This window comes from Bradyrhizobium canariense (genome assembly GCF_018130465.1).
Taxonomy (GTDB): domain Bacteria; phylum Pseudomonadota; class Alphaproteobacteria; order Rhizobiales; family Xanthobacteraceae; genus Bradyrhizobium; species Bradyrhizobium canariense_C.
Genome location: NZ_JAFCKJ010000006.1, coordinates 285,399 through 342,764 on the forward strand (window position 1 = coordinate 285,399; position 57,366 = coordinate 342,764).

The 57,366-nt window shown below is 62.2% G+C and carries 49 protein-coding genes (1 of these 49 cut by a window edge); 23 read left to right on the top strand and 26 right to left on the bottom strand.

Going from position 1 to position 57,366, the window contains the following annotated elements; genetic code table 11:
- The 7 genes from tssG to JQ591_RS18810 all read right to left on the bottom strand — a co-directional run.
- Nucleotides 1–741, bottom strand: the 5' portion of a protein-coding gene (gene tssG, locus JQ591_RS18780; RefSeq protein ID WP_211397489.1) for a type VI secretion system baseplate subunit TssG. It extends 324 nt beyond the left edge of the window; 741 of the gene's 1,065 nt are visible here — the first part of the coding sequence; the start codon lies at nt 739–741; its stop codon lies beyond the left edge, outside the window.
- Nucleotides 705–2,666, bottom strand: coding sequence for a type VI secretion system baseplate subunit TssF (gene tssF, locus JQ591_RS18785; protein WP_211397490.1), 1,962 nt, complete (start codon nt 2,664–2,666; stop codon nt 705–707). The genes tssG and tssF overlap by 37 nt, the downstream gene beginning before the upstream one ends.
- A gap of 1 nt (nt 2,667) precedes the next feature.
- Nucleotides 2,668–3,216 carry a type VI secretion system baseplate subunit TssE gene (gene tssE / locus JQ591_RS18790; RefSeq protein WP_211397491.1) on the bottom strand — a complete coding sequence of 183 codons (549 nt, stop codon included), beginning with the start codon at nt 3,214–3,216 and terminating at the stop codon, nt 2,668–2,670.
- Between the two features lie 182 nt (nt 3,217–3,398).
- Nucleotides 3,399–3,884 carry an Hcp family type VI secretion system effector gene (locus JQ591_RS18795; RefSeq protein ID WP_027568117.1) on the bottom strand — a complete coding sequence of 162 codons (486 nt, stop codon included), beginning with the start codon at nt 3,882–3,884 and terminating at the stop codon, nt 3,399–3,401.
- A 49-nt stretch (nt 3,885–3,933) separates the two neighbouring features.
- Nucleotides 3,934–5,436, bottom strand: coding sequence for a type VI secretion system contractile sheath large subunit (gene tssC, locus JQ591_RS18800; RefSeq protein WP_211397492.1), 1,503 nt, complete (start codon nt 5,434–5,436; stop codon nt 3,934–3,936).
- A 24-nt stretch (nt 5,437–5,460) separates the two neighbouring features.
- The gene (gene tssB / locus JQ591_RS18805; RefSeq protein ID WP_211397493.1) at nt 5,461–5,988 is read right to left on the bottom strand and encodes a type VI secretion system contractile sheath small subunit; all 528 of its coding nucleotides are present in this window, start codon (nt 5,986–5,988) and stop codon (nt 5,461–5,463) included.
- Nucleotides 5,989–6,110: 122 nt separating this feature from the next.
- A complete protein-coding gene (locus JQ591_RS18810; protein ID WP_211397494.1) occupies nt 6,111–7,427 on the bottom strand; it encodes an ImpA family type VI secretion system protein in 1,317 nt (438 codons plus the stop codon).
- A 333-nt stretch (nt 7,428–7,760) separates the two neighbouring features.
- On the opposite strand from JQ591_RS18810, the gene JQ591_RS18815 reads away from it, so the two are divergent.
- Genes JQ591_RS18815 through JQ591_RS18855 form a run of 9 tightly spaced genes read left to right on the top strand, consistent with a single transcriptional unit; the run spans nt 7,761 to nt 21,351 of the window.
- Nucleotides 7,761–9,629 carry a type VI secretion system Vgr family protein gene (locus JQ591_RS18815; protein ID WP_211397572.1) on the top strand — a complete coding sequence of 623 codons (1,869 nt, stop codon included), beginning with the start codon at nt 7,761–7,763 and terminating at the stop codon, nt 9,627–9,629.
- Nucleotides 9,630–9,634: 5 nt separating this feature from the next.
- Complete coding sequence (locus tag JQ591_RS18820) at nt 9,635–10,198, top strand: DUF6931 family protein (protein WP_211397495.1); 564 nt, start codon at nt 9,635–9,637, stop codon at nt 10,196–10,198.
- Between the two features lie 12 nt (nt 10,199–10,210).
- Nucleotides 10,211–11,575 carry a type VI secretion system-associated FHA domain protein TagH gene (gene tagH / locus JQ591_RS18825; RefSeq protein WP_211397496.1) on the top strand — a complete coding sequence of 455 codons (1,365 nt, stop codon included), beginning with the start codon at nt 10,211–10,213 and terminating at the stop codon, nt 11,573–11,575.
- A gap of 48 nt (nt 11,576–11,623) precedes the next feature.
- On the top strand, nt 11,624–12,961 hold the full coding sequence (gene tssK / locus JQ591_RS18830; protein ID WP_211397497.1) for a type VI secretion system baseplate subunit TssK: 1,338 nt from the start codon (nt 11,624–11,626) through the stop codon (nt 12,959–12,961).
- Nucleotides 12,958–14,481: a type VI secretion system protein TssL, long form gene (gene tssL, locus JQ591_RS18835; RefSeq protein ID WP_211397498.1), complete on the top strand. Its 1,524-nt coding sequence runs from the start codon at nt 12,958–12,960 to the stop codon at nt 14,479–14,481. The genes tssK and tssL overlap by 4 nt, the downstream gene beginning before the upstream one ends.
- Nucleotides 14,482–14,522: 41 nt before the next feature.
- A complete protein-coding gene (gene tssM / locus JQ591_RS18840) occupies nt 14,523–18,068 on the top strand; it encodes a type VI secretion system membrane subunit TssM (protein ID WP_211397499.1) in 3,546 nt (1,181 codons plus the stop codon).
- Nucleotides 18,065–18,766: a type VI secretion system-associated protein TagF gene (tagF, locus tag JQ591_RS18845; RefSeq protein WP_211397500.1), complete on the top strand. Its 702-nt coding sequence runs from the start codon at nt 18,065–18,067 to the stop codon at nt 18,764–18,766. The genes tssM and tagF overlap by 4 nt, the downstream gene beginning before the upstream one ends.
- A gap of 6 nt (nt 18,767–18,772) precedes the next feature.
- The gene (locus tag JQ591_RS18850) at nt 18,773–19,549 is read left to right on the top strand and encodes a PP2C family protein-serine/threonine phosphatase (RefSeq protein WP_211397501.1); all 777 of its coding nucleotides are present in this window, start codon (nt 18,773–18,775) and stop codon (nt 19,547–19,549) included.
- Nucleotides 19,546–21,351 (top strand): serine/threonine-protein kinase, encoded by a 1,806-nt coding sequence (locus tag JQ591_RS18855; RefSeq protein WP_211397502.1) that lies wholly within the window; start codon nt 19,546–19,548, stop codon nt 21,349–21,351. Before JQ591_RS18850 ends, JQ591_RS18855 begins: the two co-directional genes overlap by 4 nt.
- A gap of 110 nt (nt 21,352–21,461) precedes the next feature.
- Here JQ591_RS18855 and JQ591_RS18860 read toward each other — a convergent pair whose 3' ends face one another.
- Nucleotides 21,462–22,490 carry a DUF4424 domain-containing protein gene (locus JQ591_RS18860; protein WP_249137240.1) on the bottom strand — a complete coding sequence of 343 codons (1,029 nt, stop codon included), beginning with the start codon at nt 22,488–22,490 and terminating at the stop codon, nt 21,462–21,464.
- Between the two features lie 51 nt (nt 22,491–22,541).
- The gene (locus JQ591_RS18865; protein WP_211397503.1) at nt 22,542–22,823 is read right to left on the bottom strand and encodes a hypothetical protein; all 282 of its coding nucleotides are present in this window, start codon (nt 22,821–22,823) and stop codon (nt 22,542–22,544) included.
- Between the two features lie 158 nt (nt 22,824–22,981).
- Between JQ591_RS18865 and JQ591_RS18870 the strand changes: the two genes are divergently transcribed.
- The 3 genes from JQ591_RS18870 (at nt 22,982) to JQ591_RS18880 (ending at nt 27,360) form a co-directional block, all read left to right on the top strand.
- Nucleotides 22,982–24,748, top strand: coding sequence for a hypothetical protein (locus JQ591_RS18870; protein WP_211397504.1), 1,767 nt, complete (start codon nt 22,982–22,984; stop codon nt 24,746–24,748).
- A 141-nt stretch (nt 24,749–24,889) separates the two neighbouring features.
- Nucleotides 24,890–26,692: a caspase family protein gene (locus JQ591_RS18875; protein WP_249137242.1), complete on the top strand. Its 1,803-nt coding sequence runs from the start codon at nt 24,890–24,892 to the stop codon at nt 26,690–26,692.
- A gap of 20 nt (nt 26,693–26,712) precedes the next feature.
- On the top strand, nt 26,713–27,360 hold the full coding sequence (locus JQ591_RS18880) for a DUF4384 domain-containing protein (RefSeq protein WP_211397506.1): 648 nt from the start codon (nt 26,713–26,715) through the stop codon (nt 27,358–27,360).
- A 19-nt stretch (nt 27,361–27,379) separates the two neighbouring features.
- Here the strand turns inward: JQ591_RS18880 and JQ591_RS18885 are convergent, their stop codons facing one another.
- From JQ591_RS18885 to JQ591_RS18895, 3 genes are all read right to left on the bottom strand, one after another.
- Nucleotides 27,380–28,558, bottom strand: coding sequence for a hypothetical protein (locus tag JQ591_RS18885; RefSeq protein WP_211397507.1), 1,179 nt, complete (start codon nt 28,556–28,558; stop codon nt 27,380–27,382).
- A 90-nt stretch (nt 28,559–28,648) separates the two neighbouring features.
- Nucleotides 28,649–29,677, bottom strand: coding sequence for a hypothetical protein (locus JQ591_RS18890; RefSeq protein WP_211397508.1), 1,029 nt, complete (start codon nt 29,675–29,677; stop codon nt 28,649–28,651).
- A 38-nt stretch (nt 29,678–29,715) separates the two neighbouring features.
- Nucleotides 29,716–31,641, bottom strand: a complete 1,926-nt coding sequence (locus tag JQ591_RS18895) for a caspase family protein (RefSeq protein WP_211397509.1) — start codon at nt 31,639–31,641, stop codon at nt 29,716–29,718.
- A 642-nt stretch (nt 31,642–32,283) separates the two neighbouring features.
- On the opposite strand from JQ591_RS18895, the gene JQ591_RS18900 reads away from it, so the two are divergent.
- Nucleotides 32,284–32,844: a hypothetical protein gene (locus JQ591_RS18900; protein ID WP_211397510.1), complete on the top strand. Its 561-nt coding sequence runs from the start codon at nt 32,284–32,286 to the stop codon at nt 32,842–32,844.
- Nucleotides 32,845–33,202: 358 nt separating this feature from the next.
- Here JQ591_RS18900 and JQ591_RS18905 read toward each other — a convergent pair whose 3' ends face one another.
- Nucleotides 33,203–33,682: a helix-turn-helix domain-containing protein gene (locus JQ591_RS18905; protein WP_249137244.1), complete on the bottom strand. Its 480-nt coding sequence runs from the start codon at nt 33,680–33,682 to the stop codon at nt 33,203–33,205.
- 116 nt (nt 33,683–33,798) lie between these two features.
- Between JQ591_RS18905 and JQ591_RS18910 the strand changes: the two genes are divergently transcribed.
- Both JQ591_RS18910 and JQ591_RS18915 read left to right on the top strand, forming a co-directional pair.
- A complete protein-coding gene (locus JQ591_RS18910) occupies nt 33,799–34,869 on the top strand; it encodes a hypothetical protein (RefSeq protein WP_211397511.1) in 1,071 nt (356 codons plus the stop codon).
- Nucleotides 34,870–35,212: 343 nt separating this feature from the next.
- Complete coding sequence (locus tag JQ591_RS18915) at nt 35,213–36,037, top strand: papain-like cysteine protease family protein (protein WP_211397512.1); 825 nt, start codon at nt 35,213–35,215, stop codon at nt 36,035–36,037.
- Here the strand turns inward: JQ591_RS18915 and JQ591_RS18920 are convergent.
- From JQ591_RS18920 to JQ591_RS18935, 4 genes are all read right to left on the bottom strand, one after another.
- Nucleotides 36,005–36,457, bottom strand: a complete 453-nt coding sequence (locus tag JQ591_RS18920) for a hypothetical protein (protein WP_211397513.1) — start codon at nt 36,455–36,457, stop codon at nt 36,005–36,007. The two genes, JQ591_RS18915 and JQ591_RS18920, sit on opposite strands and share 33 nt — an antisense overlap.
- A gap of 32 nt (nt 36,458–36,489) precedes the next feature.
- Nucleotides 36,490–37,362 carry a DMT family transporter gene (locus JQ591_RS18925; RefSeq protein ID WP_211397514.1) on the bottom strand — a complete coding sequence of 291 codons (873 nt, stop codon included), beginning with the start codon at nt 37,360–37,362 and terminating at the stop codon, nt 36,490–36,492.
- Nucleotides 37,363–37,817: 455 nt separating this feature from the next.
- A complete protein-coding gene (locus tag JQ591_RS18930) occupies nt 37,818–39,257 on the bottom strand; it encodes an FAD-dependent oxidoreductase (protein ID WP_211397515.1) in 1,440 nt (479 codons plus the stop codon).
- Between the two features lie 643 nt (nt 39,258–39,900).
- A complete protein-coding gene (locus tag JQ591_RS18935) occupies nt 39,901–40,095 on the bottom strand; it encodes a hypothetical protein (RefSeq protein ID WP_211397516.1) in 195 nt (64 codons plus the stop codon).
- 263 nt (nt 40,096–40,358) lie between these two features.
- Here JQ591_RS18935 and JQ591_RS35590 point away from each other — a divergent pair, with 263 nt between their 5' ends.
- A complete protein-coding gene (locus tag JQ591_RS35590) occupies nt 40,359–40,490 on the top strand; it encodes a hypothetical protein (protein WP_283817795.1) in 132 nt (43 codons plus the stop codon).
- 306 nt (nt 40,491–40,796) lie between these two features.
- Here the strand turns inward: JQ591_RS35590 and JQ591_RS18940 are convergent, their stop codons facing one another.
- The 7 genes from JQ591_RS18940 to JQ591_RS18970 are packed head-to-tail and all read right to left on the bottom strand — an operon-like array spanning nt 40,797 to nt 49,729.
- Nucleotides 40,797–41,795, bottom strand: coding sequence for an FAD:protein FMN transferase (locus tag JQ591_RS18940; RefSeq protein ID WP_211397517.1), 999 nt, complete (start codon nt 41,793–41,795; stop codon nt 40,797–40,799).
- A gap of 13 nt (nt 41,796–41,808) precedes the next feature.
- Nucleotides 41,809–42,351, bottom strand: a complete 543-nt coding sequence (locus JQ591_RS18945) for a nitrous oxide reductase accessory protein NosL (protein ID WP_211397518.1) — start codon at nt 42,349–42,351, stop codon at nt 41,809–41,811.
- Nucleotides 42,348–43,175 carry an ABC transporter permease subunit gene (locus JQ591_RS18950; RefSeq protein WP_211397519.1) on the bottom strand — a complete coding sequence of 276 codons (828 nt, stop codon included), beginning with the start codon at nt 43,173–43,175 and terminating at the stop codon, nt 42,348–42,350. The genes JQ591_RS18945 and JQ591_RS18950 overlap by 4 nt, the downstream gene beginning before the upstream one ends.
- On the bottom strand, nt 43,172–44,080 hold the full coding sequence (locus tag JQ591_RS18955; RefSeq protein WP_211397520.1) for an ABC transporter ATP-binding protein: 909 nt from the start codon (nt 44,078–44,080) through the stop codon (nt 43,172–43,174). Before JQ591_RS18955 ends, JQ591_RS18950 begins: the two co-directional genes overlap by 4 nt.
- Nucleotides 44,077–45,420, bottom strand: a complete 1,344-nt coding sequence (locus tag JQ591_RS18960; protein ID WP_249137282.1) for a nitrous oxide reductase family maturation protein NosD — start codon at nt 45,418–45,420, stop codon at nt 44,077–44,079. Before JQ591_RS18960 ends, JQ591_RS18955 begins: the two co-directional genes overlap by 4 nt.
- A 32-nt stretch (nt 45,421–45,452) precedes the next feature.
- The gene (nosZ, locus tag JQ591_RS18965) at nt 45,453–47,405 is read right to left on the bottom strand and encodes a TAT-dependent nitrous-oxide reductase (protein ID WP_211397522.1); all 1,953 of its coding nucleotides are present in this window, start codon (nt 47,403–47,405) and stop codon (nt 45,453–45,455) included.
- Nucleotides 47,406–47,422: 17 nt separating this feature from the next.
- Nucleotides 47,423–49,729: a NosR/NirI family protein gene (locus JQ591_RS18970; RefSeq protein WP_211397523.1), complete on the bottom strand. Its 2,307-nt coding sequence runs from the start codon at nt 49,727–49,729 to the stop codon at nt 47,423–47,425.
- Between the two features lie 251 nt (nt 49,730–49,980).
- On the opposite strand from JQ591_RS18970, the gene JQ591_RS18975 reads away from it, so the two are divergent.
- Nucleotides 49,981–50,853, top strand: a complete 873-nt coding sequence (locus JQ591_RS18975) for a ferritin-like domain-containing protein (protein WP_211397575.1) — start codon at nt 49,981–49,983, stop codon at nt 50,851–50,853.
- A 79-nt stretch (nt 50,854–50,932) separates the two neighbouring features.
- Here JQ591_RS18975 and JQ591_RS18980 read toward each other — a convergent pair whose 3' ends face one another.
- Nucleotides 50,933–51,109, bottom strand: a complete 177-nt coding sequence (locus JQ591_RS18980; protein WP_211397524.1) for a hypothetical protein — start codon at nt 51,107–51,109, stop codon at nt 50,933–50,935.
- Between the two features lie 373 nt (nt 51,110–51,482).
- Here JQ591_RS18980 and JQ591_RS18985 point away from each other — a divergent pair, with 373 nt between their 5' ends.
- The 6 genes from JQ591_RS18985 to JQ591_RS19010 all read left to right on the top strand — a co-directional run bounded on the left by JQ591_RS18985 (nt 51,483) and on the right by JQ591_RS19010 (nt 56,765).
- Nucleotides 51,483–52,790 carry a hypothetical protein gene (locus JQ591_RS18985; protein ID WP_249137248.1) on the top strand — a complete coding sequence of 436 codons (1,308 nt, stop codon included), beginning with the start codon at nt 51,483–51,485 and terminating at the stop codon, nt 52,788–52,790.
- A gap of 23 nt (nt 52,791–52,813) precedes the next feature.
- Complete coding sequence (locus JQ591_RS18990) at nt 52,814–53,323, top strand: DUF2249 domain-containing protein (protein WP_211397526.1); 510 nt, start codon at nt 52,814–52,816, stop codon at nt 53,321–53,323.
- Nucleotides 53,320–53,634 (top strand): metal-sulfur cluster assembly factor, encoded by a 315-nt coding sequence (locus tag JQ591_RS18995; RefSeq protein WP_211397527.1) that lies wholly within the window; start codon nt 53,320–53,322, stop codon nt 53,632–53,634. The genes JQ591_RS18990 and JQ591_RS18995 overlap by 4 nt, the downstream gene beginning before the upstream one ends.
- A gap of 8 nt (nt 53,635–53,642) precedes the next feature.
- Nucleotides 53,643–55,070: a cytochrome c oxidase accessory protein CcoG gene (gene ccoG / locus JQ591_RS19000; RefSeq protein ID WP_211397528.1), complete on the top strand. Its 1,428-nt coding sequence runs from the start codon at nt 53,643–53,645 to the stop codon at nt 55,068–55,070.
- A 78-nt stretch (nt 55,071–55,148) separates the two neighbouring features.
- Complete coding sequence (locus JQ591_RS19005) at nt 55,149–56,036, top strand: copper chaperone PCu(A)C (protein ID WP_211397529.1); 888 nt, start codon at nt 55,149–55,151, stop codon at nt 56,034–56,036.
- A 141-nt stretch (nt 56,037–56,177) separates the two neighbouring features.
- Complete coding sequence (locus tag JQ591_RS19010) at nt 56,178–56,765, top strand: DUF2478 domain-containing protein (RefSeq protein WP_211397530.1); 588 nt, start codon at nt 56,178–56,180, stop codon at nt 56,763–56,765.
- A 109-nt stretch (nt 56,766–56,874) separates the two neighbouring features.
- On the opposite strand, the gene JQ591_RS19015 is transcribed toward JQ591_RS19010, so the two are convergent.
- The gene (locus JQ591_RS19015; RefSeq protein WP_211397531.1) at nt 56,875–57,225 is read right to left on the bottom strand and encodes a RidA family protein; all 351 of its coding nucleotides are present in this window, start codon (nt 57,223–57,225) and stop codon (nt 56,875–56,877) included.
- Nucleotides 57,226–57,366 lie beyond the last annotated feature (141 nt).

The following is a 57,366-nucleotide window of genomic DNA, read 5'->3' on the forward strand; positions in this document are numbered from 1 at the left end:
TTCGACGCTGAACACGCGTGAGCCGAGAAGCGCGTCCCGACCGAGGCTGGCATGCGCCTCGCCGAGCCGGCTGCAGTGACTTGGATCGAACGCAAGCCAAGTGCCGACAAACTCGTCGATCTCGACTTTGACGTCGAACAGTCCCTGCAAGAACCGCGTCAGCCGGGACGCACATTTCGCCCTTGGGGCGACCAGTCCGACGAAGCTGAGCTTCGCCATGTCGGGTACGGTGTCCCGATTGGCGAAAACGTCTGAGCCGAGGCCGGCGAAGGAGCCGACATAGGCGATAAAGCGATCATCCGCGGGACGGTCGTGCTGCGCGATCGGCCGGGCGTCGGCCCAGGCACGAAAGAAGAGCTGCAGGAACCGGCCGTTGAGCAGGTCAATAAAGCGCGGGAAGGCGTCGTCCCGCATCAGCCACCAGCTCAGACTTTCATCGGTCGTGGCAAGTGGCAGCGCACCTTGCGGACCCAGGAGGCCGAGAAACTTGACGAGGATTCTGAGCCGGCCATTCTGGTCGTCGACTACGGCAAGATTAGAGGCAGGGAACTCGAGGTAGGGCACTTGGCCGAGATCGACGTACTCCTCGCGGCGGGCGGCGCTGTCACCGATCCGAGGTCGATCCGGATTGGCTCGCTCGAGCTGACGCAGGGTATTGAAGAAATCGAACCGCCAGGGTTCGGCCTTCATCTGGTCGATCAGCGTCACAGCGGTCTCCGCGTGCCTATGCGCGGTGGCCACCGCATAATCTCGCCACGCTCCGGCGTCGAGACGACCGTTTGGGTGAAGGTGTTGAAGCCTGAATAGTCGGCGAAGAAGCGCTCCAGCACAGCTCCGAGCAGGAACACGCCGCTCCCCTCGAACGCCTTCTCGTCAAGTGTGACAGTGATCTCCAAGCCGCGCGCGGCACCGCTCCCGGTGCGCTCCCGCACCCGTCGCACGACGGGCCGGCTTTCGATGCTGCGCACGCCCCGGATCTTGCGTTCGGTGGCGTCGTCGTACTGGTCGGCAAACAGGGACAGCATCTCGCGCAGCGCTCCTGCGTTCTTGCCGCCGTTGCGCTCGACGAGGCCGAGATAGTTCAGGCTCAGCATGTTGATCAGCCGCCAACTGACGATCCCGCTGTTGGCGATTTCGCTGCGACTGCGCAACTGGGCGACCACCGGCTCGCGCGGCCGGGTTGGGCCAGCAACGCACACCAGGTCGAGGGACGTGTCGTCCAGCAGGTGGAAGTCGGCGCCGCTCGCGCCGACCGGCAGGTGCTCAGTGAGGTGCCGATTGGAACACAGCGCTCGGACGCTGAGCTCGGCGGCCGAGTCCTGCCCGTTCAATTCGCCGGGCTCGAGCAGCGATAGGAACATGTCCGTCCCGGTGTAATCGGAAGATGAGCCGTACGTCTTCTCTTCCACCGTGCGGCGCCGGGGCAGGCGGCGGACGGTGAAGTAAAGCCCCTGTGCGCTGGTCTGGTCGACGCTTGCCGAATACAGCGGACGTACCAGCCGCTTGTCCTTCTCCGCCGGGAAATGCGCGTAGACTTCGAGGACCTGGTGCGGCTCGTATTCGAGATAGCGACTACGATCCGGCACCACGTGATATTCGTGGGTGTTCGACTTGACGGGGATTCGATCACTCGTCTTCTCGAACAGGTTGATCGCCGGTGCGGTGTAGAGCCTGAAGCTATCGGAACGCACCGCGGCGGCGAGCCGCGAATTGTGTTCATCGAAGGCGAAGACGATATCGATCGACTTGCTGCGCAGGCGCGGCATCACGCTGCGGAGTCCGGTCAAGTGAACGCCAAGGAACTTGCGCGGAAACATGAAATATTCCCGGAGCAGCTCTGAGCCGCGAAAGACGCGGTTGTCGTGCGGAAACAGCGACTCGGTTTCGTCGAAACCGATCTGCTGCACGCAGTCGTGCGGTGCGCGCGTCACCACCGGATCGCCGAAATCGTCGAGATGTCGGAAGTAGACGCCCTTGCAATTCGATATCAGTTGTTCGTAGAGCGCTATGCCATCTGATTCCGCACCGACGAGATAGATCGGGAGCTCGCTCATGCGGCAGCCCGCAAACCACGTTTCCGGCTTGGTCCGAGCCTCTGCATCCGACAGTTCCTCGTCAACCTGGGCCGCGGTGCGGTGGGTCAACGACAGCCTGAGTCCGGCGATGACGTCGCCGCCGACCGGGATTCCGAGTGCCTGCAGCGCGCCCGCGGTCGAGAAGTATTCGGCGCCTGTGATGTCGAACGGCCAGAGCGTGATATCGCGGCAAAGTCGAAATCGGCAGGCGAGGCTTCGCTCTCTCTCGCGGTAGGTGGCGTCGAAATAGGCGCCGCGCGCGATCTTTTTGCCGTCGCGCAGCGCCGGGTCGGCATAGGGCGGTCCTGCTGCGACCAGCATGGCCGACGGGGTAGGGGCAAGGTAGTTCGGAACCAGCTGTTCGAGCAGATTCGAGGTAAATTCCGGAAATTCGTGCTTTAGCTTCAACTGGACACGGGCGGCAAGAAACGCCGCGCCTTCCAGTAGCCCACTGATCATCGGATCCGAGCGGTCCCTGATCAGGCCGCCCAGGCGTTCAGCGATGCCGGGATACTCCTCGGCGAAATCTCCTGCCTGCTCGTACAGCAGGGACAATTCGCGATTGTAGAAGTCCAGGAATTCGCGGTTCATGCTAAAGTCGGTTGATCTGGATATCGCCGCTGTCGAGCTCGACGTCGGCGACGAATTCCACGGGAACGTTGAGCGGTTCAGCTTTCAGATCGGCGTGAACGATGAAGCGCAGCTTGAGCTGCTCGGGTCCGATCGAGGCGTCGCGGCGGACCCGGATTGTCTTGCGATCGAGCCTTGGTTCATAATTGAGCAGTGTGGTGCGCAGCGAGTCGCTGAGCTCGTCGTCCGTGACCTCGTCGATCGAACGATTGGCGATGTCGGGACAGCCATAGTTCAGAATCGACGTTCGTACGCAATCCCGGCCGCTCATGTCTAGCGTCGATTCGAGAGCGATCGTATTGAGGAGCGTTTCGACGTCATGGGAGACCTCGCGCCGGAGGAGTGCCTCCGAGATCGGATGGCGTCCTGTGCTGCGCCGGCCTGCGATAATCCGTTCACCGGACTGATCGCGCAGATCGAGCTTCTTGCGCGCATCACGCGCTTCATGCGCCGCGCGAAAGGCGAGCATCAGCGGCGGAGAGAGCCTATCCTTTTTTGGCGTAAGCGTCATTCCGGTCCCCATGACGTTCGGCGCCTATGCCGCTTCGAAAGGCGGCAATCGGCGTCGCACTTGACGTATCGTGGCCAGGCATCCGGCCGTAACCGGGGCCATTCGAAGGATGCAATTTGGGATCGCGCCGCATGGCGCCGGTGTCCGCTATTGGCAACCGGCGCCAGGCGAGGGGCCGAAGATCATGCCCATTCCTTGTTGGCAGGAACGTCCCAGCCGAAGGTCGGCGAGGCGCCGGCGGCACCCTTGTCCGTCTGGGTCTTGTAGGTCATCTTGACCTTGGCGAAGTTCAGACTCACGTTTTCGGTTAGGCGCTCTTCGCCGTGCGATCCGCCGGTCGACACGCTGGAGACCAGGACGTGCTTCATCTCGATCTTGAGATACTCCAGCGGGTTCTCGCCAGCCTTGCGCACAGTCAGGATCGCCGTTTCGATGTGCTTTCCGTTCGCGCAGACCTTAAACAATTCCGGGGTGGCCTTGTCCACGAAGTGCGTGAAGTGGAGATCCTGGACGTTGACCTTGCCGGCGCCGCCTCCGGATCCGCTGTGGAATGTACCGGCCTGGCTTTCGCCGAACGACCAGCTCAATACATCAATCTCGTCCTTGTGCTTGTCATCCAGCGACTCGCCCTTGATGGGATCGAGTTTCAAGAAAATATCGACAGCCATAGCTTAGTCCTCTCAAAAATCTGCAATTGACAGTTGCGATGACGTGGCGTCAGGAGCTCGGGCCTGGTAGGCGCGAGACGAGACTGAGGCCGACGTCCATCGCTTCGAGTTGGAAGTGTGGACGGAGAAAGAAGCGTGCGTTGTAATATCCCGGGTTCTCCTCGTTTGCTATGACCTCGACCTTCGCTGCGGCCAGCGGCTTGCGCGCTTTCTGAGCTTCTGACGATAGGGCTGGGTTGGCATCAACGTACTCGTTGATCCAGGTTTGCAGCCAGACCGTCAGCTCATCCTTTTCCTTCATGGATCCGATCTTGTCGCGAACCATGCACTTCAGATAGTGCGCAAAGCGGGACACTGCGAACATGTAGGGCAGACGTGACGACAGGTTGTCAGACGCGGTTGCATCCACGCCTTTCTCGCCGAAATACTTCTTCGGCTTGTAGAGCGACTGCGCACCGATGAAAGCCGCCTTGTCGGTGTTCTTGCGATGGATCAGCGGGATCAGGCCCGCCTTGGCGAGTTCATGCTCGCGACGATCGCTGATCGCGATCTCGGTTGGACATTTCAGGTCCACGCCGCCGTCGTCGGTCGGGAACGTGTGCGTGGGCAGGTTGATGACCTCGCCGCCGGACTGAACACCGCGGATGCGGGTGCACCAGCCGAACTCCTTGAAGGCGCGGTTGATGTTGACAGCCATCGCGTAGGAGGCGTTGATCCAACCGTACTTGTCGCCGGTATGCCCGTCGGTTTCTTCCTCGAAGGCGAATTCTTCCACCGGCTCCGACTTGGCGCCGTAGGGAAGGCGACCCAGCACTCGCGGCATGCAAAGGCCGAGATAGCGCGAGTCATCCTGGTCGCGGAGACCTTTCCAGGCCGCGTATTCCGGCGTGTCGAACACCTTGCCGATGTCGCGGGGATTGGACAGCTCTGTCCATGAATCCATGCCCATCAGCGTGGGCTCGGCTCCGGCGAAGAAGGGAGCGTGCGCGGCGCCGGCGACCTTGCTGAGATCACGCATCAACTGCACGTCGGTCGGCAGATGACTGAAATAGTAGTCGCCGATCAGGCAGCCGAACGGCTCGCCGCCTAACTGGCCGAATTCGTACTCGTAGACCTGCTTAAACAGCGGGCTCTGGTCCCAGCGGGCGTCTGGATATAGCCGCAGGTTGCGATAGAGCTCGGTCTTGGAGACATTCATCACGCGAATCTTGAGATTGGCGTCCGTCTCGGAATTGAAGACGAGGTAATGCAGGCCGCGCCAGGCGCTTTCGATCGCCTGGAACTCGGGCGTATGAAGAATCTCGTTCATCTGCGCGGTGAGCTTCTGGTCGATCCGCGCGATCATCTCCTCGATGGTGTCGAGGACATCGGACTTGATGACGCTCGTGTCCTTCAGCGCCTCCTGAACGAGCGTGGATACCGCATTCTCGACTTCGGTCGCAGCGCGTTCCGTGCGGGGCTTGAAGCTCTGCTTGAGTAGGTTCGCAAACTCGTCGGCCTCGGCGGTCCCGACCTGAGTGACGTTCGCCTTTTGACCAGCTTCTTTTGCCATGGTCCCCAGTCCTTCTCTTTATTTCTATTTCTCGGCGTCGGGTTCGGTCGGTTGGCTCGCTGTGCGTTCTTTCAGCGCGGCCATCAGCTGCGGATCGCTAAGGAGCTTCTTCAGCTGATCCTCGGCAGCCACCTTGCCGTCCATGTAGCGGAGCAGGTTGGCGAGCTGTTCGCGGGCCTCCAGCAGCTTGGCCGTGGCTGGAACCTGTCGGGCGACCGCTACGGGTGAGAAGTCGGCCATCTTGTTGAAGCGCAGGCTGACGGAAATCTTCTCGTCGGCCGCTTCGCTTAGGCGGTTGGCCACGCGGGCTGTCACCCCGGGCTGGATGGCCGCCATGCGGTTGTCGAAATTGTCCATGTCGAATTCGAGGAACTTGCGCTCCTCGACCTTGGGTTTCTCCACGCCAGCGTTGTTGCCGGAAAGGTCGGAAAGGACGCCCATCACGAACGGCAACTCGATCAGCCGCTCGGCGTCGTAGGGATCTTCGTAAGTGATGTGAACGCGCGGTGCGCGGTTACGACGGATGAATTTTTGACCGCTGTCGGTAGCCATGGTTCCCCTCTTTGCGAAATCATTGAGAAGCCGGTTTGCCGCGACGCAAGTTACAAGAGCAGCTCAACTTGCGGTCGGCAAACCCTGTATGTCCTGTTAGTGACGTCGAGCGAAATGCGGGTTCAATACGATTTGTCGATTGTCTTGAGCGCGCCCTCGGGCAGGACGTCATTCAAAAGGCTGAGAAAGTCTCGCTGTGCCAGTTCGCGCGCGCGGTCGACCAAAAAGGGAATAGGGCTCGACGGTTCTGCGGTCCGGAAAAATGCGGCCACTTTGGCCAGCATGCCCAAGGCCTGTGCTCTATTTTCTGCAGAGAAAACAGTATCTTGAACTTCGCTCTCGATCCCGGACGAGGATGGGGTGGCAAGCTCCGCCATCCGTTCGATGGGCAGGTCGAAGAACTTGTCTCGCCCGATATTGATCGCTGCGCTCTCTACGTGGGCGGGCACCAGCATTCGCATCACTTCGATAAAAGATTTACCAACCATCTCCTGCGCCTGACGCACCAGCAACAGGGCGGGATTCGACGGTTCCATTCGGGCGAAATAGTCCGCGGCGGCGGCAAGCGCCGCAGTGGCCTGCCCCGACGACGTCAGCGCACCGGTTGCCTCAATCGGGTGTTGCGTGTCGGATAGTTCAGCGTCGTCTGCCGGCGCAGCCACAACGGCGCTCGGGTCACGCTCCGCGACGAGACCCGCAAGCCAGGCTGCCATGCCATTGACGACGCCGGAGACCCTGTCGAGGCTGATGGGTTGCCCCGAGTTCAACTTTTCGTGCCAGATCGTCTTGATGCCTGCAATTTCGGCAGCGACTGCCGTACAACGTGCACTCACCGCCCTCAGGGTGTCGAGATCTGTGTCGTCAATGATGCGCTCGATCATTGCAAGATCGGGAGCGTCAGTGTCGGCGTCACCAGCGGGAATTTCTCCCTTGGCAACCTGATAGGCACGGTAGTTGAGGGTCCCCTGTCTGCGATTTTCGATCAGCGGCAGGAATTGGAGGGGATTGATCACGGTCGGAAACACGTCGATCGCTTCGATCGTGACTGCGCGAAGAGCGTAGTCGCCGTCTTCGGCCCTCGGATGTACAGCTTCCCACTGCTCCCTAAGCAACGTGGTCGTCGCCTTCAGGCAATTGAGAAAGCCGTCAAGATCCCGGTTGAGGATGGAGAACTTGGCCAGCAGCATGTTCAAACGCAGATCGCGGGTGCGCGCCAGAAGAGGTCGCGCGGCCGCAAACTGGCCCGCGATGTCGATGGCCTTCGGATCGAAGCGCCCGCGATCTCCATTGGCGTTGACCACCTCGAAGTACGACATCGGAAGCAGCGATTCCGCACCTGCGAAGAAGTTGAGGTACTGAACGTCCCCACTTGCGTCGAGATCGGGCCCGCAGGGATCGTCCGCGGCTACGGGCTGGGTCAAGGAGGCGACGTCGAGCATGATCGTCCATCTGCTGGGCCCCCGCCGAACCCCGTGACGTACCCAGGAGCGCGGGAGGGACTATGATCCGATTGTCTTATGGGTCAGATGCTTGGCGGTCCCGGTTCATTCCCGGTGATCATGACAGTTTCGCGTGAACCAGCAAGCTCTAGGAGGCGACTACTTGAAGGCCTGGGTAGTTCTGTGTACGGCTGCGGTGGCGCGTCAGGATGCCAACCCCGGACGGACTTACCGGCCTGCCAGCAGCGGCCAGGATGTCCGTGGTTCTTGCATGACCGCCTGATCTGCTCTTTGGAGCCGATCATGCGGCCGACGAGGGAGTTTAACGCCCACATGGGCCAGCTTACCCAAGATACCCGCCTCTGCGAGCTCAAGACGCCACTCGGCAAGGACGTTCTGGTTTTCGTCGGATACGAGGCTTCGGAAGGTCTCAGCGAACTCTTTGAGTATCGTATCGAATGTCTCAGTGAGGACGCCGATCTCGACTTCGACCGCGCAATCGGTCAGCAGTGCACGCTGAAGATAAAGCTTCATGAGAAGGAGCGCGAGTTCAGCGGCATTCTCACCGAAGCGCAATGGCTTGGGGTGAAGAACGACTATTTCAGCTACAGAATCGTGCTTCGGCCCTGGTTATGGCTGCTGTCGCGAACCACCGATTGCCGGATATTCCAGGACAAGAAGGCGCCCGACATCATCAAGGAGGTCTTCAACGATCGCGGCTTCACCGACTACGAATCGAAGCTGACCGAGGAAGGTTCCTGTCCGAAGCTCGAATATTGCGTTCAGTACCGCGAGACCGATCTGAATTTCGTTTGCCGATTGATGGAGCAGCACGGCATCTACTACTTCTTCAAGCACGAGGGCGGCAAGCACACGCTGGTACTGGCGGACTCAAAATCGTCGCACAGTCCGATCAACGGACTCGCCTCGATCCCATACATACCGCTGACGGGTGCCGACCGGCGAGGCGAGCAACACATCTACGAATGGGTCTCGGAGCGTAGGTTTCGGACCGGCAAGGTCGAGCTCAACGATTACAATTACCAGAAGCCCAACGCGCAGATGATCAGCGACGCCAAGGGCAACGAGCATTACTCCCGATCAGAAATGGAATTCTACGACTATCCGGGGAAGTTCAAGGAAAAATCCGACGGCGAGCGCTACGCGAAGATCCAGCTTCAGTCCGAGCAAGCCATGGACCGGCGGCGCCGCGGCAACGGTGATGCAGTCAACCTGTTCCCCGGTGGATTGACTAAACTCGAGAAGCATCACAAGGACTCGCAGAACGTCGAATATCTGGTGGTACGAGCCACCCATTCGTTCTCGATCGAATCTTACCGCACGGGTGGTCCCAGCGACGCCGGTCAGCACGTCTATTTCGGGAGCTACGAGTTCTTGCCGAGCGACCGTCCGTTCCGGGCGCCGATGTTGACGCCGAAGCCAAGGATTAATGGTGTCCAGACCGCCAAGGTGGTGACCAAGGACGACAATTCGAGCGAGGAGATCGACGTCGAAAACCTCGGCGAAATCTATGTACGGTTTTTCTGGGACCGGAAGAAAAAGCGGTCTTGCCGGTTGCGCGTTGCTCAGGTCTGGTCCGGCAAGAAATGGGGCGGTCAGATCATTCCGCGCGTCGGACAGGAAGTGGTCGTCGAATTTCTGGAAGGCGATCCGGACCGGCCCCTGATCATCGGCACCGTCTATAACGACGAGTACAAGCTGCCCTATGACCTGCCGTCCAAGAAGACGATCGCGGGATTGAAGTCCGATTCGACCAAGGGCGGCGGCGGCTACAATGAGTGGAATTTCGAGGACAAGAAGGGCTCCGAGAAGATCACGGTGCATGCCGAGAAAGACCATGACGTGACGGTCCGCGACACCGAGACGCGGACCATCGGCGAAGCCGCGCTCGGCGGCGACACCCGCAAGACGACCCTCGTCAACGGCAACGACAAGCTCGATATCGAGTTGGGCGGTCAGCATATCACTATCGCGATGGATCAGTCGGTCACCGCAGGGCTAACCATCACGCTCATGGCCAACGTCAACATCACGCTGCAGGTCGGCCCCAGCCAGATCATCCTGACGCCTGCGGGCATCGTCATCAACGCGCCGACCATTGCGATGACGGCGCAGGGAGCCATGGCGCTAACAGCCGGGGGCCCGCTGGGTGCCCACGGCCTGCCAACCCTTGTCGGTTGAGTGCTATGAGCCAGGTTAGGTTCGGTGCGGTGCGGGATCTCTTTCAGGCCTACCCAATGGCGCGCCATGACGTCGGCAGGGCCGAGCCCGACAAGCCTTCACTCGATTTCCTGCAGGACGCCGCCGATGCGTGCAATTGGAACGGGGCCGTCTCCTTCTGCGCTTATCTGCTGCCCCGGCGCGTCGCCGTTGCCTGGGGATGCCGCTCGCTACGGCGGATGTTCGACCATTTCGATGCCAACGACGCCAGGTCGCTGAACTACGTCGAGGCCTGGGTCAGGCAGCCCGACGAGCAGTCCCGGAACAAGGCGTTGGCCGTCGGCAACGCCAACGATCCGGAACAGCCGGCGACATGGCTTGCGCTGGCGGCCGGATGGTCTGGCGGAAGCGTGGTCCCGGCGGAGTTTGCGCCGGTCGAGGCCAAGCCCGATCAAGCTGCACGCGCGGTACGCGCGGCCCTGCTGATCGCCCTTTGCCGGCTCCCCCGCGAGTCCCAGGACCGGATAATGACGGCATGCCTAGAGGATGGTATTAAGTTGGCACGCGGCGAACCGCGCCCGCCGCGCTAACGAGACGAAGAGATGGTGCTTCGATTCAATATCGAGAACGAACCGACCCTTCCGGACGGTGGCCCTGTATCATTTACGGTTACCGGCAGGCGCTCGGTCGATATTGGCCGTGACCGTCATCTTGACTGGACGTTGCCTGATCCGGCTCGGACGATCTCCGGAAAGCATTGCGAGGTGCATTTTCGCGATGGCGGCTATTGGCTGCATGACGTCTCGACGAACGGCACCTTTCTCAATGGCGCCGACCAGCGAATGCGGGCACCGCACCGGCTGCGTGACGGAGACCGGCTCACCATTGGCCACTACATCATCGGGGTTTCACTGGAGGATGCGGGCGGGCATCCGCAGGACCGCGAGGCACAGCAGCACGTTCCTCTCGTCCAGCAACATGCCGATTATCAGGAATTGTGGGCGGCCGATCGCGACGTACCGCCGCCCATCGATCCGCAGCAATTGAAGAAGCCGCGCGAGGCGGCGCGCCCCGTCAATCCGGAGTTTCTGGATTGGGCGGCGAGCGTCCCGTCGCCGGGCGTGGATCCCTTTCGACGACCACCGCCGACGTCGCCGTACCAGTCTTCCGCGCAGGACGACATGAGCTGGGCCGACGGCCCGGTCGCCGCACCGAAAGCCCCCATCGAACCGCCGCCCGCGATGCCGACCCCGCGCCGGCCCTCGGTGTGGGCCGATGCTGAAGCGGCGCCCGTCCAGCCGCCGCCACCGCCATATGTCGAGCCGTCGCGACCGGCGCAGGCGATGGACGAAACGCCGGCGCCCGCCATGACGGCCGGCGGTGCCGACTTCGCGCGGCTGGTGGCACGCGCCGCCGGATTGCCCGACAATTTCTTTGCCAACACGACCGATGCCGAGCTCGCCGGACAGCTTGGTAGCATCTTGCGCATGACCGTGGACAATCTGATGGCGCTGCTGCAAGCGCGAACTCAGGCCAAGCAGCTGACGCGCAGCACCAGCCAGACCACCGTTCAGGCGATTGAGAACAACCCGCTGAAATTCTCGCCGACCTCGGAAGATGCAATGCGGATTTTGTTCGGGCCGAAGACGCGGAGCTATCTCGACGCGCAACGCGCCTTTGCGCAGGGTTTCAGCGACCTCAAATCACATCAGTTGAAGACGTACATGGCGATGCAGCACGCCGTTCACGAGCTCATCACCGGCATCGATCCGACCCTCATCGCGCGCGAGCTCGAGCTTCAGCGCGGGGCCAAATCCTGGCTCGGTTCGAACAAGAGCAAATTGTGGGATGAGTTCATGACGCGCTGGAAGGCGCATCTCGGCCGCGACAACAGCGCGCCGATCGATACCTTTATGCTGTATTTCTCCGACTATTACGACCGCTCCGACAAAAGCGGTGCAAAGTGAACTAGCGGCGGCCGTCCGGTCGCCGACATTGCTAATGTGGATGTAGGAATGTCTTGGTACAGCAAGGTTTTCTGGTCGGAAGGTCTGTTTCTGCGGCCGCACCATTTGCAGCAGAATGATCGCTATGTCGAGCACTTGCTGGAAAAGCGCGTTCGTTACACGACGCCATACCCTTGGGGATTTGCCCAGCTCGAGATCAACACGGACCTCACTGAACAGAGTAAATTTGCGGTGCGCAACGCCTCCGGCGTCATGCCAGATGGCACGCCATTCGACATCCCAGCGGACAGCCCGATCCCGGACGCGATAGAGGTGCCGGATTCGGCTGCCGGCCAGATCGTTTGGCTGATGATGCCCGTCGCCGCACCGAACACGCGCGAAGTGGACGAAGATCGGACCGACAGCGCCAGCCGCTATGTTCGCACTTCGGAGACTTTCATCGACTCGACCTCCACGCTGCGCATCGAGGAAGAGATCGACATCGCCTATCCGCGGTTGTCATTCGAATTGCGCAAGACCAGCAAGCCAGGATACATGGGCCTCGGCATCGCGCGCATTCTGGAGGTGCGTGACAAGAACGTGCTGTTCGATGACAAGTTCGTGCCGCCGATGCTGGTCTGCGCCGCACATCCGATCATCGACGGCTGGCTCAATCGCATCATCGGCTGGGTCGAGACCAAGCTCGATGAGCTCGCACGCTACGCGGTCGATCCATCGTCCGGTGGCGGATTGCAGAGCGTGGACTATCTGGTGCTGCAGGTCCTCAACCGCACCATTCCCGTGCTGACCCATTTTCAGCGCTCCGGAAGTATTCATCCCGAACGGCTGTACGAGGAGTTGCTGAGGTTCGCCGGTGAGCTTGCGACGTTTGCCACGCCGGAACGCCGCGCACGCAACTATCGGGCATACGATCATGATGACCTCGAAAACATTTTCACCCCCCTGGTAAGCGACATCCAGGACTTCCTGAGCGCGCGGCTCGGCCGGCGGGCGATCCGCCTTGAGATCATCGAGCGTGCACAGAATGCATTCGTGTCGCCGATCCGCGATCGGGCGCTATTCCGGAATGCGACCTTGGTGCTCGAAGTTGCGGCACGGCGGCCGCTCGTGGAAATCCAGAACGATTTCCCGCATCTGTTCAAGGTCGGCCCGAACACCAAGATGAACGAGATCGTGCACGCCAACTTGCCGGGGTTGACGTTGGTGCACTTGCCGACCCCGCCGCCGCACATCCGGGCCATCACCGATCACGTCTATTTCTATCTCGATCGCAAGTCGCCGCTGTGGCCCGAGTTCAGCACGGCGGCCTCGATCGGGATGCACTTCTCCGGCGACTGGCCGGAGCTTGAACTGTACCTTTGGGCGATCCTGGAAGATAGGCCATGAGCGACAGGGACAAGCCGGTCAATCCTTTCGGTCGGGGCGAGCGGACGATCATCCGTCCCAATCCCGGCGGGAAATTGCCGCCGGCGCCTGCCGCCCAACCGCCGGCGGGAGAAGGGCCTGCGGCACGCCCTGCCTATTCGCCGTCGCCCGTGCCGTCTCCCGGCGCCGCGCCGTCGTCATCGTTTTCCCCGGTTCCGCAGGGCCCGAGCTACGCCGCCGCACCAACCAGCCATCCGTCGGAGGAATGGATATCGACCCCGACGCAACCCTCCGCGCAGCAAGCGATGCTGCCGCCCGGACCGCCTCTGCGCGTCGACGATCTGGTCGCGCCGAACGCCAATCCGGTGATGCGCGCCGCAGGGCCCTTGCTGCAACTGCTGGGCCGCTTGCGGGTGGCGCTCATGCGAGCATCATTCGCAAGTCTGATGGAACAAGTGGCCGATGCCATAAAATTCTTCGAGAAGGACATCCGTTCGGCGGGCATCTCCGAGCACCAGGCCAATACGGCAAAATATATCCTGTGCGCCACCGCCGACGATATCGTGCAGCATATCCCGACCGAGGAGCGCCACGTCTGGACGCAATACTCGATGTTGAGCCGGTTCTTCGGCGAGCGGGTGGGCGGTGTCCGCTTCTTCGAGATCCTTGACCATTTGAAGGTTGATCCGCTGGTCAATTATCCGGTGCTCGAATTGCAGCATGCCTGCCTCGCGCTCGGCTTCCAGGGCATTCACCGCACATCGACGGGTGGGCTCGCCAACCTCCAGGTGATCCAGCGCAACCTGTATGAAACGCTGCGCCGGGTCCGTCCCAAGACGATGAGCGACCTGTCGCCGAACTGGCGGGGGCAGGCGCTGGCGGCTCGCCGGCAGCGCCTCCGTGTTCCGGTTTGGCTGGTAGCGGCCGTGGCCGCCGCGCTGCTGACGGGCTCTTATTTCGTCTTGCGCACACTGCTGGCCGGCCGGTCGGAGAATGCCGCCGAGGTGGCGCTGGCCCTGCATCCAACTGATCCGATCGAGCTCAAACGCAAGGTGATCGCGCCGCCGCCACCACCGCCGCCGCCACCACAGCCGGACCGCATCACCCAGTTGCAGCGCATCCGCAACGCACTCGCCAAGGAGAATACCGCCTGCGCCATGACCGCGGACCAGACCGCGAGCTTCATCGTGATCAGGGTCTGTGACCTCGCACTGTTCTCGTCGGGCCAGGCCACCATCCTCGACGGCTTCAAGCCGATTGCGGTCCGGGTCGCTGCAACCCTCGACAAGGAGCCGGGGCGAATCCGGGTTGTCGGCCATACCGACAGTTCGCCGATCCGCACCGTGCGCTTCCCGTCGAACTTCGAATTGTCCGTCGAGCGCTCCAAGGCGGTCGCCGCGGCGCTGAAGCCCGGCCTGACCGATGGTTCGCGTGTCGACGTCGAGGGCAAGGGCGCGGACGCGCCGATCGCTCCCAACACGACACCTGAAGGACGCGCCAAGAACCGGCGTGTCGAAATCTTTATTGAACGCAGCGAATAGCTGCCACCATAGCTCACGCTGTTTGCGACAGGTACCGGTCAATGCTCGCCAAGGATATTATCCGCATCATTCTTTACGGAGTTGGGCTCAGCTCGCTCGGCTGCGTGATCTATTTCGCCGGTCCCTTCATCGCATTTGGCGACTGGCACCCACTCGAGAACCACATTATCCGCCAGATCGCAATTCTGCTGCTCACCACGGCGGCGGCTGGCATCGGCGGCTTCAGCTACTTCAAGCGACGCAAGAACGCCGAGAAGATCGCCGACGGGATCAGCGCGTCCGATCAGCCTGTCAGCGACGAACCGGTGCTCAAAGAGCGCATGAAGGATGCGCTCGCGACGCTGAAGACCGCAAGCGGAAACAAGTCGGGCTACCTCTACGATCTGCCCTGGTACGTCATCATCGGGCCACCCGGCGCCGGCAAGACCACAGCGCTGGTGAATTCCGGGCTCAAATTTCCGCTTGCACGCGGGGCAACGCCGGCGGCGATCGCGGGGGTCGGCGGTACACGCTACTGCGATTGGTGGTTTACCGAAGAGGCCGTGCTGATCGACACCGCCGGCCGCTACACGACCCAGGACTCCAACAGCAAGGCTGACAAGGAAAGCTGGCTGGCTTTTCTCGACATCCTGAAAAAGAGCAGGTCGCGCCAGCCGATCAACGGCGTTCTCGTCGCCATCAGTGTCGAGGATGTGCTGATGCTGCCGAAGCAGGAACTCGCGCTTCACGCCGACGCCGTCAGGATGCGCCTGCTCGAACTGCATCAGAGGCTCAAGGTCAGCTTCCCGGTCTATGCCCTCTTTACCAAGACCGATCTGGTCGCCGGCTTCACCGAATATTTCGCCTATCTCGGCGAGGCCGGTCGCCGTCAGGTCTGGGGCGCCACGTTCCAGACCGCTGACAAGACCCAGAATCTGGTGGGGCAGATTCCGGTCGAGTTTGACCGTCTGCTGGAGCGCCTGAGCGAGGAGACGCTTGATCGTCTGCAGGACGAACCGACGCCGCAACACCGCGTCCAATTGTTTGGTTTTCCCGCGCAGATGGCGCGCCTCAAGCCCCAGATCCACGACTTCCTCAACCAGATATTCGAGCCGACGCGCTATCACGTCAATGCGAATCTGCGCGGGTTCTACTTCACCTCGGGTACCCAGCAGGGGACGCCGATCGACCAGTTGATCGGGTCGCTTGCGCGCACGTTCGGCGCCGAGGAGGTCGGTTCCGGATCCTATTCAGGAACGGGCAAGAGCTACTTCCTTGCCGATCTCATTTCCAAAGTCATCATCGGTGAGGCTGACTGGGTCTCGACTGATCGTGCTGCGGTCCGCCGCGCGCTGATCATCAAGACCGCGGCGCTGTCCTTGATCGGCCTTGTCTCGATCGGGCTGATCGCGGCGTGGTTGACGAGCTACAAGCGCAATTCCGACCTGATCGAGCAGAGCCTGCAGGCGGACAGCGAATATGCAGCCGCCGGGGCGCCGCTCATCAAGCAGACGCTGATCGACGACCACGATCTCGACAAGGTGTTGCCGCTGCTTTATCGGCTGCGCAACGCGCCCGCAGGCTACGGATTGCGCAACGAGGCGGTGCCCCTGTCGGCCCGCTACGGCCTCAGCCAGCGTCAACGCCTGCTGTCGCCCTCCAAGGCCGCCTATCACGCCGCGCTCGAACGCATGTTCCGGCCGCGCCTGCTGTATCGCCTGGAGGAGCAGCTCAATGCGCGCATCAACGAGCCCGCGTTCGTTTACGAGGCGCTCAAGGTCTACCTGATGCTCGGCGGCCTGCAGTCGCCGGACCGCGAGCTGATCCGCTCCTGGATGCAGCGCGACTGGCAGGACAACCTCTATCCCGGCGCAACCAACGCGGAGGGGCGGCGCCTGCTCGATGAGAATCTCACCGCGATGTTCGACCTCGAGACGGAGCAGCCGCCGCTTGTCCAGCTCGACGGCCGGCTGATCAAGCAGGCGCAGAACTCGCTCGCGCGCCTCAGCGTGTCGCAGCGCGCGTACGAGTTCCTGAAATCCGAGGCGCGGTCATCAACCGCAGGCGACTGGATCGCCGCCCGGCGCGGTGGTCCTGATATGGCCATCGTGTTCGAAACTACGACGGGGCAGCCTCTGGACGCTGTGCGGGTGCCCCAGTTCTTTACGTATAGAGGCTTCGAGCAAAACTTCGTCGCGAAACTGCCGGGATTGTCGGAGCGCATGAAGAAGGAGCGCTGGGTGCTGGGCGATGCCGGCCAGCAATCGGCCATCGACCAGCAGTACGACAACCTCGCCGGCGACCTCTTGAATATTTATTCCAACGAATTTGTCACGACGTGGCGAACGGCACTGGGCAGCTTGCGTCTGAAAAAACTGCTCGCCGACAAGCCGAAATACGAGGTGCTGAGGGCTCTTTCCGCGCCAACCTCACCGATGCGGCAAATCCTGGAATCGGTGCGCGACGAGACGGTGCTGACCAAGGAGCGGCCGAAGCCGGCGAACGCAGCGGCGCCTGCCGCGGCCGCGCCGGCACCGGCTCTTTTCACCAACGCCCAGGATGGACCGCCCGGGGCGACAATCGAAGCGCAGTTCAAGCCCTATCATGCGGTGCTGGAAGGCGACAGCACGCACCGTCCGATCGACTCGACCATCGCCAACCTGAACGATATCGCGCAGAACCTGACGCTGATGATCGAGAATCCACAATTGACCGCGCAGGCGACCGCTTCGCTTCAGACCCAGGTCGCAGCCCTGCGCAATAATGCCTCCCGCATGCCGCCGCCGTTCTCCGACATGTTGCGCGCGGCGGCTGCGGAGTTTGAAGGCAACATCGCGGCCTCGACGGCCGGACAGATTCTGCAGACCTTGCGCGATCAGGTCACGCCGGTCTGCCAGCAGACGGTGAGCAATCGCTACCCGTTCGTCCGCGGTAGCAATCAAGAGGTTCCGCTCGCCGACTTTGCCAAGGTGTTCAGTCCGAACGGCATCATGGACAAGTTTTTCACCCAGTACCTCGCGCCTTACGCCGACACCTCGAAATCGGACTGGGCTTGGCGAAAGGAAAGTCCCGTCGGACGATCGTTCTCCCCCGACACGCTGAAGCAGTTCCAGAATGCGGCCTATATCCGTGATGCTTTCTTCCAGACCGGCGGCAGCGTGCCTGCAGTATCGTTCGCGATCCGGCCGCCGGGCGCATCCGGACCCGGCGTGACGGTGAAGACGGAGATCGGCGGTACTACAATCGCGAGCCCGATCACGCCGGGCGCGCCGACCGCCTCGCCGATGTTCGGCGGCGCGCAACCTCCGCCGCCGCCACCGCAACCGCAAAGCAACCCACCGACCACCGTGCTCTGGCCGGGCCCATCGCCGCGAACCGCGATTTCGGTGAGCAACGATACCGGAGCGCCATCCATTCTCGAGCGCATCGGCCCCTGGTCGTTGTTCCGGATGCTGGAGGCGGGCTCTTTGGCTGTGAAGGCGGAAAGCGCCAGTGCGACTTTCATCGTTGCCGGGCGGGAGCTCAACTATCAGATTTCGACCGGATCGTTGCGCAATCCCCTCAACCTGTCCGTGCTCCGCGAGTTTCGTTGCCCGACCGGAATATGACCATGCGTTGCGGACTATTCGGCAAGATCGGCTCCAAACGCGATTTCATCGCGATCGCAACGCCGCGCAGCTTCCTGGAAGCCTGGGAGCCGTGGGTGCAGGCTGGGCTGTCTGCAAGTCGCCATCAGCTTGGCTCGGGCTGGCAGCAGGCCTTCCTCACTGCGCCGGTGTGGCGCTTCTGGCTCGGCGCTGCGATCTGCGGCACCACGGTGACAGGGGCGATCATGCCTTCGCTCGATGGGGTGGGACGATACTATCCGTTGACGCTGCATGCGGTGAGCGACGAGATCGCCTTGTTGCCGCCGCCGGGCATCGACCCGCAGGATGAATGGTTCGCCAAGGCGGAGGCCTTTCTGCTCTCGACCCTGGACCGCGCCGCAACGTTCGAGCAGATCTCGGATTCGCTGGATCGTCTTGCGCTGCCGCGACTACAGCCATCGCTCTCCAATGGATCGGACGTGACCGCATTGGGCGCAACGGGGGTGGCAGCGCTTTCAGACGTCGGCGCGTTCGCCCAGTCGTTCACCACGCTTGCTGCCGCAAATCCGCAGATTCATGCCGCTGCCAGTTTCTGGTGGACCGCCGGTGGGGAAGGCTTTCCGTCAATGGCGCTGGCTTGTCGCGGATTGCCGGATCCGTTTCACTATTCCACACTGCTGACCGGCGATCTCGGCCGTACAGAATCCGGGACTGGGTGACGCGCGATGGTACAAGTCGCATCCTTGTTCGATGTTGGCAGCGTCACCCATGCAGGACGGGTGCGGACGCGTAACGAAGATTCCTGCCTGGTCCGGACCGATGTCGGCATGTGGGCGGTCGCAGACGGCATGGGGGGCCACGAGGCCGGCGATCTCGCGAGCCGCATCGTGGTGCAGTCGCTCGATGCAATAGGCGTGACGGATTCCGCCGCCGACTTTCTGGCGGAGTGCGAGGAGCGGCTGTTCCGCGCGAACCAGCAGATACTGACGCTCAGCCGGGAACGGCAGGGCGCAACCGTCGGCACCACGGCGGCGGTTCTGCTCGTGCGCGACGGCTATTATGCCTGTATATGGGCAGGCGACAGCCGGGTGTACCTGATTAACCGCAGCGGCATCAACCAGGTGTCTCATGATCACAGCGAGCTGGAGGAACTGATTGCCGGCGGCGCGCTGTCGCGCGAGGACGTCAAGGACTGGCCGAGCAATGCGATCACCCGGGCAGTCGGCGTCGCCGACGATCCGGAGTTCGAGGTCGTGACAGGTCCGGCCGAGCCGGAAGATGTCTTTGTGATCTGCAGCGACGGCCTGACCAGGCATTTGCAGGACGACGAGATCCTGCAGTATGCAGCCATGCAGCGCGCGCAGGCGGCTTGCGATGATATGCTTGCTTTGGCTCTGGACCGAGGAGGGCTCGACAACGTGACGATCGTAGTGGTGCGGCTGCTGACGCCTCGATCCTCGGAGCCGACGAGAACGCCGCTGGATCGGGAGCCGCAAGCATGAACTCCAACGATCCGTTCCGGTCGAACTATCGCAGTGTGCCGCCCGGCACCCGGCTCAACGGCATCTACGAGATCGAAGCGGTGATCGGTGCGGGCGGGATGGGCGAGGTCTACAAGTGCCGGGAGATCCAGACCGGATCGCCGGTCGCCGTCAAGATGCTGTTGCCCGACATGGTCGAAAACGAGGCGGCGCTTGCGCTGTTCCGGCGCGAGGCGGCGGCACTCCACAATCTTCCTCACGATGCGATCGTTCGCTATTTCTTGTTCACGGTAGAGCCTGTGCTGCAGCGGCCATATCTCGCGATGGAGTTCGTGAACGGCCGCTCGCTGTCGAACATGCTCGACGAAGGCCCGTTGACCTTCGAGGCGCTGGTGAAGCTGATGCAGCGTGTCGCGTCCGGGCTGGATGCCGCCCACGAGCATGGCATCATCCATCGCGACGTCTCTCCGGACAACATCATCGTCCCGCTCGATGATGTGAGGCGCGCCAAGATCATCGATTTCGGTATCGCGCGATCGACCCAGATGGGTGAAAAGACCATTATCGGCTCAGGCTTTGCCGGCAAGGACAATTACGCGTCGCCGGAACAGGTCGGGCTGTACGGCAATGAGGTGACCGCCAAATCCGACGTCTACAGCTTTGGCCTCGTGCTGTTTCATGCGCTGACGGGACAGAAGCTCGACATGGGCGGGAGCCAGTTTCAGCTGGTTGAGAAGCGCCGGCGCGTACCCGATCTCGGTGCGGTAGACATGCGCGTCAGGCCTTTGCTGGAGCAGATGCTGCAGCCCGATCCGGCGTTGCGTCCAACCATGGCGGAAGTCGCCAGCTGGACGCCGACCGGTTTGGCTCGCACATCCACCGCACCGTTGTCCGGCTTCGATCCGCTGGCGCGGCCCGAAAGTGGCGCGCAGGTGCGACAGGACATGGCGCCATCGACCGCTCTAAGGCGGCGCGCCCCCTGGCTCGGAGTGGGCGTGGCAGTGGTGCTGCTTGTGCTCGGCGGGGGCGGGTATGCTTTATTCGAGCTGGTCTGGTCGGCGCCCGGCGCGCCGACTTTGCCATCGCCTCCTAAGCTTTCGGGAACGATGTCGCCGACGAAGGCTGACCCGCCGCCAAAGCCCGAACGTCAGGAGTCGGCGAAGCTGTTGCCGCCGCCGACGGTGACATCCACTCAGCCCAGCGATGGGCCGGCTCGAGCCGACCGCATCCGCAAATACGTGGCCCAATATTCCGGCGGCGACTGCTTCTTCATCTTGCCGGTTGCGGTTAGTCAAACCGCCGCGGTGATCGAAGGCTTCGGTGCTTCGACGGCTCCGTTCGATACGTTCGACAAAGCGTTCAGGCGGGACCAGGGATTTGAGGCGTCAGTTGGTGTCAGGCAGGTGACCGAGGCACAGTGCCCCGCCGTCAAGTTCCTGAGCCAGCTCGGGAGCGATCAGATGCGGGTTCCGCGGATCACCCTGTCGGCGACGGAGCTAAAGGGAGGCGAAACCCTCAATGGCACCATCGAGAACTTCGCGAATCGCGTAGTGGAGCTGCTCATGGTTTCGGAACGCGGCGAGGTGCAGAGCTTGTCCTACCTTTTGAAGCCGGGGATCGACTCGCTTTCGTTCACACTCCCGGCACCGCGCGCGAACGGTCCGCAACTGCTGCTGGCTGTGGCCACGCCGCAGGTTCTTGACTCGTTGCGCCAGCCGCGACCGACAGCCGCTGATACATTCTTCCTGCAGGCGTTGAGCGATTCCCAGCGCAACCATGTGGCGATCACCGCGGCTGCACGTTACGTGTTGCTCACGAACTGATCAGCGCGCTCAAAGCAAGATCCGGAAAAGTTTGAAGCAGTTTTCCGTTGGGATCATGCTCAATCAATTCGCTAAAGTGCGATGGCAGTTCATCGCAATCTCGTCGCGGTTTAGAACTTTCCGATCACCAGGATATTCAGGTCGGTATCCGGTTTGAAGTCGCTTGCCGTATATTCAGGCGTGCCCGCGGCAGACGGTGCCTTGAGCCGACCCTGACAGAAGCTGACCAGGCGGTCGCTGCCGCCGGGGTCGATGGTCAGCTTGAACGATCGGATCGGACCTGCCCAATTCGCGCCGGTTTTGAGCACGTATGATATGCGCCGCTCCTGCAGTTTCGCGCTATTGGCCTGGCCTTCGCCTGCGCGCTTATCAAGCTCGGCGAGGAATGCATCCGTGACGCAATATTCCTTCCGATAACGCGCGACCTGCGAACCAAGCGCGCTGCTGCGGCGCAGGCCGGCGCGCAGGATAGTGTCTGCGCTGGAGCCGACGCTCGGCCGGTACTGATGTTCAACGACAACGGTGCGCCCGGGCGGGAACACCTGCTGACGTACTGCGGAGGTCCTGGTGACCCAGCCGGGTGCATATTGCTGCCGACCGTTGTCGCTCATGCCGGCAGGCATCAAGAGCCCGTCGTCCACCAGCCGCGTCCGAATTGTTGCGGGCAGGTCGGCCACCCGGATCTCCCGGCTGCCGATGGGCAGCAGCGGCAGCTTGAACTGGCGGAGCTGAGCGCTGACATCCTTGTCCCCGATTATGGCGCGCTGATCGATGGTCAGCGGCGCCGGGCTGCCGTCGATCCTGGTCTCGAAGTCGACGAAGTTCACCGGGTCATTCGACGGCAAGGCAATATTGTCGGCTTCCGAGAGGTCGATGTCAGGCAGCGGAAAGGCCACGGTCAGCGTGATCGGCTTGTTGGTGATGTTGGCGAACTGATAGCGAACGCTGACCTTGTCGAGAGCGATACGCAGATCCTCACTCTCCATAGCCACATCGTTAGTGCGAACGAACTGCAGCCCGCCAATCGACAATTCGGCAGCCGAGTCGTTGGCCTGTGCCGGCCAAGCGGTTGCAACCATCAATGCGGCCATCAGGGCCAGTGCCCGGAACGAAGGCCGGGGCGGCGGTTCATTCACCATGCTAGTCTCCATATTGCGTGGCAACGTGTGCCGGTTCCGCCCGGCCATGGATCAGCCTAGGGCCTGGTAAAGCTCGCCCCATTCGGACTTCCAGACGCCGTCCGGATCCCAAACCACGATCGCGAGCTTGACGTCATTGGCAAGCCGGATCGCACCGCGAAAGGCATCCTGGGCCGGCAATGGGGTGCTGACCTGGTCATTTGAGAGCCGCCCGCCGCTGGCAGCGGCCGGCATCACGACCGATCCAGTGGCGCCGTCATTGTCGCGTTTCAGGACCAGCGTGATTGCGTCGGGCTGGACTTCGTTGACCTGTTCGAATCTATTCCTTGTCATGAGTTTGCACCGCAAGCTGAAAAGTTCGGACTATCACCGTCCAGTGATAGAATTGAACGGGATCGAGATTGCTCACCACTAATTGACGCGCCGCATTGACGGCATCTCGGATTAGTCGGTCCGGCGCGACGATCGGTTCGGGGTACACTGAGGCGAATATGTTTCGTCGATTTTGCTGGACTTGGGTCTTCATCGCCGGTGCCGGCATTTTCGCCGCCGCGGCGCACGCCGAGGATACTGTCGTGCGCAGCTTCGCCGGCGGTTCGGCAAACTCGATGGTAGGCATCGTTCCGGCCAGCGAGGACGTGGAACTGGGCGGCCCCCAAGCGCTCAGCGCCAACGGGCAGGGCAACCTGTTCGTGCTCGACCAGATCAACGGCCGCATTCTCCAGTTCGATCCCAAACAACCGAACTCCGCCCCGGACGTCCTGAAGATGCCGAAGGATGTCCAGCCGACAGACCTCGTCGTTCACAACGACGACATCATGGTTTGGGACGGCGGCGTGCGCACGTTGAAGGCAGCGGCGGGGCAGTCCACGCGTGGGCTCGGCGACGAGATCCAGCTCGAGGAGGTCTCAAGCCGCGGCGTGGACGATCAGGTCGCCGTCTCCGCCTTCGCCCAGATGGGGTCGCAGCCGCCAGGCAGCGCAACCGACCTACTCGACCAGAACACGCGCGCGGCCGTCATCAGGCAGGGGCGGCAGCCCGATCGGCAATACATCGCGTCCCGCAGCAAAGGCTCGGTGATCGCCGACGTGATCCCGGACAAGGGTAATTCCAGCGTACGGATCGAGATCCAGACCATGGTCACGAACGAGAGCATTGGCGCGCTCGGTCTGCGCGTGCGCGACCAGCTCGGCACGGTCGAATTTCTGGAGATTGACAACAGCGAGCGCTTTTATGTGCTGGCCGAGGACATCCCGCCGACGGGGAAGAACGCCGCGACCTTCGTCGCACGCTATGCCGCAAACGGTCGTCTCGAGGGGATCTACGAACTGCCGCTCGAGAACACCCCGCTGACCAGGCGGTTCGTCACCGTCTCGGGTGATGGCGATGTTTATTTCCTGCGAACCAAGCCGGACGGTGTCGAAGTGGTTGGCGTTGGCTTCAAACCGCTGGGCAACGTGTCGGTCATCGACGTGCGGCCGTCGCGGGCCTCAGCGAAGCCGTCCCCGGGCCCCGGCGGTCGACCCGACAACGACGTCAAGTTCAGCGCGACTGCCGCGGTCCGGCCGTCCAATCGTCAGCAGGCGATCGAGACCGCGTTCGCATTCGAAGGCGTGCAGTGGAAGCTGACGCAGGCGAACTATGGCAACGATCCGGATAGCCAGTGCAGCGGCTTCAGCCGCATTCGCCGGCCGTGGTATCTACAGGGCAAGGTAAACCAGGAGGTGCGCGGCGTACCCTATTGCTGGGGTTGCCACGGTTCGCTCGCAAATTTCCGGCAGCGGATCGACAGCGGGACGCTGGCCGGCAACGTCTGCACCCGCAACGCGCCGCGGCCGGACGTGGCGGGGGTCGACTGTTCCGCGTTCGTCAGCGCCGCGTGGGGACTCTCGGTGCACTACACGACTGCCGCCATCCCGGCGATCGCGGCCCCCGTGTCGAATCCCTGGGACCTCAAGCCCGGCGATGCGCTGAATAAGCCGGGCTCCCATGTGATGTTATTCCTGCGGTTTACGCCCGATCGCAAGGCGGAGGTGATGGAATCCTCGACCGGTGGATGCAACGGACGCGTTTGCCGCAATGTCTATCCGTTGGCGAGCTTGCTAGCTCGTGGCTACAATCCGGTCCGCTTCCGTGCCTTCGCGGACGACCAGGCGACGGTTTCGGCGGACGCCTATCAAGAGGACGATGCGCCGACGGGGCGCAAATCGACGCCTGCCAAAGCCGCAAGCAACAAGCCTGCGACCAAGAAGCGCTGAACCCCCGGTGTCCTCGGCGCTACAAATCAATATGAACTACTGCCCGCGGGCTGGCGTTTCGAACCCCCGGACCGGGGGGCCACAGCCTCGATCCGACAGACTGGTTCCGGGGCGGCCTGCATGATTTCGAGGTGGATCAGGATGCGAAGCTCCAGAGGATTTGACCGCAGCTTTGGCCGCTTGTGCGCCGCCATCGCGCTCGCCGCGATGATCGGCCTGCCGCTGCAGCATGCTCGGGCGGCGGAAGCGCTTTCCATCAGCAATCCGGATGGCGGGGCCTTGCGCGCTCTCGTGATCGGCATTGATGATTATCAACACGTCCGCAAGCTGAAGGGGGCAGTCGCCGACGCCGCCGATATCGTATCCAGCCTGAAGACGATGGGGGTTGGCGACGTCGTCGAGCTGACCAACGCCCAAGCTGAAAGGGCGAGCGTGCTGCGCGAAATCAGCGCGATGGTCGAGCGGACAAGGAACAACGATCTCGTCTTTCTGTCGATCGCTGGTCACGGCACGCAGGAGCCGGAGCGCATCAAGGGCTCGGAGCCGGACGGCATGGAGAACGTGTTCCTGCTGCCGGGCTTCGAAACCACGCCGACTGGATCGGTCGAACGTATTCTGGGGAGCGAGTTCAATCACTTCATCCGGCAGTTCGAACTGCGCGGTGCGAAGGTGATTTTCGTCGCGGACACCTGCCACGGCGGCGGGATGGTGCGTGATATCGATCCGCGGGCTGAGGAGATGAGCTTTCGCCAGGTGCCGCGCTACACGCTGCTGGTCGATGAATTGAAACCGGTGTCGGACAGCAACGATCCCAAGTCCGAGCTCGATCTCGATCACACCGCGTTCCTGGCCGCCGTTGACCGCAATACCAAGGCCCCTGAAGTGCGAATCCCCGGGATCGATGGTCTGCGCGGGGCTCTCAGCTACGCGGTGGCGAGGGCCGTGGAGGGCAGCGCGGACATCAATCACGATAATAAGGTGACACTCAAGGAGCTCTTCGCCAACGTCCGTCAGGTGGTGTATCAGCTTTCAGACCAGCGCCAGAACATAGTGACGATATCGTCACCCGCGCAGACGCCGGAGACGGACGTTGCCTTCGAACTGACGCGCGGGGTGGTGCTCATTCAGGGGCCGGCCGCGAGAACCGCCACTACTCAGGCGACTGTTCCCGTCGATGGGAAGGCGCCCCCCGCACCGCTTGCGACGACAAAGACTCCGACGGTGCCAACTCTTGCCGCCGCGCCCAATGCAGCTCCCGGCAATGCCGTTCCGACCGGCATCGCACTTGCCGGCACAGCACCGGCGCCTCTCCGTCTTTCAACGCCAATCCGCTTGGCAGCGCTCGACGGCAAGATGAACTATTTCTCGGGCGTGAGCACGAAGGATGTCGCCGTGCAGGCGGTTCAGCCGACGGATAATCCCGACTTGATCTGGGACCCCGTGTCTCATGACGTGATCGCTTGGGGCGATGTGGTCGCTTACGGGATGGATGTGGCCAATTTGCCGACGGTCGTGGATCGCACCGCGGCTATCCGCGACCTCAAGCGAATGGCGACTCGTTCACCCCAGACGATGCGTATTTGGCCGGACGATCGACAGCAGCGCGCCGGCCAGACCATCGAAGTTGAACTGTCCGACGTTGCGGCGAGGTCGCTGCTGCTGTTCAATGTGTCAGGCGATGGAACCATCCAGATGTTGTATCCCGTGGGTACAGATGCGCCGTTGGCCAAATCGGCGAGCTTGCGGCTGCCGCTCAGGGTGGGCGAACCTTTTGGCGCCGAGCAGATTGTCGCGGTGACCTCGCAGCAGCGCATGTCCGACCTTGAAACCGTCCTGATCCAGCTCAATCGGCGTCATGCGTCGGGGCAACTGATCAAGAGCCTCGAGCGTTACCTGCCAGGAGACGCGCGGATCGCCTCGATCGGCTTCTTCAGCGCTCCCTGACGGTTCGACCGGGGGGAGCCATGTCGCCATCGGAGCCTATCCGCCGCGATCGAATATACCTTGCGTTGCTGCTCCTGCTGACGGGCGGGCCTGCGCGTTCAGCGCCGTTGCCCCCGGAAGCCCCGGCGGTCGCTTCATCGATTTGGCGCATCCAGGTCACGCGCGGACAGACCAGCGCCGTGCAGAGCAATTCCGCGAACGTGTCCCTCGAAATCCTGCCGGGTTCGACGGTAGAGGTCGGCGGCAACGTATCGTTCGGCGTAACTTCCAGGAAAAAGGGCTATCTCATTCTGGTCGACGTGGATGTGGAAGGACGGATGTCCCAAATCTTTCCGACTCCCGAGTTGGTGGAGCAGTCGGACGAGCGCGACATCAATCTCGTCAAGCCCGGCGTCCAGTTCGTCGTGCCGACGCCAGCGGCGCGGCAACGTGGCTTCGAGTATGTCGTTGCACCGCCGACCGGCTCGGCAATCATGGTTGCGATCCTCAGCGAGCGGCGTGTGCAATTGCTCGATTTGCCGGATCTCCCGCGCAAGCTGCAGAGCCAGGCCGACGCGTTGAGTTACCTGGCGGCTTGGACCAGCGAGTTGCGTGTGCCGGACAGCGGCAACGGAAGACTGGTGTCGAACAATTGGTCGCTGGACGTCAAATCCTATTCCATCAAGTAAGCAGCGGCCGTCGACTGGCTCAAAACTTGAAACCGAGCGTGAGCGCGCCGGAGGTTTCCATCTTGCCGTCAACCGAGCAGCTGCCGTTGAGCGCGATGCTGACGCGCCCGAACTTCGCGACGTCGACGCTGACTCCGACACGAGAGAAATCGATCGGCGAACTCGGAATCATGAAATTCACGTTGTCGAGCGCCCAGAAGGGCAGCTTGCCCTGCAAGTCGGTTTTCCAAAGCAATTCGACAAAAATATGCCGCAGCGCGTCCGGGTCGACGATGACGGTACCTTTGCCATCCCTGACCACAAAGCCCATCTCGTCGATGTGAAAGTTGCAGATTCGCTTAGAGACGGCACAGTGCACCGAGGTGAGATCGGGCAGATTGTTTGAATCGCCGAACCGAGCCGAAGCCTTGGGATCCATCGCCGGCCCGGTTCGCGGGTCGGTCGTCGCAACCGGTCTTTCTTCCGGAAATGTCTGCCAGATTTGCCGAAAGCCGATGCCCTCGGTCGCCAGGAACGAGGCATTGCCGGCGAAATGACCGCGGCCGGATCGTTCTCCACGAAAAAAAACACTGTTGCCGGCGGGATATTTCAGATTCGTCAGCACCTCGAGAAGCCGGTTGTGATCCTTGGCGACGAAATTGATGCCGTCGAGCACGAGCCGTCCTGCCTCCAGGTGCGAACCGATGTGCTCGTCGAGATCGACACCAAGACCCTCCACCCGCCGGTAGATATTCCTGAACACCTCGGTGTCTCTCGCCGTAACGACCCGGGCCCGTCGCAGCGCGTCGAGACGCCGCTCATCATCTTTCTCCAGAATGTAGATCCGGCACAGCCCGGGCCGGTCGATCGCAATGTCGAGATGCACGTGAGGAGCTTTTCCGGTCTGCGTGAAGCCGACGCTCTTGACGCCTGCCTTCAGCCACGGGTCATAACCCGGCATGTCGATCTGGTCAGAACCGAGCCGCGGCGCCTTGCCGGCGGCAGCGAGCAATTGCCGCCAGTTGTCGCACATGAAGCCAAAGCCAAGCGGATTCCAGTACGGCACAAGGTCGTGGATCTTATAGAAGCCGTAGAGCTGAATGCCGGCTTCGTGCAGCTTCAGCGCGACCTTGTTCATGTCCGCCCGCATCGCGGCGCGGTCCTGCCCCGTGTTGCCGGCCATCGGTGCGGTGTTCGGGTCGAAGGGGCTGCCCGTCATCTGCGAAGGTCTCCTCGCGTCGCCACGGCGGAAGCTAGCAGGTGGCCGGTTGGCCAGCTAGTCCGCGATGCCGCAGCCGTTCCCGCAAAGCTACAGCTTGCTCAACCGGCCGTAGAAACCGCCCCTGGCGATCATGTAATGAATGTCTTGCGGAAAAGGAAAAGCGTCGCGAACGTTTGAAATCGCCGTTTTGAGGAATTCACCGTGATGCGACGCGGGCTTGTGGCCGAGGGGAGCTTGGTCGGCGACCTGCGGAATCATGAAGCGGTCCACGTAAGCTGGATCCAGATCATTGACCCTGACCATCTGCCCGAAGGCTGGAAATGCGTCATAGTGACCTACGCTCACATTGAGGTTCTTGAGGGCAGGGCGCCGCGATGGAGCACGATCGCCATCGGGCGTTGCTAGTCCGCGTCCGAGCAAGTCCAGCTTCACCGATTGCGAAAGCGTCGACGGACCGTAGACGATCTCGAGTGCGCAGGTGCTCTGCGCGGACAACCATTGGTACCAGAAAATCGCATCATCGGGATGTGCCCTCGCGCCATAGAGGCAGTCAAACCCCCAGCAAGCCGACAGGTTGGGCTGATATTTTCCGAGGCTTCCGACCAGATTGCGCATGCCGTTCCCCCCGCCAGAATGGCAGGCGATGATGAGCTTACCGATCCGGAGTTGGGGTACGCTCTCCGAGCCAAGCTTGGTCCCGAAGCCGGAACCGGTTCCGAGAGCAGGAGCCAGCCACTTGGCAAGAGTCCCTAGTATTTCGTCGAGGTAGCGTTCGCCCCATTTGGCGGAGGCCAGATCCTTGACGCTGTAGTTGCCGGCAAAGCTGTCGCCGACGGCATATTCGTAGCCCAGAAATGGCGCGATAAGCACAACGTCCCTGCCGGAATCCCGGACCTGTTCGCGCAAGCGCGCGGGATCATTGCGGAACAGGTATTCATGATCCCTGACATAGAATCCATGCAGCCAGAGCACGACGTCGAATTTGGTGGCGGTCGTGAGGTGCTTCGGCGGGAGATAGACCGCCGTCGGCCTCATGCCGGGCGCCTGCCGTTTGGTGAAGAGGGTCACACCTGGAAAGGTGCCGATATCCTTCTGCTCCAGTTCACACGTTGTCACTCAGATCGCTCCGCTTCGGGCACCTCTTCTGCGGCGCGCTAGTTGCAGACCTCGGCATTGGCATCGTTGCCGGGGCCGCCGCCGCCGCGATATTCGAGATGGCAGCCGCGGTTGACCGCGCGACAGCCGCTGTTGTTGCAGAATAGCTGTCCGCCACTCGAGCGGCGGCTGGCGCCACCCGCAGCAGCAATGCCCGCAGCGCCACCAAAGCCGCCGGCCGCTCCGGCAGCCTCTCCGCCGGCTTGACGACGCTGCCGTGCGGGACGCTCATCGCCGTCGTCACGCTTTGCGGTCGCAGGCTTTGCGGTCGCTGGCTTGGCGGGCTTGGCGGCGCGCTGCTTCTCGCACTCGTTGTCGTCGTTGAGGAACGAGCCCTCGGCGCAAATGATCTTGCTGCACTGGTCGCCGTCGGCTCGGTAGCCGTGGTCGCAGATCATTGGACAGATCCGCGACGACCGGAGCTTGATCGCATCGAGCGCATCGAGGCTGGCGAGCTTGGTGTCGAATTTGGTCCCCGCTTGGCGATTGAAGAGCTTCAGCGATCGCTGCGACGCCGCATTCCATTCGCCATCGACGGCACCCGTGAAGCACCCGACGCGGCTCAATTCGCTCTGTAACGACTTGGCCAGTTCGGCTTGAGGGACATCGGTCCTAGCGAGATCGACTTGGTGCGGCCCATCGCTCAAGGCAGTGATTTTTGCGTTCGCGTCGCTCTGGACGGACTTAGCTGCCGGAGGCGAACCAACTGCGGCGGAATTCTTGGTCGCGGACCTCGGGTTGAGTGCAGCGATGATCGATGCCTCGGAGGCGGCCCGCTTCCGCTCGGCATCAGTCGCTTGCTGCTGGGCCACCTGCTTTGTCGTTTCGGCGGCAATGCGGGCGTTCTCCGCGGCCTTCAAGTCTGCGGCCGCCCTTTCCTGGTCGGTGCGCTGGGCGCCTTCGGAAGCCAGCCGAACGCGCTGCTGTTCGGCCTGGCGCGCTTTCTCGGTTGCCTCAATCCGTGCGTCCTCCGCCTCGATCTGGTTGAGCTGAAGCTTTGCCAGACTGGCGTAATATCCGTCGGGATGCTGGCTCAGGAATACGCCCAGGGCGGCCTTGTTGTTGAGTTGCAACGCCAGTTCGTAGTCACGGCGGACCTCGGACTGGGGATTCTGCGCCGCGGGCCTCGGTTCCTCTTTCTTGGCGCTAGGCACGAGAGCAACGTCCTCGCCACCCAACGAACCGTAGACATAGGGCTCCTGCCGGTTTCCTGTGGCTTGCAGGACATCGTCGCGGACAAAGCCGAAGACCCTGCGCAGGTCGAGGCCGGGCTTTGCGATGTATTTGACCAGAGCCGCCGCGTACGGGCTGTTTTTGCTATTGCCGTCGAGCGCCGTCAATCCGGCCTTTGCGGCGAAGGCGATCAGCGTATTGGACACGGTGGGCTCGACCCTCGCAAGCCCGCGACTGATCGATCGTGATGCGACAGTTCGCTTCATGGTGTCGGCAAAAGGATTGTTGCGGCAAGCATCGACGATCACGACCCGTAGCTGCTTCGCAGGCTCGATCGCCAGCAGCACACGGTCCAGCGAGAAAGCCTCGTCATAAATGTCCGTATCGCGTTCAAGCCTTGCATCGGTCGGGATCAGATAGTTTGTGCCATCGATCTCGATCCCATGGCCTGCGTAGTAGACGAGAGCAATGTCGGCGTCGCGTGCTTGATCAGCAAAATCCCTCAGGGCTCTCTTCATGTCCGTCGCGGTGAGATTGAGCCTCGAGTCGACTACGTCAAACCCTGCTCCTTTCAACGTCGCTGCGATGGCGGCGGCGTCGTTGGCCGGGTTGGGAAGCAGGGGTGCGTTTTGATAGGTGGAATTGCCGACCACCAAGGCCACACGCTTCGTCGCGGAAGCCGGCTCAGCAATCAGGACCAGCAAGGCGCCGAGGACAAGGGCGAATAATCTGAATTGCGTATAGAAGCTCATGGCGCAACGTCCAGTATCAGCCGAGTGGGGAGCGTCAACGGAGGTGGCCGCGCAGAATGCTCAAAAATGAGCTCTCGGCGGCCGCTTGTCTCCGTTTAGGAGTAGTCTCGAGCCCGATCCATTCCTAAATTTGTCGCGCATTTCAGTGAATGCGTTCAAAGGCCTGAGACGATTGCCGTGCCGGGCACGTTGGGCATGGTTGGCGCGTATAGGGGGCGTGCTGTAATTTAACATACTGATATTTAACGACTTTTTGGTCGTGTGCGATGGCTTCGTTGAAGCGTACAAGGGGCTAGGCTTGCCTGGAATCGGCGTTCCGCTGGCGTCACATCAAGCGGAAGTGAAATCCGGTGTTAGACCTGCGGATCGATAGCTTTAGCGAAAGCTCTTGGCCAGCTTTGGCCGATCGTCGAGGTCTTGCAGGGATCAGAAAAGGAGTTGCAGCGGCATAGGCGGCATATTACGGAAGTGCCTGCCTCAGGCTTCGCTTTTCGTAGATCATCCGTCGGCATTGACTCGTCACGACCATGATGTCGACGAGCACGGCAAGCGAAGGCGGAGGCTATCGCGTCGTAGCGGCGGAGGTGGCGGCCCGCCTTTATGCCGTTCTTCCTGCCCCTGAAATATTTGGCAGCCTCGCGCATGTCCGTTCCGCTGAGAATTTATATCACGCCGTTTGCCGATAGAGGCGTTCTCGAGCCTGCGCAATGGGATTGCGACACGGCCAAGAAGGCGGTTGATGTCGTCAATACGATCTGGTCGAAGGCCAAGATCGCATTCGTGATCAGTGATTCCGTGATGGAAAGGCCGCTGGACATGGCAAAGAGCCGGCGCAGCAGCGACGAGGTCCTGCTGGGTGTTCTGGCGTCCCGGCATGACCCCGACAATGCGGTCCACATCTACCTCGTCAATTCTATTCCAAATCTGAACGCCGGCGGGGGCTCGTTTCCGAACGGCGCTCCCGAGCCGACGAGCTTCGTCCAGTGGTATGGCAATGACCACGCCAATGGACGCGCCTGGGCACATGAGCTTGGGCATCTGATGGAGCTCGATCATGTCGAGATCGATTATTCCAACGAGAAGCAGGCGGCGCAGCGCGTCAAGAACCTCATGGTGCCTGGGTTGAGTGCAGGCAGCGATTTGACCAGCCAGCAGATCGGCACGGCCAAGGGGTCAAAGCTTGTCAAGAGATTTGGCGGCTAACCCGCGTCCGAAGCTCCACCATGCGATTGATCCGCGCAGCGTCGTCGCTGTCTAAATTAGATAAGCGGGCAGCCGCATTCGGAAAACGGGCTTGGTTTCTGTTCAAACACATGATCGAGAGCGCAAACGATGAAGTTCGAGCTCGGCCCAACCGTTTTGTTCTCCAGATTAGTGGCGAGCACGCCAATTCGGTTTCGTTCGCAATCCTTACCCTCCGATTGAAGGACTAGAAAATCCAACTTGGCCCGAAGCTGGCTTGCAGTCGCACGCATTCCACCATTGCGACCACAGTCCTTACAGTTGCGTCGCGACCTGGAAGCCTGCTGCTGCGGCTCACCGCGCGTGCATACAAGCGCTGTCACTGTTCCCGCCATCGTGCAGGCGACACCCCGAATTCTCGTTTGAACGCGCGGCTGAATGCTTCTCCGGATCCGTAACCCACTTCCTGTGCGATTTGATCCATTGGCTTGCAGGTTTCTCGTAGACTCACCTTCGCAGCCCGAAGCCGCCAGATGGTCAGATACCGGATGGGCGGCATGCCGATAAGCCTCGTGAAGCGGGCGACGAAGGCGCTCCGCGACATCGAGACTTCTCTCGCAAGGGAATCCGCGGACCACGGTCGTCCGACGTCGCGATGAATGGAGGCGAGCGCGCGCCCGATCTGCGGATCGGCAACCCCCTTCAGCCATCCGCTATCCTGACCAACGTATGTCACGGAATACTGCCGCATCGCCTCCACGAACAGCAATTCGAAAAGGCGCGACATCAGGTTTGACGAGGCGAACGAACGCAATCCGCACATCAGCGTTCGTGGCGACACCTTGTCATCGCTGTCCAAAGCTGAGGTCTGCGTGAACCCCTGACAGCACACTCGTGATAAATCCATTTCGGCGCATTTGAACCGTTCCAAACGCTCAACTGACCAAAAGAGACCTGCAATATAGGAGCAGTTCCATGGGCATTCCCAAAGATGGGACGGTTTCGGTCCGCATCACATGCGTTGGTCACGCCAGCCGACGCTGGAGAGGTGCCCGCACGAAGGCGGCGGCGTCCGCACTGAATCAGCGCCTGTCGGAATTCAGGGCGAAAACGATCTTCGACCAGGTCGATCCCATCGTCAAAATGCAGCTGCCGGGATTGCCCGTCGCGCTTGGCCAAAAGGCAGTCGGGAGCACGGAACCGTTTCCGACGGCCGGCGAAGATAACGCCGCCATCGATCGCAGTGTCGTCCTCATGGTCGACCTGGTTTGGACAGGTACGGGCGGTTACAAGAGGGTGCACCGTCCGCCTCGGCTTGTTTATGCGCCGAGCACCTTCTGGGAGATGAAAATCGCAGCGCTCTTTGGCGCCTCGGGTATCGGCGTCAAATCGAGCTTGCTCCGCGTGAAGATCAAGAACTTAAGTACAGGGCGCGAACTGTCGCTTTTTGGGCCGATTATCGGCGGTGATCTGACCATCGGACCCGGCATGTTCAAGAAGGTGCCCAAGGTGTCGCCCGTCAGCTTCGACAAGTTCGATCCCAAACAATTGCGGGATGCGCAAGTGGGCAAGCCCGTCGTGTTCACGACACCGCTCATGGACTTCGAAGACTGGATCAACGGATCGGAAGGCCAGCTCGTGCGGGTCGTTCACGGTCATCTTAAAACCGGCGTGACCAAGTCGCAGACCAGCTTTCTCCAGTTCGTCAGCGTCGATACTCATCCCGGCTCATTGGTCTTCGATCTGAAGGCGCTCGGTTTCTCGTTGGGTATTCCCGAGGTATCCAATCAGGTGCAATCCGGAACACTCAAAGCCGAAAATCATCCGTCAGACCAGTATCTCGTCGACACACCTGATGACGTTATTCCTGTCCAAGTCGCACAGCACCGCAGCGAAGGCCTTCTGATCAGCTTCCCAACTGAAAAACATAAATGGACGGATTTGAGTTCGAGCGAGCAAGAGGAAGTGAAGCGATTTGTGTTGAACAGAACGGCAGCCATTCGCGCTTTGTCTGACTTCAAGGATGTGGTCGCCCCGACGCCGTGATGGGGCGGGTAGCTGGCAGACTGATTTCCCGACGGAGCTGTGGCTTCGTGCTTCGAGGGCCGTCCAGTCATGGCCGTTGCGCCTGAACAGCCGGACACGGTTGCCGTCACGCTGGACGATCAGGCGATAGCCGGGTGGAATAGCAACATGCCGGCGATTCTCACGGTCAACGGGCGCGATTACCGTAAGTGGGAACTCGCGCGCTCGCTACGTTGCCAGTGGTCGGGGACCGCGCGGTGGGGTGGTTGGTAGCGATACCGCGCCGCAGCAATGGCGGTGGCGAGCCATTGGCGCGCTTGTTCTAACTGCGTAGGGTGCGCATTGAAAAAGTGAGAGGTCGATCATGCCCTTGCCGCGGCCCGTGCCTTTTGTAAGCCAAGCCTATGATCCCACAGGTTGCTGGTGGGCATGTGCACGCATGCTGCGGTTATACTACGGGGGCGGCTATGCCAGTCCGCAGCAGTTGCCGGAACTCGAGAACGAAGACGGCACTCATCAACGACTGGGAGGGGACGCGTATAACAAATTTATGAGAAACGAGGGTTTAAGCTTTCTTCACAAGGACGTTCCGACGTCCACAGCGAAAGATATCGACCTAGCGCTGACCGCGCTCGGGCCAATCATGGTCAGCTGGGGTGGAGGTCAACACGTATCGCTGGTCGTTGCCGTCCTCGGGCTGGACTTGTACCACCATGATCCCGCCGTTGGACCCAATCAAACGATGCCGGTGAACAGGTTCAATATTTATCGCACCGGTGGAGGCGGCGTCATGGGTGGAATGCTGGTGCGCGACCCGCAGCTCAACCAGTGGGCTCGATACCAGAAAGAACTCGTTCTCGCATCAGACGGAGTGACAAAAAAAGATGGATGGCCGACGGGCTGGTGGCGCGTGTGGGACGGCAGCACATGGTACTATTATCTCGGCAACGACAGTATCGCGATGTCGAGTAAGACGGCGCCGTCTTCGCCCGGCCCCCCGGCCAAGCCACACAACACCGGCAGGTGGGTTTTCACTGATCCGAGTACGCTCGCGATCACTTGGAGGCAGGCCGCCGGCACTACGAAGCCGTGCGTGGAAACGTTCTGGAACGCTTCGCGCGAGTGCGAGCGGATGAACGCGAATTCGAACCTGTACTCACCGCTTGCGGCGACACGGTTCGGGAAGTGAGGCGGTGCCGGAAGTCTGCCCACCGGCTGCGCATGCAAACTCATGCCTTGCAGCAGTTTTTCTTCGAGGACGAAAAGAAGCCAGCCTGAATCGATCAAAGCACAAGGCGCTCGCCGGTTTACGCCGGGCGGGTTTTCCCATTTCTGGGACAAAAAAAGAAACTGCCGTGTCGCGTCCGTGTCGGGAACGTAAAGCCGGCAGGTCCCCGGCCGCGAAGGTGACGCTCGAATCGTATCTGGCGCGCAGCAACTCAAACAGATCGACGCCATACACGGAGCGGCAAGTGTACAGCACTTCGCGCACTTTCGGCACTGACGGGCCTTCCGCGATCAGCCAGTCGAGGAAGCGTTCACCGTGCGGGAAATAGGCGCCTTCTTCCTTTACCGTGATCCAGCTGAAGTACATGGAGATCGGATTCACCACTGCCTCCGTTCTTGGTCTGGCTCAAACGACTAAGCCGTAGCTCGTTTGCTGGCTCTCGAGGCTCGCACAAGCACGAACAAATTGGTCCCGATCAACATTGATGCGCCGATCAGAAGCTGCATTGAGAGGTGCTCACCAAGAATGATCACGCCGAACAAGGCGACCCAGACCAGGCCTGTATACTCACAGGGCGCAAGAACACTTGCGGGTGCCGCGGTGTAGGCCTCATTGCGGAGATAGAGCGCGATGCCCCCGAGGCAGCCTGTGACTAGCAGCAGGGCAAGATCCGTCAGGCTGCTGGAGCTCGCAACCCAGGGAAGCGTGGCGCCGGTACAGACAACGCTGACGATCGGAAAGTAGAAGGCCATCGAGCTCCGGGTTTCTGTCTTGGACAGGATGCGCAGCAACAGTATGTACCCCGCTAGAAAGAATGCGCCGGCGATGGGCAACAGCGCCCGCCATTGCAGGACGATGTAGTCGGGTTGAAGAATAACCAGAGCGCTACAAAAGCCGAGAATAACGGCCGTCCACTGCTCAGGGGAAACCGGCTCGTTCAAGAACATGCGACACAACGCGACGACAATCAGGGGGGCAACGAATCCGATCGCGATGACGTTCGCCAGCGGCATCAAGGTGTAAGAAATGAAATACAACGCCATCGCAGCGAGCCCGCACAGAGCTCTGAGTACGTTGAGTGGGACCCGGTTGCTTCGCAGAGCGGGAATGCCGCCATCACGTGCAACGATCACCGCGACCGGCAGGAGACTAAAGAGATTTCTGAAGAATATGATCTCAAGAACGGAATGGTTGCTCGCCAACAATTTCGTCAGCACATCCATCGTCGCATTGAGAAGCATCGCGAGGAGCAGCGCCGATACTGCGTACGGTTGGCCTCTGCTCATCTGCGTCCTCTGACGGCTACGCTGGGTTGGTCGAAATTATCGCACGCGCGGCTCGCTGAAGTCAACCTGTAGATGTATTATGGTGGGACTTCGCTATGTCATTCTTACTTGACGGCGGAACTGCGTTCCGGAGGCCGTTCCACTCCCTTGCCGCAATGTCGTTGACGGCGGTGCGCATGCTCATGCGGCATCTTGCCGTCAGGAGTATCCGGTGAGGTTGTAGCGCCGCTGCATGAGCACAAGCACGATCGCTGAGAGCGGAAACGCAGTAGCCAGAAGAGGCCGAGCTGTTTGGCGAAGCCTCGAGCATAGGGCGCCTGTCCAGCTGGACATGAACGCTCAGCGCTGAGAGGCCGGAGATCCTTCGGTCTTGCGCAACGACAGCGGCACACCATGATGTGCCGTTTTGCCAGGGCGAGAATGCGCATCAGATTCGCCGCGGTCGACTCCCGGGGTCATGCGCCTAGATCCTCTGCCACGTGATTGCCCAGCCAGTGCGATGTTGCGATGATGTTCAAAGCGGGGTTGGCGGCCCCGAGTCGCGGAAAAAGTCCCGGCCCGGCAACATAGACGCGAGGAAGCTCCAGCACCTCCAGGTCTGTTGAGATGGGGACGGGCCCCTTATCGCCGATCGGATGAGTGCAGGCTTCGTGTTCGAAGGCCCCATAGGGTAGTTCGAAGCGGGAATAGACGTTGCAGCGATCGCTCTGCCGAACGGCAATCTGCGCCGCGTCGTGCTTGAACCATCGTATGTCCGAGCCGTTATGCTTGTCGCTACGCGCCTCCGCAGCGGTGCCGTGCCGCGAACGTAGTTCCTCCAGGCTGGAACCTGCCAACAGCGTTGCCCAATCCGACGTTTTTCGATGCACTTCGTTCAGCCGCGCTTCGTCGCGCTCGGAAAATTTCGCTCTGATATGCGTTCGCAGCGAGTCCTTTCCCACGAGTTCGACGCACAGCTCACTGTAAGCGTTCGTGCCGCCCTGCTGCTCCGCGACGGCATAGAGTTCGACAAGGCGATCTCCATTGGGCAGCGAGGGGCACTCCAGGAAGAAAATATTGGTGTTGAGTTCCGGCATGTTCGCGAATCCGCTCCACAACATGGAATGCCTGAATGGAGCAAGGCCACTGCCCGCCGGAAGGCGCAAGAAGGCCCCGGCACAGAAATGGTCGGTGATCGTGGTCTTGATGTTGCGGGCAAGCGAGCGAGCCAGGATTTGGATGTTGCCGATCGCGGAGGCCGCCAGGATGCAGGCGTCAAAGCCCGAGCACACGACGTGCTCGTTTTCGCCGTTCTGCGACATCTGCACATCCCAGCTTTTGTCGGTCCCGGGAGATACGGCCAGCACGCGTCCCCGCCTGAGCACAACCTGCCCAGACTCAATCATTGCATTGATCGATGCAATCGGGCTGTACGCCTCGAACCGTCCAGCCGCGTCGACGCGAGCGGCCTGCGGGACGTTATGGAGCCCATAGCCATTCGCGTTCCCGTTGAAACCGTCAGAATGAAGATTGGCATAGTCTCGTCTCAAACGGGACAGGACGGATGCATAAAGTCCGCCTTCGGCGCTCAGTCGGCGCTGCCATACTGGTCCCCAATCCGCCAGTTCATCAGGCTCGAGCTCGAGGAGCACGCCGTGGTAACACAGCGAGCGTCCGCCGAAACGCTCGGATAGGCCGCCGCCGGGCCCCCATCCCTCGCAGATCCAACTCCGGGATTTCTCATCCCCTGGATGGATGCTTGTGTCCCAATTGACGTGATGCGCGCGCGTCCGCGGACCAACCTCGAAGATCTCGACGTGACATCCGCGATTGGCCGCCTGTAGCGCGCATTCGAGTCCTGCCATCCCGGCGCCTATGACCGCGATGCGCGGCGCGCTGTTATTCGTCTTGATCATCCGCTTCACCATCCCGCAAGCCTAGCGCATCCCCAGCCATCCGGTCCCACGGAGCTCCCCGTGCTTGGATCGGGGTCTCGCCTTCTGCAAGAATCCGCCGCGGTCCAGGGCGAGACTGAAGCAGCAGGTGGGCCGGCCATGCGAGAGCCACCATTGAGGGAACTCGCCCTGATCGCACCAGGGGTGTCGCTAATCTCACTGTTATGCTGCCAAAAGTTCTCCTGCACGTCAGGCCTGAGGTAGGTTCGATGCGCCACGCGGTGAGGAGGTCGTGCAATTGCTCGGCGGCGTCCAGCAATGTACGGAAACGCCTCTGCGCTATGCCTGTGCAGGCGGCGGTCTCATCTGGGGGCCTCGCCGCCATCGCGACGTTCAAGTCGGTGATCGGCGTCACCAAGCCGCTATCGCGGTTGGCCGAACTATCACAATTCACAACGGTTCAGCCCTTTTCACATCCACGAAAATTTCAAAGATCAAAAGAGCCGCGAAAGAAAAAACTTTAGCAGGCATCGGCAGACGTGACTTCCGCTTGGACGTCCTCTCAAGATGCCCCAGCCGGAGGTAAGTCGGTCGATCGGAAATCGCTTTTAACGTGTGTTGTGGTCCCTAGAACGCGAACGGACCAAACGTTTCGATATGCCGCTCAAATATTCGATGTGTCGAGACGGGGCGTAAGGTCGCCATTGGCGGCGCCGTCTTCGGTCACGCGGAACTGCAGGCCCTTGCAGCGGGCATCGGTCAGTTCGATGCGCTTTCCCTTCTCGCGCTTTTGCAGCACGGCCTTGATGGTCTTGGCCGTAATTTCCTTGGCTTTGGTTTCCTTGGGAGCCGCTGTCATCCGGGTCACTCTTACGGGCGCCCTGGGTCACTTTGGGTCACGCAGAACGCAAAAACTGTGAACTCCAAAAGGATCGCCAGCGACGGGGCAAAATGCAGGGGAATCCTTGTAACTTATTGAAAGCATATGGCAGTAAATCGCGATCTACCACGCTGACTAGGGCCGGAAAACCAGCACGGTGTCGTCGAGCTCCTCGGTCTGCACGCGTCGCCGGGCGAGCTGGGTGAGGCCGCAGAGATCTCTGCGGCGTTCGGCGGTGAGATGTGCGACATCCCCATGGTCTCGACGAGGCGGCTCGTGAACTGGTGGTGCTTTGCCAGGACGGCTACAACAGGGCGGTGGCCCAGGCCAACGAGATCAGCGGCGAGTCGTCATACGCGCCGCGTTCGATCTGATCGCTCGCGATCAGCTTGTGCGCCAGCTTGGGCGTCCGGTAGTCGCGTAGCCCAAAGCCGCGACCAAACGCGTGATCGGCAGATCATGGCGGAGGCGAGAGAGACATCCCGCCTCCGTCGTCTTTGGGGCAAGGCACCGGGCGGCTGATTGCGGTGGACTAGCCAATGCCTCATTTGAAGATACAGCTATCAGTGCTCCAAGTGCCACGACGACAGATCCACGCATAGTGTTCTCCTCTTCTGCGTCCGGCGTTGCGGACTCTCCGTTTGATCCTTGACCGGGGCTCCGTCGCTGCGGATCCGGCTTCAGGCTCCATAGATAAGCAATTCCCCGCTGGCGGCGATCAGCCGAGCCTGCACGCCGGGACGTGAAGCGGCGATGTTTCGGATCCGCGACGCCGGCATCAGGCTGAACGCCGTCGAAAGCGCATCGGCTTCCGTGGCCGTCGGCGCGATGACGCTGACCGTGCGGTACAGGGCGGGACTGCGTCCCGTCGCGGGATCGAAGAGATGCGTGAACCGTCCTGAAGGGTCGAAGCGGAAGCCCGCTCCCGACGTGGTTGCGACCGCACGATCGATGAGGTCGACGGTTTCGGTGAGCGCGCCCGGTTCGTTCGGATCGGCAAGTCCGACGCGCCACGGCGTCCCATCCAGTCTGGTCCCGATGGCGCGTATCTCGCCCATGTTGACGAGCGTTGTCGACAGCCCGCTGCCGCGCAGGATATCCACGACACGGTCGGTGGCGTACCCTTGGGCGATGCCGTTGAGCGTGATCGCGGCGCCGCGCTTGACGAGCGCGACGCGATCGTCGTTCACGAGCAGGCCGCGGCGGCCGACTTTCGCCAGTGCCTCCGCCAGCTTCTCCGCCGGGGGCCCCTCGGGATCCGGCTTCTCCAACGAGAAATGCTCGGCATAGAGCTGCCATAGCGGTTGGACGGTGGGATCGAATGCGCCGTCGCTGAGCTCCGAAAAGCGCAGAGAGGCTTCGAGCAGGGCGACCATGTCCGGCTCGGGAGAGACCAGAATGCCACTACGGTTCAGGACGCAGATCGCCGAGTCCGCCTGATACAGGCTGAACTGCCGCTCCAGGCCTCGCACCCTTGCGAGGCAAAGCTGGACGATCCTCTCGGCCTCCTCCGGATCGGGATGGAATATCTCGATCGATACCTGTGCGCCAAGCGCGGATCCGCGCCAGCGCACGGCCTCGCCCGCGAGGGAGCGCCGCCCGCCGGCAAGGTACGCCGAGCCTGCAGCGGACGCTGCAATCGCGATCAGGCGCCGCCGCGTGAGATTTGCTTGTGCCATCGGTCGATCCCGGTCAATTGAGGCGCACATCAGAACGGTGGTCGGTTTGATCGTCGGCGGTGTCGCCGCCGAGCACGTATGCGCTCGGAATTTGCGCAAGCGTGACGACGTTGCCGCCATTGGCGGCGGCAAAGGCGTCCGCCGCGGAGCGATTGCCGAACGGCACCGCTTCCGCGGCACCCATTCCTCCCTGCCGGCGGCTGCCGATCACGAAGAACGCCGTCCGGGCATCGATCCAATTGGTCGTTCCCGGCTCGTCCCAGCTCGGCGCGCGCGCCATGTCCGAGACGTAGACGGCGCGGATATCCCGCGGCTGATCCGGCATCAGTGTGAAGGCCACGGTGTCGCGAACGGACGTGAACCAGAATGGATCGATCCGACCCGCGGTGATGATCTGGCCCTTGGGTCCGGGATGTTCGAGCAGGTTCATGCCGCAGAAGATGCCCATGGCCTCGCTGGTCAGCGCGACCGGCGGCGGCGGGGCGGATCGTTCGGCATCCTGATTGCAGCCGACGAGGACGAGCGCGACGATCACACACAGGATCCGCGGGATCATAGCTCCCTCCGAGCGAAGAACGTGGCCGCAAGTCCAAGCGGCGCGACGATCCAGACGATCAGCCCGATGATCAACGCACCGACGCTTGTCGTCGCGGTCCCGGCGAGCCCCGCCATTCCGGAAAACTGGCTGAGATTGAAACCCGTGAGGTTCGTCATCCGATAGAGATCCGTCGGATTGAGAAACAGAAGCCCCTCGAGGACCGACGCGGTGACGATCCGGCCCTGATCGACCACCAGGATTCCGAGCAGCGCCATGTCGAAAATGAGCACCATCAGCAGCCAGATTCCCACCGCCAGTCCCGCCGCAGTTCCGCGGTCGCGCACCAGGCTGCTGATCAGATAGCCGATTGCGACGAAGACCGCGCCGAGCATGATCGACGTCCCGAGCATGGAGGCGAACGCATACCAGCTCGCCGCCAGAACCGACGCGCCGGTGATGGCGAGAGCCGCGGCGGCGGCGCCGTAACCAATGACGGTCGCGAACGCGAGGATCAGGACGTGGCCGCAGAACTTGCCGAGGATCACCTGGCCCCGTCCTACCGGATAGCTCAGCAGAAGCATCATGGTGCCACGCTCCATTTCGCCGACGACGGCGTCGTGCGAGATCAGGAGCGCGATCAGCGGAAGCAGGAAGATCGTCAGGCTCGACAGGCTGACGACGACGACATCGAGCGCTCCCGCACCGACATTGCCGGTCGGGGCGCTGCCCAGGAACGTGAGCGACAAGGCGAGAGCGGCCAGAAGGAGCGTGGTCGCGAGCACCCAGCGGTTTCGCAGCCCTTCCTGGATCTCCTTGATTGCGATGATGACGATCGTCCTCACGCGGCGCTCTCCTGCGTATTCAGGAAATGCGCGTAGAGCTCGTCGAGGGTCGGCGCCGCGATCTCGATGTTGGTGACGGCGGGATCGCCGGCCGCAACGCGCAGCACGTCCATCTTGCGCGCTTCATCGGGCACCATCAGGACACGTCCGCGGGCGGTCGCAACGCTCGCCCCGTTCGTCAACGCCGGCGCAATGCTGGCGCCGGGCGCGAAATCGAGCGAGACCCTGATCGGCAATTGCGAGATCGAGCGCAGTTCCGCCAGTGTGCCATGCGCGACCAGAAGCCCGCGGTTCATGATCAGGACATGTTCGGCGCGATCCTCGAGCTCGTTCAGCGCATGCGACGAAATCAGGATCGTGGCTCCGTCGTCGCGCAATTCGTTCAGGATGTCGTAGAAAGTCTGGCGCAGCGCCGGGTCGAGTCCCGTTGTGGGTTCGTCCAGCAGGAGCACACGGGGCCGGCCGAGCAGCGCCTGCGCCAGTCCGAGCCGCTGCCGCATGCCCTTGGAATAGGTGCCGACCCGGCGGTCGGCCGCATCCGCCAGTCCGACGCGGTCGAGCAGCGTCCAGGCCGTCGACGGCTTGATCTGCTTCAGCCGCGCATAGAACGTCAGCGTCTCGCGTCCGGTCAGCGCGGCGTTGAAGGCAACGTTTTCCGGCAGGTAGCCGAGCAGGCGGCGCGCGGAAAAGTCACCCACGGCCGGATCTTCGCCGAGCACCCGGATCGCGCCGCGGTCCGGGCGGATCAATCCGAGCATCAGCTTGATCAGAGTGGTCTTGCCGGCGCCGTTGTGCCCGACCAGCGCGCTGAGCCGTCCCGGAACGAGTTCGAACGAGACGTCGCGCAGCGCGCGCACCGCGCGGTAGTTCTTCACGACGCCTGCGACGGAGACGGTCGCGCTCATCGTCCGCCCTCCGCGCCCGACGGCCGCGGCGGTGGAGCGATCAAGGGGTGGCTGTCGATGACGCCGCCCGGATAGAGGGCCGGAAACTGGGCCTGGGCCCAGCGCAGGACCTGGACGGCCGGGCTGTTGATCAGCACCTTGGCGGCAGGCGCGGTCCACAACACCCGGTCCACGAGGTCGTTGGGCCGATAGGCGGTGTCGGCGATGCCATCACCGTTGAGGTCGAACGCCGGATTGTCGCTCCAGTAATTGCCGCGCCCGGCCTTCGACCAATCGAGATCGCGGGTGCCGACATATTTCACCTGGTTGCGGTTGCCGACGAAAGCGTTCCCGGTGATCTCGTTGCCTTCGGATCCGGCGGTGAAATGCACCCCGACGGCGCAGCGCTCGAACCAGTTGTTGCGGAATCTGTTGTGGTTGGCGTTGTAGATGAACACGCATTTCTCCGGGCCGCTTCCCGAATGCTGTTCACGGCCCGGCTCGGGGACCATCGTCCGCTCGTCGTCCGGGCTCTCTTCTCCGCCGGCATCGACCGAATCCAGGCGGCCGCCCGTCACCCGGTTGCCGTCGATCTCGGCGTAATTGGCGTAGTTGAAAAGGAACCCGTGGTCGCGGTCGCGATCCGAGATATTGCCGCGGATCACCAGGCGGTTCGAATACATGATGGCGTAGCCGACATGATTTCCGACAGAGACGTTGCGGCTCACCTCGCTGTCGTTGGTATACATGTAGTGGACCGCGAACCGTACCTGCTCGAAGCGGTTGCCGACGAAACGGTCCTTGCGGCTGGAGATCGTGAAAATGCCGTCGCGGCCATAGCGGAAGGTGTTGTCCGCGATGGTGACATCCGGCGCGTTCCAGAGCGAGACGCCGTTGCCGGCCTCGCTGACCCGGCCGCCGCGGAGGCCTTCGATCAAATTGTGGGCGACCCGCGAGCCTGCGGCGCCGTGCACGTAGACACCGAACAGGTTTCCCACCAGGCGGTTGTTCTCGACCGTGGCGCGCTCGGCGGTCTTTTGCAGAAATATGCCCGAATTCATCGCCTGCAAATCGCGGCCCGATCCTCGGATCGTCACGCCGCGGATGGTTGCGTCCGCGGCAGACACGGTAATGACATTGCCTGCGCCGCCGCCGTCGAGCACGGCGCCCGGGCGTCCTGTCAGCACAAGACGTCGTTCGATGCGGATCGAGCCGTTGTATTCGCCCGGGGCAAGTTCGACGACGTCACCGTCGCGTGCGCGATCCAGCAACGCCTGCAGCGGCTGGCCCTGTGCAGCCGTCAGCGTCTCCGCACTGGCGGAGCCGGACAGTCCGGCGGCGACGAGCGCCGCCGGAAACATGCGTAAGGCGAGACGCACAATATTGCTCCAGGTCAGACCGATTTCGGCTCGACGAACATGCGGCCTTTCATCTCCATGTGCATGGCGTGGCAGAACCATGAGCAGTAGTACCAGTAGACTCCCGCCCTGTTGGCCGTGAACGAGACCGACGCGGTCGCCATAGGGGCAACCTCCATCTGGACGCCGTAGTTCACGATGCAGAAGCCGTGCGTCAGATCCTCGACCGCATCGATGTTGGTGATGTAGACGGTAACCTCGTCGCCCTGCCTGACCTGGAATTGCTCCAGCCCGAACGCCGGCGCAGTCGAGGTCATGTAGACGCGCACCTTGTTGCCGTCCCGAATGACCTTGGAGTCCGCTTCCAGGTCGATTCCGTCCGCCTTGGCCTGCTTGACCGCATCGGCAAACATCGGATCGGCCCGGTCCCAGATCGAGATCGGATTGATCTTGGAACGGTGGACGATGGTCGCGTCATGCGGCTCGGCGAAGCTCGGGCCGTCGTGGATCAGGGTCATCTTGTCGCCGGAGATGTCGATGAGCTGGTCGTTTTCGGGCTTCAACGGCCCGACGTTGAGGAAACGGTCCTTCGAAAACTTGTTCAACGAGATCAGCCATTTTCCATCCGCCTCCTTGGTCTGCCCCATCGAGGAGTGGTTGTGGCCGGGTTGGTAATGGACGTCGAGCTTCTGGATGATCGGATTGACCTTCTCACCCTTGAAGGCGCGTTTGGCGAGGTCGATGTTCCATTTGCAGATCTGGCTGTCGAGGAACAGGGTGGTGTAGGCGTTGCCCTTGCCGTCATAGGCCGTATGCAGCGGCCCGAGCCCGAGTTCGGGCTCGGCGACCACTACGTCGCGCGGCTTGATCTTGTCGTCGAACAGTTGATCGAACATCCGCACGTCCATGACCGTGACGGTGGGTGACAGCTTGCCGGCCGCGACGATGTGAATGCCATCGGGTGCGGTATTCATGCCGTGCGGATTGTTCGAGACCGGAACGTAGCGCGTGTAGGCGGATCCCTTGCGACCGTCGACCACGGGCACGCCGTTCATTTCCTTGAAGTCGCCCTTCTTGACCGCCTCCTCGATGCGCTTGAGGTTGAAGATCACGACCCAGTCCTGCTCGTTGGCGGTCATCTCGGCCAGGGTCACGCCTTCCTCTGCGTTGTAGCAGGTCGCGAAGGCATATTTTCCCTGGTAGTCGGCATCGACGTTGTCGAGGTTGCCGCTGACGATCACCTGCCAGGCGACCTTCATGGTGTCGCCGTCGATTGCGCTGAATATGGAGTGATATTCCTTGGGATTGTCGAGGATCTTCCCGTCGTTGGGCAGCGGCACGCCGTCTTCGCCGTTGCAGAACACGTATCCGGTGCGCGGATATTTCTGCACGCGCAAGCCGTGGACCGTATGCTGGTTCGGCAGCTCGATGATCTTGTCGCACTTCATCACGTCGAGCCGCACCCGGGCCACGCGGGTGTTGGCCTTGTCGTTCATGAAGGCGTAGCGGCCGTCATAGGTGCCGTCGGTGAACGAGATGTGTGGGTGGTGCAGGTCGCCGTTCGTGAAAGTGCCGCCGCGGCTCTTGAGAAATTCGCGGGTCGCCGGCTGCAATCCTTCGGTCAGCACCTTCAGGCTTTCGTTGGTCTGGCCCCAGCCGGTGGCGCTGCAGCGGTTGAACACCGGGACGCGCATCAGTTCGCGCATCGAGGGAAGACCGACGATGCGCATTTCGCCGGACTGGCCGCTTGAGAAGAAGACGTAGTATTCGTCGAGTTCGCCCGGCGCGACGTCCGTCTTTTGCACCGCCGGCCGTGCCGCAGGGGCCTTCGGCGCCGCCGCCTTCGTCTGGGCATCCGCAGTCGAGACAAATCCGGTCCCGTCCTTGGCCACGACCGCTCCGACGGCCAGGCCGACGCCTGCTGCGGCTGCCGTCGTCCCAAGCAAGGTTCGTCGGCTGACGCCTTTTCCGTTTTCGTTGTCGCGCATAGTAGCCTCCTCGGCTTTCAGGTTGCAGGTGGTGTGGTGACGCCGGCAGAAGGCGGGCCTACAGGCTTGCCTCCGGCGGTGATGATTGTGTTCGGACCCTTGCCGCCGCCGCGCATCGAGGGCGAGGACATGCCCTCGCGCTTCTCGCGCTTCAGCCGCACCTGAATCATGTGCGGGCAGCGGTGATCGTCGAAATAGAGTTCCTGACAGTGCATGCAGTAGATGCACTCGTTGACGTTGATGTGACCCTCGGGATGGATGGCCTGAACGGGGCACTCGTTGGCGCAGCGCTGACAGGGCGAGCCGCACTCCGGCCAGCGCCGCAGCCACTCGAACATTCGGATGCGGCCCGGAATCGCCAGCGCCGCACCAAGCGGACACATGTAACGGCAGAAGAAGCGCTCGACGAACAATCCGGCCGACAGGAGCGTCAGCGCGTAGAGCACGAACGGCCATTCGCGCGCGAATTTCAGGACGATCGAGGTCTTGAAGGGCTCCACCTCGGCGAGCTGCTCGGCGAAGGCGGTGGAATACAGCGACATGCCGAACAGGCCGAGGAAGATGATGTACTTGATCGGCCACAACCGCTCATGCAAACCCCAGGGCACCCTGAGCTGAGGCACCTTGAGCGCCTGGGCGACGTTGTTCAGCAATTCCTGCAGGGCTCCGAAGGGGCACAGCCAGCCGCAAAACGGACCGCGTCCCCAGAACAGCAGGCCTGCCGCGATCGCAGCCCACAGCAGGAAAATGAGCGGGGCGGACAGGAAGTATTCCCAGCTGAAGCCCGTCAGCAGCGAATTGGCAAAGGTCAGGACGTTGACGACCGAGAGCTGGGCATTCGCGTACCAGCCCAACCAGACGAGGATGAAGAGCAGGTAGCTCCGACGGACCCAGACGTACACGGCCGGGTGGCGGACCAGGACATTCTGAAAGAAGAAGATCAAGGTGAGGGCGCCCAACGCCGCGAGGGTCGTTCCGATCTTGACGACATCGGCGCGCCAGATCCGCATCCACAGCGGCTCCTCATCGTCCGCGGGCGGCGGCTGACCGGCTTCGTGCGTCGCGACAGCCGGCGACTTCGCGGGAGCGGCCGCTGCGGGTTGAGCCGGCGGCGCCGCCGCGAGCTTCAGATAGCCGTCCGGCAACGTGTAGCCGATGTCGAAGGTGACCAAAGCCTTGTCCCGGGAGCCGACGACGCGCTGCACCAGGAGTTGCAGCGTCCAGGGTTCGGTTGGATCGAGCGCGAGCTCGGGCGGCACCGTAAACAGCGCGATTTCCGGAAGGTCGGGCGCGCCTTCGGCGGCAAGGCTGCCGAGCCGCGTATGGTCGCGGTCGCGGAAGCGGACACTGTTGGTTTCCTGGATCAGCTCGATGCGGTCGAAGATTCCGCCGCGGACGTAGGCGGCTCCCTTGAACGAATAGCGGCCGGATCCGGCGACGATCAGCGCCTGTTGTCCTGGCTTCAGTCGGCCGGCCAGCCGATTGTAGCCGTCGTCGCCGAGCAGACTGCGGCCGATCGTCGGAACGGCGACGTCGGCGACATACAGATCGATGAAGATGTCGTCCGGATCGCCTTCTTCCGGATTCGCCGTCGCGGCGGCGTTGCCGGTCTTCTCGAACGCCTTGTTCACGTCCGCGACCGAAAGCAGCAATCTCCGCACCGAGCCATCGCCGATGAGAGTCTGCCAATCGCGGATCTCGCTTTTCGCTGGATCGATGCTCTTCGAGGCTTGCTGCTTCACGCTCGCCTCCGCGCTGCCCTGGGCGCCGAGCCGGCCGCTCCTGATCAACTTCGTGGCAGAGCGGACGATGCTGTCGCCGATCACCAGCACGGTCACGGTCGCACCGCTGACGATGTCGACCTGCGGTGCCGGCGCCGCACCGCGCGCGACGCTTGCCATGTCGGAACCGATCAGCTTGTTGACGGCTTCGAGAATGCGTTTCTCCGGAATGCCGACGAGAACGATGGGTTCCTTGTGTTCGACGAGTCTCAGTCCCGTCAGCACGCCCTTCGGATCAATGCCGACCAGAAGCTGAATCGGCTTGCCGGAATAGCCCGTGGCATTGGCGAAGTCGGAGTTGAGATAGACAAAGCCTTGCAGCTGGTCGCCGCGATAGACGGGAATGACGGGAGGGTCGCCCTGCGGCGAACCGAAGCGGTCGGCTCCGGGAAAGAAATCGGTCGGCGCCACCTTCGGCAGATATGAAGCAAGGCTGCCGGCGAGGGCCGCCTGGGTCCACAACGACACGCACACCGAAAGCAGCGTTGCCAGGATCAATCCGGCTACGCGTCGTTCGAAGGCAGCGAACGGACGCCGGGCCATGTGACACCTCAAAGCAGAACGGCTCGCCCCGGCGAGGACGAGTGTTCCATCGAATTTTGAATGCAAAAGCGGGATGTCGCCGTTGACAACGCAAACCGGGTCCCAACTTCAATTGATACCCGATGAGGTGACCTGTCTAGCCCGAATAAAATCGGCCGAGCTTGCGCTAGCTCAAACAAGCGCCAGACAGGCTGGACCCAGATGCGGCCCCGGTGCAGGTTGATCGTGACCAGGGACCATGCAGGTGGATCATGCCGCTATTGCGAACGTCGCTTCTGAAGTCCGAGCCGAAGGGAGTGCTTGAATCTCTCGACGAGCTGTTCGCGCTGGCAAATGCGATGGAACGGGAAGCCGCGGATCGATACGCCGCGCTTGCCGACGATATGCAGCTTCAGGACAGGGGCGACCTGGCGGCGGTGTTTGCGCAACTCGCCGCGGCGGAGCGCGAACATGTCGATAGCGTGGCGCGATGGTCGCAATCCCGTCTTGGCAAGCCTCCCGATCCGGCGTTGGTGCGCTGGGAAGTGCCTGAAACCTTCGACAGCGATACGGCCGCGGAAATCAGGGATTCGCGGCTGATGTCACCGTATCGCGCGTTGTCCATGGCCGTCCGAAACGAGGAGCGCGCTTTCGCGTTCTGGTCTTATGTCGCGGCATACGCTGAAGATTCCGAGATCGCCAAAGCCGCCGAAGCAATGGCCCGGGAGGAACTAGGACATGTCGACACATTGCGAAAGCAGCGGCGGCGTGCGTATCACAGGGAGCATGGCGGAACACCTGCGGGCCAGCAGGGCAATCCGCCGGCGGCCCCAGTCGATGCGGCGGCGCTCGAACGTCGCCTGGCAACGCACCTCGCAGCCCTGGAAGGTCGGGTCGAAGGCGCATCCGCAAATCGCGCGCACGAGCTTCTTCAGGAAACGATGCGCATGTCGGAACAGGCTTCGGGGGTCGGACGACTGCCGCCTGATCTCGAACAGAGCGACGCCGAAACCATCGCCGAGGCGCTGGCGGACGCCTATCTCGAAGGCGCCGAGAGCGCGGATGATCCCGATCGTCTCGAGTTCCTGCAGACGCTTGCGGGACGCGCGATCGCTCGTCTCGCCTGGCTGCGGGCGTTGACTTGAGGAGACCCCGGCCCTCGACGTAAGCGTCTAGAAGCTTCCATTGCCCGAACTCGGACCGCATGACGTGAGCAGGCGACGCCTATTGGTGGGTCTTCTCGCTCGCCGAGCAGCACGAACAGCATCCCGGTTTCGCATCGGCTACGACCGCTGCGGGAACTTCGTCGTCGATGCGGCGCAGGAGATCGCCGGCGATGGTTTCCATAAGCTTCCGCTCGATGCCCCGGTCGCGCCCGCGCAATCTCTCGAAAATCCGCATCGTTCTCTCCGTTGATGGATGGCTTCAGGATTGCCAGGCGGGCCGGCGCGGTCTTTGCCCCAGATCAAACAGGCGGTCGAATGATGCCGTAACTTGTGCTCCGACAAAGAGATAACGGTTGCCCCGGTCTACGATGTCTTCAACGGATCGGGAGTGACGTCGATGGCCAGGATGCGGAGATTGAAGGCCGATCGAGGGGCGGTGCCTCTCTCATTCTGCCAGGTGTGTGCCGCGCGAACCATTGCGCAGTCGATCGTCGGATTTGTGCGGGCTGTCGTGCTCTTCGGCGCTGCGCTCGGCTACACCCCGCTGCCGTGCCGGATACGAAAGTTCTGAGGCCACGATGGTCGGTAACAACATCTCACGATGGACGATGACCTATTTTGCGATGGCGCTCGCATGGCTCTTCGTCGCGCTGGTGCTGATGATGGCTGGCGTCGGCTATCCCGCGGCTGGTATCGCCTCGTCCGACACGCTCGTTCTGGTGCACGCGGTCTGCATCGGGTGGCTGAGCCTTGCGATGTGCGGCGCGCTGTTTCAGTTCGTGCCTGTCCTTGTCGCGGCGCCTCTGTTTTCCGAGAACTGGGCCCTCCCGGCCCTGGGCCTCTTGAGTGCCGGACTGATCTCCTTGCTCGCCGGCTTTCTGTCCTTGGGTGGTCGCTTGCCGCCCGCACTTTGGCTGCTTCCGCTTGGGGCCGTCCTGCTCGTCGCCGGTTTCAGCCTGGTCGTGGTCGATCTCGGCCTGACCGCGTCGCTCCGGCCGACAGGGCCGGCCCGTTTCGTGCTGGCGGGTCTGGCTTCGCTCTGCGCGACCTTCGTGTTCGGCGCGATCTTCGCATTCGCTCTTGCGGGCTGGACGGGACCTGTCGGCGGATTCATTTTGGCGTCCGGCGTCCCGCTGCATGCCATCGCCGGTCTCGGCGGTTGGCTGACCTTGACGGCCATGGGCGTCAGCTATCGGCTGCTGGCCATGTTCATGCTGGCGCCGGACGTGGACGATCGGCAGAGCCGCATGACGCTTGCAACCGGCGCGTTCGCCGTCGGCCTGACGGTGGCGGGCGGGAGTCTCGCGATCTGGCTCGCATCCGGCTTGAACGTCGTGCTGTCGATTGCCGCTGTTTTCGGTCTTGCATCCGTAGGGCTGTACGGGCGGGACATTGCCGGCATCTTTCGCGCCCGCAAGCGGCGGCACCTCGAACTCAACATGCGGATGGCGACGCTATCGTTCGTGGGCCTCGCGGCCATGGCCGTGCTGGGAATTGCGCTCGCGGCGACAGACATGTTTGCCGCGCATGTCGGCGCCTTTGCCTTCCTCGCGGTCTTTGGCTGGTTGTCGGGGCTGGTCCTCGCCAAGCTCTACAAGATCGTCGCGTTCCTGACCTGGCTCGAGACCTATGGACCCGTCATGGGACGGACACCGACGCCTCGCGTGCAGGATCTCGTCGCGGAGGGCAGAGCGACGAAGTGGTTCGTCCTCTACTACGCCGCCGTCTGGTCCGGGACGCTGATGCTGCTGGCCGGCGAGCCGCATCTATTCCGGGCCGCCGCGGCGGCGATGACCGTGGGAGTCGTCGGGATCGTCCGCGAGGTGATCCGAATCCGGCGGCTTGCCGACGTTGCGAGCCCGCTGCGTCTTCCGGGCGGTGCGATCGCTCCGCATCTGTTGTTCGCAAGGGCCTGAACGGAAAACGAGAGGAAACAACGATGACCGAATATATCGATGTCGACGTCCGCCCGGTCCTGCGCGCAGGCGAAGAGCCGTTCTCGGTCATCATGTCCGCACTCGCGAGCCTCGCGCCGGGGCAGGGACTCCGCCTCTACGCCACCTTCAAGCCGATCCCGCTGTTCTCGGTCATGGCCAACAAGGGATTTGCACATTCCGAGCAGGAGCTCGAAGGCGGCGAGTGGGAGGTGTTGTTCACGCCGGTCGAAGCTGGGCCTGAACAGGCACCGGTCGCGGTCACCGCTTCGCCGTTCGGCAATTGGCCCGAACCGGCCGTCAAGCTCGACAGCCGGGATCTCGATCCTCCGGAGCCGATGGTCCGGATTCTGGCCGCCGCCGATCAGCTCGGCCCCGGCCAGACGTTGTCGGCGCTGCTGCGGCGGGAACCTGTCTTCCTGTTTCCGCAGCTCGAGAAGCGCGGATTTCGCTGGCTCGGCGGGTTCTTGCCGGACGGCGCGACCTATGAGCTGACGGTGAGGGCTCCGTCGTGACCGGCGAACTTGAAGGCCGCATCCGCGACGCGCTGCGCGTCGTGATCGATCCCGAACTCGGTGAGAACATCGTCGATCTCGGCTTCATCTATGACATCTCGGTCGGTGACGGCGCGGTCCACATCACCATGACCGCGACCACGCCGGGATGCCCGGCGACGTCGTTCCTGAGGGAAGGCGTGGAGAACGCTGCCGCGCGCGTTCCCGGCGTCGAGTCCGTCGAGGTGACGATGACGTTCGATCCGCTCTGGACGCCGTCCCTCATCGAGCCGGCGATCCGCGCCTCGCTCGGCTTCGCCGCGGTCAATTAGGAGGTCGCATGGCGATTGCCGTCGAGATCGATCATGCGAAGACACGGGCGAAGGCGGCGGCAGCAGCCGGTCTGCCGGTCGTTCCGCAGGCCGTCAAGGGACCGATCCGGCGGATCAAGTGGGGCATCCTGCTGCTGACGCTGTCGATCTACTACGTCACACCGTTCATCCGCTGGGACCGCGGGCCTCACGCGCCGGATCAGGCCGTCCTGCTCGACTTCGCCAATGGACGGCTCTACGCTTTCTTCGTCGAGATCTGGCCACAGGACCTCTACCTCGTCACCGGGCTTCTGATCCTCGCGTCGACCGTCCTGATTCTGACCAACGCGCTGGCCGGACGTTTGTGGTGTGGCTTTGCCTGCCCGCAGACGGTCTGGACCGATCTGTTCCTGCTTGTCGAAAGGTTGATCGAGGGTGACAGGCGCCAGCGTTTGAAGAACATTGGTGAGCCATTGACGATCAGGCGGGCAGCCGAGATCGTTGCAAAGCATGCGGCCTGGTTGCTGATCGCGCTGGCAACCGGCGGAACGCTCATCTTCTATGTCACCGACGCGCCTGATCTGCTGCGCGGCTTCGCTTCCGGCGACGTCTCGGCCAACGCGCTCACTTGGATCGTCGTCTTCACGGGTACGACCTACGGCCTGGCGGGATTTGCGCGCGAGCAGGTCTGCACGTTCATGTGCCCGTGGCCCCGCCTTCAGGGGGCGATCTGGGATCCGGAAGCCTTCACCGTCAACTACCGCGACTACCGGGGCGAGCAGCGGACATCGGCGAAGAAGGCCGCCGAGTTGCGGCTTCAGGGCCAGCCGGCGGGCGATTGCGTCGATTGTGGACAGTGCGTCACGGTCTGTCCGATCGGCATCGACATTCGGGAGGGACCGAACTTCGCCTGCATCAACTGTGGGCTCTGCATCGATGCCTGCGACAGCGTGATGTCGAAGCTCGGCCGCCCGCGTGGATTGATCGACTACGAGAGCTGGCAGAACATTGAACGAGGCCGCCGGAACCAGGCTCCCGTCAACCGCCTGTTGCGACCGAAGACCATTGGCCTGACGGTGGCATGCGTCGCTCTTGCAGGTACGATCATGGTCGCCTTCGCGACCAAGACGACCGCCACGCTCTCGGTCCAGCACGACCGTGATCCCGTCGCCGTCAGGTTGTCCGACGGATCCACGCGAAACGCCTATACCGTGAAGCTGCTCAACAAGTCGTCTACCCCGCATTCGTACACGCTGTCCGTCAGCGGCCTTGACGCGAAGATGGCTGTCGTCGGCAACGATGGCATGACGCTCATCGAGGTCGCCCCAGACGCTTCCGAGACGCTGCGGGTCACGCTGACGGCGGCGGACCCTGGGCAGGGCGATGTCGTGTTCACCGCGCGGGACGAGACCGGCACGACGGTTCTCTCGGCCAGGGACAAGTTTGTCGGACGCTAGCCGCTGGCTCGTTCCCGTTTGCGCTACAGCAATACCGAGCACGGCGCATCTGAGATAATCCCGACTAGATGCCGGCGAATGCTCGCGCTGGTGTCGGATTTGATTGGAGACTTAGCCATGCTCTGCCGGCTCCCCAGGATCATGATCGTCGCTGCCGCGCTGCTTGCCTTTCTTGGCTCCACGCCGACGACCGCTCACGATGTCGCCGTCAATCAGGCCTGGAGCCGCGCCACTCCCAAGGGAGCGATGGTTGCGGGCGGCTACCTCACCATCGAGAACCATGGTGCGCAGCCCGACCGGCTTTTGTCGGCATCGAGCCCGGCGGCAGCCAAGCTCGAGATCCACCAGGTGACCATGCAGGACGGTATCATGACGATGCGTCCGCTCGACGACGGGTTGGCGATCCCTGCGGACGCGACGGTGACGCTCGCTCCGGGCGGCGATCACATCATGTTCGTTGGATTGACCGCGCCGTTCGAGGAGGGCCAGCGCATTGCGGTCTCGCTGAATTTCGCGCACAGCGGCAAGATCGACACGATTTTTGAGGTGGGCAGCGTCGGCGCCAAGGGGCCGAGATTGCAGATCGCGTCGAACGAATCGTCGCCCGTCGCGCCTGCGGCGGCGGCAAAGGCTGCTCCCATCGATGAACCCTTCTTCACGCATATCTGCGGAACGCGGGTGATGGCCGACGTGACCGTCACGCCGGGCCGCAGTGGCCCCGTCGAGGTTCTGGTGCAGCTCGAGGACGGCGACGAGAAGCCGCTGACGGTCGACGCGCTGTCCGTGACGCTGTCCAATCCCGACAGGAATATCGCACCCGTCACCGCCGCAGCCGAACGGATCGCCGCGGACAAGTGGCGAGTCCGCATGACGGCGGCATCGCGTGGAAAGTGGTCGCTTTCACTCGGGATCGACATGAAGAAGGATGACCGGATCGATATCGCGGCTCCAATCCTCGTTGAGTGAGGGCCGCACGGAGCAGGTCTGACCGAACTCCACGCCAATTCGCCGAGGCGGATGTCATGGCTCGACATTTGTCTCGGTCGTCTCCCAAGCCAGTGCCCGTCGTCTGATCCGACAGACGCCAGTCCGTTGAGGTGAACCGCAATGTCTGCCACACTTTCCGCCGCCAAGTCCGAGGCTTCGCCTCCGTCCCTGCCGCTTCTGACCGCGCTGGTCTATCCGCAGGACAAGTATCCCGCGCAAGCTTTCGAGGCGCTCGTTGCGTCCTGTCGCAGTTGCGGATTGTCGCTTGCGGGTGTCCTGCAGCACGTGGTCGACGCGGCGCCGGAACGGCGGTGCGACGTGCTGCTGGAGGACCTGATCACGGGCCGTCGCACGACGATATTCGAGGACCGGGGCGCTGGCGCCGGGGGCTGCCGGCTCGATGAGGCGGCGCTTGCGGATGTCGCTGCTCGGATCGCAGGGAATCTCGAAAGTTCACCCGACGTGCTGGTGCTCAACAAATTCGGCAAAGCCGAGTGCGACGGGGGCGGGTTGATCGAGCTGATCGCCAACGCGATGGACCGCAACATCGCTGTAGTGATCGGCGTGCCCCAGAGCAACCTGCCGGCATGGCGAAGTTTCGCGGGAGATCTCGCCGCGGAGCTGTCTGCCGATTCGCGCGAGATCGAAAAGTGGTCGGAGGATTTGCGGCAAGTCTTGCGGCAAGTCCGGCGGACGACTTCACGATAACCGGCGGACGGGATCAGCGGAAGCGCCGCCGACGGACGGCAAATGCCTATTCCGCGCCGGCAGCTGCGCGCAGCCGAAGGGTCATCTGAATTCGGGCCTTGGTGTGCCGCTATTGTCGAGCGGCGATGACCGTGATCTCGAGTTTGACGCCCGGACCGAGATCGGCCACGCCGATCGCGGCGCGCGCCGGCAGATGAGCCTCAGCAAAATGCGCCTTCCAGGCCGCATTGAACTCTGCCTTCTCCTTGAGGCTGGTCATGTAGATGGTCACCTGCAAGACCTTGGTCAGATCGGATCCGAGGGTCTTCAGCAGCTGCGCCAACTGCCCGAGGACGTCGTTTGCCTGGCCCGACATATCGAGGCTCGTGTCCTCGGGGACGATTCCACCGATGTAAAGCACGCCATTATGCTCGACCACTTCGTGGAGCAGACCTTCGTAGGGCAAGACGCGCTTGATCATGATGAGACCGATGTTGCTGTGGGATGGGCGGCATATCGCACATTTCAATGTCGCTGTCGTTGCAGGAGATATCGCAACTATTGTTGCCGAAAGATGGTCCGCATGGCTGCTGGCGTGGCCGATTAAAGCATTGAAAACAAA

Bases quoted from the DNA above. Each gene is read 5' to 3' on its own strand.
- tssF (WP_211397490.1), bottom strand. From the start codon at position 2,666: ATGAACCGCGAATTCCTGGACTTCTACAATCGCGAATTGTCCCTGCTG.
- tssE (WP_211397491.1), bottom strand. From the start codon at position 3,216: ATGACGCTTACGCCAAAAAAGGATAGGCTCTCTCCGCCGCTGATGCTC.
- JQ591_RS18795 (WP_027568117.1), bottom strand. From the start codon at position 3,884: ATGGCTGTCGATATTTTCTTGAAACTCGATCCCATCAAGGGCGAGTCG.
- tssC (WP_211397492.1), bottom strand. From the start codon at position 5,436: ATGGCAAAAGAAGCTGGTCAAAAGGCGAACGTCACTCAGGTCGGGACC.
- tssB (WP_211397493.1), bottom strand. From the start codon at position 5,988: ATGGCTACCGACAGCGGTCAAAAATTCATCCGTCGTAACCGCGCACCG.
- JQ591_RS18810 (WP_211397494.1), bottom strand. From the start codon at position 7,427: ATGCTCGACGTCGCCTCCTTGACCCAGCCCGTAGCCGCGGACGATCCC.
- JQ591_RS18815 (WP_211397572.1), top strand. From the start codon at position 7,761: ATGGGCCAGCTTACCCAAGATACCCGCCTCTGCGAGCTCAAGACGCCA.
- JQ591_RS18820 (WP_211397495.1), top strand. From the start codon at position 9,635: ATGAGCCAGGTTAGGTTCGGTGCGGTGCGGGATCTCTTTCAGGCCTAC.
- tagH (WP_211397496.1), top strand. From the start codon at position 10,211: ATGGTGCTTCGATTCAATATCGAGAACGAACCGACCCTTCCGGACGGT.
- tssK (WP_211397497.1), top strand. From the start codon at position 11,624: ATGTCTTGGTACAGCAAGGTTTTCTGGTCGGAAGGTCTGTTTCTGCGG.
- tssL (WP_211397498.1), top strand. From the start codon at position 12,958: ATGAGCGACAGGGACAAGCCGGTCAATCCTTTCGGTCGGGGCGAGCGG.
- tssM (WP_211397499.1), top strand. From the start codon at position 14,523: ATGCTCGCCAAGGATATTATCCGCATCATTCTTTACGGAGTTGGGCTC.
- tagF (WP_211397500.1), top strand. From the start codon at position 18,065: ATGACCATGCGTTGCGGACTATTCGGCAAGATCGGCTCCAAACGCGAT.
- JQ591_RS18850 (WP_211397501.1), top strand. From the start codon at position 18,773: ATGGTACAAGTCGCATCCTTGTTCGATGTTGGCAGCGTCACCCATGCA.
- JQ591_RS18855 (WP_211397502.1), top strand. From the start codon at position 19,546: ATGAACTCCAACGATCCGTTCCGGTCGAACTATCGCAGTGTGCCGCCC.
- JQ591_RS18860 (WP_249137240.1), bottom strand. From the start codon at position 22,490: ATGGTGAATGAACCGCCGCCCCGGCCTTCGTTCCGGGCACTGGCCCTG.
- JQ591_RS18865 (WP_211397503.1), bottom strand. From the start codon at position 22,823: ATGACAAGGAATAGATTCGAACAGGTCAACGAAGTCCAGCCCGACGCA.
- JQ591_RS18870 (WP_211397504.1), top strand. From the start codon at position 22,982: ATGTTTCGTCGATTTTGCTGGACTTGGGTCTTCATCGCCGGTGCCGGC.
- JQ591_RS18875 (WP_249137242.1), top strand. From the start codon at position 24,890: ATGCGAAGCTCCAGAGGATTTGACCGCAGCTTTGGCCGCTTGTGCGCC.
- JQ591_RS18880 (WP_211397506.1), top strand. From the start codon at position 26,713: ATGTCGCCATCGGAGCCTATCCGCCGCGATCGAATATACCTTGCGTTG.
- JQ591_RS18885 (WP_211397507.1), bottom strand. From the start codon at position 28,558: ATGACGGGCAGCCCCTTCGACCCGAACACCGCACCGATGGCCGGCAAC.
- JQ591_RS18895 (WP_211397509.1), bottom strand. From the start codon at position 31,641: ATGAGCTTCTATACGCAATTCAGATTATTCGCCCTTGTCCTCGGCGCC.
- JQ591_RS18900 (WP_211397510.1), top strand. From the start codon at position 32,284: ATGTCCGTTCCGCTGAGAATTTATATCACGCCGTTTGCCGATAGAGGC.
- JQ591_RS18910 (WP_211397511.1), top strand. From the start codon at position 33,799: ATGGGCATTCCCAAAGATGGGACGGTTTCGGTCCGCATCACATGCGTT.
- JQ591_RS18915 (WP_211397512.1), top strand. From the start codon at position 35,213: ATGCCCTTGCCGCGGCCCGTGCCTTTTGTAAGCCAAGCCTATGATCCC.
- JQ591_RS18925 (WP_211397514.1), bottom strand. From the start codon at position 37,362: ATGAGCAGAGGCCAACCGTACGCAGTATCGGCGCTGCTCCTCGCGATG.
- JQ591_RS18930 (WP_211397515.1), bottom strand. From the start codon at position 39,257: ATGATCAAGACGAATAACAGCGCGCCGCGCATCGCGGTCATAGGCGCC.
- JQ591_RS18935 (WP_211397516.1), bottom strand. From the start codon at position 40,095: ATGACAGCGGCTCCCAAGGAAACCAAAGCCAAGGAAATTACGGCCAAG.
- JQ591_RS18940 (WP_211397517.1), bottom strand. From the start codon at position 41,795: ATGGCACAAGCAAATCTCACGCGGCGGCGCCTGATCGCGATTGCAGCG.
- JQ591_RS18945 (WP_211397518.1), bottom strand. From the start codon at position 42,351: ATGATCCCGCGGATCCTGTGTGTGATCGTCGCGCTCGTCCTCGTCGGC.
- JQ591_RS18955 (WP_211397520.1), bottom strand. From the start codon at position 44,080: ATGAGCGCGACCGTCTCCGTCGCAGGCGTCGTGAAGAACTACCGCGCG.
- JQ591_RS18960 (WP_249137282.1), bottom strand. From the start codon at position 45,420: ATGTTTCCGGCGGCGCTCGTCGCCGCCGGACTGTCCGGCTCCGCCAGT.
- nosZ (WP_211397522.1), bottom strand. From the start codon at position 47,405: ATGCGCGACAACGAAAACGGAAAAGGCGTCAGCCGACGAACCTTGCTT.
- JQ591_RS18970 (WP_211397523.1), bottom strand. From the start codon at position 49,729: ATGGCCCGGCGTCCGTTCGCTGCCTTCGAACGACGCGTAGCCGGATTG.
- JQ591_RS18975 (WP_211397575.1), top strand. From the start codon at position 49,981: ATGCCGCTATTGCGAACGTCGCTTCTGAAGTCCGAGCCGAAGGGAGTG.
- JQ591_RS18980 (WP_211397524.1), bottom strand. From the start codon at position 51,109: ATGCGGATTTTCGAGAGATTGCGCGGGCGCGACCGGGGCATCGAGCGG.
- JQ591_RS18985 (WP_249137248.1), top strand. From the start codon at position 51,483: ATGACCTATTTTGCGATGGCGCTCGCATGGCTCTTCGTCGCGCTGGTG.
- JQ591_RS18990 (WP_211397526.1), top strand. From the start codon at position 52,814: ATGACCGAATATATCGATGTCGACGTCCGCCCGGTCCTGCGCGCAGGC.
- ccoG (WP_211397528.1), top strand. From the start codon at position 53,643: ATGGCGATTGCCGTCGAGATCGATCATGCGAAGACACGGGCGAAGGCG.
- JQ591_RS19005 (WP_211397529.1), top strand. From the start codon at position 55,149: ATGCTCGCGCTGGTGTCGGATTTGATTGGAGACTTAGCCATGCTCTGC.
- JQ591_RS19010 (WP_211397530.1), top strand. From the start codon at position 56,178: ATGTCTGCCACACTTTCCGCCGCCAAGTCCGAGGCTTCGCCTCCGTCC.
- JQ591_RS19015 (WP_211397531.1), bottom strand. From the start codon at position 57,225: ATGATCAAGCGCGTCTTGCCCTACGAAGGTCTGCTCCACGAAGTGGTC.